This window comes from Bacillus sp. FSL W8-1141 (genome assembly GCF_038593205.1).
GTDB lineage: Bacteria > Bacillota > Bacilli > Bacillales > Bacillaceae > Bacillus > Bacillus altitudinis.
The window spans coordinates 1,307,968-1,365,638 of sequence record NZ_CP151973.1; the positions used below are offsets into that span (position 1 = coordinate 1,307,968).

The 57,671-nt window shown below is 40.4% G+C and carries 56 protein-coding genes and 3 riboswitches (2 of these 59 only partly in view); of the genes, 41 read left to right on the top strand and 15 right to left on the bottom strand.

Features of this window, described 5'->3' with window-relative positions; translation table 11 throughout:
• The 3 genes from NSQ52_RS06625 to NSQ52_RS06635 all read left to right on the top strand — a co-directional run.
• Nucleotides 1-1,785 carry the 3' portion of a PAS domain-containing sensor histidine kinase gene (locus NSQ52_RS06625; protein WP_024719640.1) on the top strand. The gene continues 411 nt to the left of window position 1, outside the view, so only the last 1,785 of its 2,196 coding nucleotides appear in the window; its start codon lies beyond the left edge, outside the window; its stop codon occupies nt 1,783-1,785.
• Nucleotide 1,786: 1 nt separating this feature from the next.
• The gene (locus NSQ52_RS06630; protein WP_041092361.1) at nt 1,787-2,278 is read left to right on the top strand and encodes a methylated-DNA--[protein]-cysteine S-methyltransferase; all 492 of its coding nucleotides are present in this window, start codon (nt 1,787-1,789) and stop codon (nt 2,276-2,278) included.
• Nucleotides 2,279-2,367: 89 nt separating this feature from the next.
• Entirely contained in the window at nt 2,368-2,502 is a 135-nt protein-coding gene (locus tag NSQ52_RS06635; protein ID WP_017359454.1) for a hypothetical protein, read from the top strand.
• Nucleotides 2,503-2,526: 24 nt separating this feature from the next.
• Here the strand turns inward: NSQ52_RS06635 and mtnA are convergent, their stop codons facing one another.
• Nucleotides 2,527-3,588 carry an S-methyl-5-thioribose-1-phosphate isomerase gene (gene mtnA, locus NSQ52_RS06640; RefSeq protein ID WP_017367119.1) on the bottom strand — a complete coding sequence of 354 codons (1,062 nt, stop codon included), beginning with the start codon at nt 3,586-3,588 and terminating at the stop codon, nt 2,527-2,529.
• Nucleotides 3,589-3,594: 6 nt separating this feature from the next.
• Nucleotides 3,595-4,788 (bottom strand): S-methyl-5-thioribose kinase, encoded by a 1,194-nt coding sequence (gene mtnK, locus NSQ52_RS06645; protein ID WP_110487286.1) that lies wholly within the window; start codon nt 4,786-4,788, stop codon nt 3,595-3,597.
• A gap of 79 nt (nt 4,789-4,867) precedes the next feature.
• Nucleotides 4,868-5,027, bottom strand: a riboswitch (SAM riboswitch).
• Between the two features lie 163 nt (nt 5,028-5,190).
• Here mtnK and NSQ52_RS06650 point away from each other — a divergent pair.
• From NSQ52_RS06650 to NSQ52_RS06675, 6 genes are all read left to right on the top strand, one after another.
• Nucleotides 5,191-6,381, top strand: a complete 1,191-nt coding sequence (locus NSQ52_RS06650) for a pyridoxal phosphate-dependent aminotransferase (RefSeq protein ID WP_039169151.1) — start codon at nt 5,191-5,193, stop codon at nt 6,379-6,381.
• A gap of 44 nt (nt 6,382-6,425) precedes the next feature.
• Nucleotides 6,426-6,527, top strand: a riboswitch (SAM riboswitch).
• A gap of 99 nt (nt 6,528-6,626) precedes the next feature.
• Nucleotides 6,627-7,844 (top strand): 2,3-diketo-5-methylthiopentyl-1-phosphate enolase, encoded by a 1,218-nt coding sequence (gene mtnW, locus NSQ52_RS06655; protein WP_217967276.1) that lies wholly within the window; start codon nt 6,627-6,629, stop codon nt 7,842-7,844.
• The gene (locus NSQ52_RS06660) at nt 7,845-8,540 is read left to right on the top strand and encodes a 2-hydroxy-3-keto-5-methylthiopentenyl-1-phosphate phosphatase (RefSeq protein WP_135008969.1); all 696 of its coding nucleotides are present in this window, start codon (nt 7,845-7,847) and stop codon (nt 8,538-8,540) included. It abuts the gene before it with no gap.
• The gene (locus NSQ52_RS06665; RefSeq protein ID WP_342474018.1) at nt 8,504-9,136 is read left to right on the top strand and encodes a methylthioribulose 1-phosphate dehydratase; all 633 of its coding nucleotides are present in this window, start codon (nt 8,504-8,506) and stop codon (nt 9,134-9,136) included. The genes NSQ52_RS06660 and NSQ52_RS06665 overlap by 37 nt, the downstream gene beginning before the upstream one ends.
• Nucleotides 9,137-9,152: 16 nt before the next feature.
• On the top strand, nt 9,153-9,683 hold the full coding sequence (locus NSQ52_RS06670; RefSeq protein WP_024719646.1) for a cupin domain-containing protein: 531 nt from the start codon (nt 9,153-9,155) through the stop codon (nt 9,681-9,683).
• Between the two features lie 301 nt (nt 9,684-9,984).
• Complete coding sequence (locus NSQ52_RS06675) at nt 9,985-10,227, top strand: aspartyl-phosphate phosphatase Spo0E family protein (RefSeq protein WP_008346101.1); 243 nt, start codon at nt 9,985-9,987, stop codon at nt 10,225-10,227.
• Nucleotides 10,228-10,278: 51 nt separating this feature from the next.
• Here the strand turns inward: NSQ52_RS06675 and NSQ52_RS06680 are convergent, their stop codons facing one another.
• Complete coding sequence (locus tag NSQ52_RS06680; protein WP_007498739.1) at nt 10,279-11,778, bottom strand: ATP-binding protein; 1,500 nt, start codon at nt 11,776-11,778, stop codon at nt 10,279-10,281.
• A 204-nt stretch (nt 11,779-11,982) separates the two neighbouring features.
• Here NSQ52_RS06680 and NSQ52_RS06685 point away from each other — a divergent pair, with 204 nt between their 5' ends.
• A complete protein-coding gene (locus tag NSQ52_RS06685; RefSeq protein ID WP_003211701.1) occupies nt 11,983-12,438 on the top strand; it encodes a MarR family transcriptional regulator in 456 nt (151 codons plus the stop codon).
• A 186-nt stretch (nt 12,439-12,624) separates the two neighbouring features.
• Here the strand turns inward: NSQ52_RS06685 and motB are convergent, their stop codons facing one another.
• The 3 genes from motB to NSQ52_RS06700 all read right to left on the bottom strand — a co-directional run bounded on the left by motB (nt 12,625) and on the right by NSQ52_RS06700 (nt 16,848).
• Nucleotides 12,625-13,392 (bottom strand): flagellar motor protein MotB, encoded by a 768-nt coding sequence (motB, locus tag NSQ52_RS06690; protein ID WP_024719648.1) that lies wholly within the window; start codon nt 13,390-13,392, stop codon nt 12,625-12,627.
• Nucleotides 13,385-14,179: a flagellar motor stator protein MotA gene (motA, locus tag NSQ52_RS06695; RefSeq protein ID WP_008346088.1), complete on the bottom strand. Its 795-nt coding sequence runs from the start codon at nt 14,177-14,179 to the stop codon at nt 13,385-13,387. Before motA ends, motB begins: the two co-directional genes overlap by 8 nt.
• A 563-nt stretch (nt 14,180-14,742) precedes the next feature.
• A complete protein-coding gene (locus tag NSQ52_RS06700; protein WP_326242483.1) occupies nt 14,743-16,848 on the bottom strand; it encodes an ATP-dependent Clp protease ATP-binding subunit in 2,106 nt (701 codons plus the stop codon).
• Nucleotides 16,849-17,093: 245 nt separating this feature from the next.
• On the opposite strand from NSQ52_RS06700, the gene NSQ52_RS06705 reads away from it, so the two are divergent.
• The 6 genes from NSQ52_RS06705 (at nt 17,094) to NSQ52_RS06730 (ending at nt 21,224) form a co-directional block, all read left to right on the top strand.
• Complete coding sequence (locus tag NSQ52_RS06705; RefSeq protein ID WP_268356697.1) at nt 17,094-18,137, top strand: hypothetical protein; 1,044 nt, start codon at nt 17,094-17,096, stop codon at nt 18,135-18,137.
• Between the two features lie 71 nt (nt 18,138-18,208).
• A riboswitch (PreQ1 riboswitch) is annotated at nt 18,209-18,253 on the top strand.
• A 159-nt stretch (nt 18,254-18,412) separates the two neighbouring features.
• On the top strand, nt 18,413-19,069 hold the full coding sequence (gene queC / locus NSQ52_RS06710; protein ID WP_008348090.1) for a 7-cyano-7-deazaguanine synthase QueC: 657 nt from the start codon (nt 18,413-18,415) through the stop codon (nt 19,067-19,069).
• Nucleotides 19,070-19,510 carry a 6-carboxytetrahydropterin synthase QueD gene (gene queD, locus NSQ52_RS06715; RefSeq protein WP_178897126.1) on the top strand — a complete coding sequence of 147 codons (441 nt, stop codon included), beginning with the start codon at nt 19,070-19,072 and terminating at the stop codon, nt 19,508-19,510.
• A complete protein-coding gene (queE, locus tag NSQ52_RS06720) occupies nt 19,503-20,234 on the top strand; it encodes a 7-carboxy-7-deazaguanine synthase QueE (RefSeq protein ID WP_144666412.1) in 732 nt (243 codons plus the stop codon). The genes queD and queE overlap by 8 nt, the downstream gene beginning before the upstream one ends.
• Before the next feature lie 15 nt (nt 20,235-20,249).
• On the top strand, nt 20,250-20,747 hold the full coding sequence (gene queF, locus NSQ52_RS06725) for a preQ(1) synthase (RefSeq protein WP_003211403.1): 498 nt from the start codon (nt 20,250-20,252) through the stop codon (nt 20,745-20,747).
• 258 nt (nt 20,748-21,005) lie between these two features.
• Complete coding sequence (locus tag NSQ52_RS06730) at nt 21,006-21,224, top strand: hypothetical protein (protein WP_019743915.1); 219 nt, start codon at nt 21,006-21,008, stop codon at nt 21,222-21,224.
• A gap of 124 nt (nt 21,225-21,348) precedes the next feature.
• On the opposite strand, the gene NSQ52_RS06735 is transcribed toward NSQ52_RS06730, so the two are convergent.
• Nucleotides 21,349-21,537, bottom strand: coding sequence for a DUF2187 family protein (locus tag NSQ52_RS06735; RefSeq protein WP_003211747.1), 189 nt, complete (start codon nt 21,535-21,537; stop codon nt 21,349-21,351).
• Nucleotides 21,538-21,704: 167 nt separating this feature from the next.
• Between NSQ52_RS06735 and NSQ52_RS06740 the strand changes: the two genes are divergently transcribed.
• From NSQ52_RS06740 to NSQ52_RS06815, 16 genes are all read left to right on the top strand, one after another.
• The gene (locus NSQ52_RS06740) at nt 21,705-21,899 is read left to right on the top strand and encodes a hypothetical protein (protein WP_008348081.1); all 195 of its coding nucleotides are present in this window, start codon (nt 21,705-21,707) and stop codon (nt 21,897-21,899) included.
• Between the two features lie 306 nt (nt 21,900-22,205).
• Nucleotides 22,206-22,859: a cell wall hydrolase gene (locus NSQ52_RS06745; RefSeq protein ID WP_045035134.1), complete on the top strand. Its 654-nt coding sequence runs from the start codon at nt 22,206-22,208 to the stop codon at nt 22,857-22,859.
• 113 nt (nt 22,860-22,972) lie between these two features.
• Nucleotides 22,973-24,289, top strand: a complete 1,317-nt coding sequence (locus NSQ52_RS06750) for a polysaccharide biosynthesis protein (protein ID WP_041092385.1) — start codon at nt 22,973-22,975, stop codon at nt 24,287-24,289.
• Nucleotides 24,290-24,343: 54 nt separating this feature from the next.
• Nucleotides 24,344-24,832, top strand: coding sequence for an endospore biogenesis thiol-disulfide oxidoreductase StoA (gene stoA, locus NSQ52_RS06755; protein ID WP_047946017.1), 489 nt, complete (start codon nt 24,344-24,346; stop codon nt 24,830-24,832).
• A 294-nt stretch (nt 24,833-25,126) separates the two neighbouring features.
• The gene (locus NSQ52_RS06760) at nt 25,127-27,046 is read left to right on the top strand and encodes a heavy metal translocating P-type ATPase (protein ID WP_342474019.1); all 1,920 of its coding nucleotides are present in this window, start codon (nt 25,127-25,129) and stop codon (nt 27,044-27,046) included.
• Between the two features lie 104 nt (nt 27,047-27,150).
• Nucleotides 27,151-28,245, top strand: a complete 1,095-nt coding sequence (locus NSQ52_RS06765; RefSeq protein WP_342474020.1) for a Xaa-Pro peptidase family protein — start codon at nt 27,151-27,153, stop codon at nt 28,243-28,245.
• Between the two features lie 292 nt (nt 28,246-28,537).
• Entirely contained in the window at nt 28,538-29,527 is a 990-nt protein-coding gene (locus NSQ52_RS06770) for a LacI family DNA-binding transcriptional regulator (RefSeq protein ID WP_041507388.1), read from the top strand.
• Nucleotides 29,528-29,582: 55 nt separating this feature from the next.
• Complete coding sequence (locus tag NSQ52_RS06775) at nt 29,583-30,437, top strand: transcription antiterminator (protein WP_017359435.1); 855 nt, start codon at nt 29,583-29,585, stop codon at nt 30,435-30,437.
• A gap of 202 nt (nt 30,438-30,639) precedes the next feature.
• A complete protein-coding gene (ptsG, locus tag NSQ52_RS06780) occupies nt 30,640-32,739 on the top strand; it encodes a glucose-specific PTS transporter subunit IIBC (RefSeq protein ID WP_024719659.1) in 2,100 nt (699 codons plus the stop codon).
• Nucleotides 32,740-32,832: 93 nt separating this feature from the next.
• Nucleotides 32,833-33,099, top strand: a complete 267-nt coding sequence (locus NSQ52_RS06785) for a phosphocarrier protein HPr (protein WP_003211078.1) — start codon at nt 32,833-32,835, stop codon at nt 33,097-33,099.
• Nucleotides 33,099-34,817, top strand: a complete 1,719-nt coding sequence (gene ptsP / locus NSQ52_RS06790) for a phosphoenolpyruvate--protein phosphotransferase (RefSeq protein WP_008348058.1) — start codon at nt 33,099-33,101, stop codon at nt 34,815-34,817. Before NSQ52_RS06785 ends, ptsP begins: the two co-directional genes overlap by 1 nt.
• A gap of 99 nt (nt 34,818-34,916) precedes the next feature.
• The gene (locus tag NSQ52_RS06795; protein WP_034646394.1) at nt 34,917-35,159 is read left to right on the top strand and encodes a transcriptional regulator SplA domain-containing protein; all 243 of its coding nucleotides are present in this window, start codon (nt 34,917-34,919) and stop codon (nt 35,157-35,159) included.
• An 80-nt stretch (nt 35,160-35,239) separates the two neighbouring features.
• Nucleotides 35,240-36,268, top strand: a complete 1,029-nt coding sequence (gene splB / locus NSQ52_RS06800; RefSeq protein ID WP_007498710.1) for a spore photoproduct lyase — start codon at nt 35,240-35,242, stop codon at nt 36,266-36,268.
• 115 nt (nt 36,269-36,383) lie between these two features.
• Nucleotides 36,384-38,345 carry a methyl-accepting chemotaxis protein gene (locus NSQ52_RS06805; RefSeq protein WP_024719660.1) on the top strand — a complete coding sequence of 654 codons (1,962 nt, stop codon included), beginning with the start codon at nt 36,384-36,386 and terminating at the stop codon, nt 38,343-38,345.
• A 76-nt stretch (nt 38,346-38,421) separates the two neighbouring features.
• The gene (locus NSQ52_RS06810; RefSeq protein WP_041507386.1) at nt 38,422-39,207 is read left to right on the top strand and encodes an SDR family oxidoreductase; all 786 of its coding nucleotides are present in this window, start codon (nt 38,422-38,424) and stop codon (nt 39,205-39,207) included.
• A 13-nt stretch (nt 39,208-39,220) separates the two neighbouring features.
• Nucleotides 39,221-40,093 (top strand): NAD(P)-dependent oxidoreductase, encoded by an 873-nt coding sequence (locus NSQ52_RS06815; protein WP_041507385.1) that lies wholly within the window; start codon nt 39,221-39,223, stop codon nt 40,091-40,093.
• 114 nt (nt 40,094-40,207) lie between these two features.
• Here the strand turns inward: NSQ52_RS06815 and NSQ52_RS06820 are convergent, their stop codons facing one another.
• Nucleotides 40,208-41,005: a CAP domain-containing protein gene (locus NSQ52_RS06820; protein ID WP_007498701.1), complete on the bottom strand. Its 798-nt coding sequence runs from the start codon at nt 41,003-41,005 to the stop codon at nt 40,208-40,210.
• Nucleotides 41,006-41,341: 336 nt separating this feature from the next.
• On the opposite strand from NSQ52_RS06820, the gene NSQ52_RS06825 reads away from it, so the two are divergent.
• Both NSQ52_RS06825 and NSQ52_RS06830 read left to right on the top strand, forming a co-directional pair.
• Nucleotides 41,342-43,465 (top strand): penicillin-binding protein 2, encoded by a 2,124-nt coding sequence (locus tag NSQ52_RS06825; RefSeq protein ID WP_047946013.1) that lies wholly within the window; start codon nt 41,342-41,344, stop codon nt 43,463-43,465.
• A gap of 156 nt (nt 43,466-43,621) precedes the next feature.
• Nucleotides 43,622-45,448, top strand: coding sequence for a PAS domain-containing sensor histidine kinase (locus NSQ52_RS06830; protein WP_144678870.1), 1,827 nt, complete (start codon nt 43,622-43,624; stop codon nt 45,446-45,448).
• 25 nt (nt 45,449-45,473) lie between these two features.
• On the opposite strand, the gene NSQ52_RS06835 is transcribed toward NSQ52_RS06830, so the two are convergent.
• A complete protein-coding gene (locus NSQ52_RS06835) occupies nt 45,474-46,646 on the bottom strand; it encodes an aminotransferase A (RefSeq protein ID WP_007498694.1) in 1,173 nt (390 codons plus the stop codon).
• A gap of 294 nt (nt 46,647-46,940) precedes the next feature.
• Here NSQ52_RS06835 and NSQ52_RS06840 point away from each other — a divergent pair, with 294 nt between their 5' ends.
• Entirely contained in the window at nt 46,941-47,825 is an 885-nt protein-coding gene (locus NSQ52_RS06840; RefSeq protein WP_039169114.1) for a cation diffusion facilitator family transporter, read from the top strand.
• Nucleotides 47,826-47,889: 64 nt separating this feature from the next.
• Here NSQ52_RS06840 and NSQ52_RS06845 read toward each other — a convergent pair whose 3' ends face one another.
• Complete coding sequence (locus NSQ52_RS06845) at nt 47,890-48,042, bottom strand: hypothetical protein (RefSeq protein WP_017367142.1); 153 nt, start codon at nt 48,040-48,042, stop codon at nt 47,890-47,892.
• Nucleotides 48,043-48,342: 300 nt separating this feature from the next.
• Between NSQ52_RS06845 and NSQ52_RS06850 the strand changes: the two genes are divergently transcribed.
• From NSQ52_RS06850 to NSQ52_RS06860, 3 genes are all read left to right on the top strand, one after another.
• On the top strand, nt 48,343-48,882 hold the full coding sequence (locus NSQ52_RS06850; protein ID WP_045035146.1) for an RDD family protein: 540 nt from the start codon (nt 48,343-48,345) through the stop codon (nt 48,880-48,882).
• Between the two features lie 124 nt (nt 48,883-49,006).
• Nucleotides 49,007-50,317 (top strand): MFS transporter, encoded by a 1,311-nt coding sequence (locus tag NSQ52_RS06855; RefSeq protein ID WP_144678869.1) that lies wholly within the window; start codon nt 49,007-49,009, stop codon nt 50,315-50,317.
• Nucleotides 50,318-50,390: 73 nt separating this feature from the next.
• A complete protein-coding gene (locus NSQ52_RS06860; protein WP_024719666.1) occupies nt 50,391-51,299 on the top strand; it encodes a chemotaxis protein in 909 nt (302 codons plus the stop codon).
• 35 nt (nt 51,300-51,334) lie between these two features.
• Here NSQ52_RS06860 and NSQ52_RS06865 read toward each other — a convergent pair whose 3' ends face one another.
• Both NSQ52_RS06865 and NSQ52_RS06870 read right to left on the bottom strand, forming a co-directional pair.
• Complete coding sequence (locus NSQ52_RS06865) at nt 51,335-51,796, bottom strand: YkyB family protein (RefSeq protein WP_007498684.1); 462 nt, start codon at nt 51,794-51,796, stop codon at nt 51,335-51,337.
• Between the two features lie 477 nt (nt 51,797-52,273).
• Nucleotides 52,274-52,489, bottom strand: coding sequence for a hypothetical protein (locus NSQ52_RS06870; protein ID WP_058337408.1), 216 nt, complete (start codon nt 52,487-52,489; stop codon nt 52,274-52,276).
• A 165-nt stretch (nt 52,490-52,654) separates the two neighbouring features.
• Between NSQ52_RS06870 and NSQ52_RS06875 the strand changes: the two genes are divergently transcribed.
• Entirely contained in the window at nt 52,655-52,831 is a 177-nt protein-coding gene (locus NSQ52_RS06875) for a hypothetical protein (RefSeq protein ID WP_173407972.1), read from the top strand.
• 67 nt (nt 52,832-52,898) lie between these two features.
• Here NSQ52_RS06875 and NSQ52_RS06880 read toward each other — a convergent pair whose 3' ends face one another.
• The 3 genes from NSQ52_RS06880 to NSQ52_RS06890 all read right to left on the bottom strand — a co-directional run bounded on the left by NSQ52_RS06880 (nt 52,899) and on the right by NSQ52_RS06890 (nt 55,761).
• Nucleotides 52,899-54,176, bottom strand: coding sequence for an MFS transporter (locus NSQ52_RS06880; protein WP_083588753.1), 1,278 nt, complete (start codon nt 54,174-54,176; stop codon nt 52,899-52,901).
• 73 nt (nt 54,177-54,249) lie between these two features.
• Nucleotides 54,250-54,747, bottom strand: a complete 498-nt coding sequence (locus NSQ52_RS06885) for a L,D-transpeptidase family protein (RefSeq protein ID WP_041092399.1) — start codon at nt 54,745-54,747, stop codon at nt 54,250-54,252.
• A 156-nt stretch (nt 54,748-54,903) separates the two neighbouring features.
• The gene (locus tag NSQ52_RS06890) at nt 54,904-55,761 is read right to left on the bottom strand and encodes a metallophosphoesterase (RefSeq protein WP_035700578.1); all 858 of its coding nucleotides are present in this window, start codon (nt 55,759-55,761) and stop codon (nt 54,904-54,906) included.
• A 139-nt stretch (nt 55,762-55,900) separates the two neighbouring features.
• On the opposite strand from NSQ52_RS06890, the gene fadH reads away from it, so the two are divergent.
• Nucleotides 55,901-56,665: a 2,4-dienoyl-CoA reductase gene (gene fadH / locus NSQ52_RS06895; RefSeq protein WP_019743904.1), complete on the top strand. Its 765-nt coding sequence runs from the start codon at nt 55,901-55,903 to the stop codon at nt 56,663-56,665.
• Between the two features lie 64 nt (nt 56,666-56,729).
• A protein-coding gene (locus tag NSQ52_RS06900; RefSeq protein ID WP_024719569.1) for an EAL-associated domain-containing protein crosses the window boundary here: on the top strand, nt 56,730-57,671 show its 5' portion. 279 nt of this gene lie beyond the right edge of the window; 942 of the gene's 1,221 nt are visible here — the first part of the coding sequence; its start codon is at nt 56,730-56,732; its stop codon lies off the right edge, out of view.

Below are 57,671 nucleotides of genomic sequence, written 5' to 3' on the forward strand. Positions count from 1 at the left end.
TTAGAGCGAGAACGTTCGATGAATGAGCAGCTGTTTAAAGATTTATTTGATCGAGCGATTGACGGTATGGTCATTTTTGATCAGGATGGTTGTATGATTGACGCCAATCACTCTTTTTGCCAGAGCTTTGAACTTCAAAAAACAGATTTAACAGACCGCTACTTAAATGAATTTGTTGAAGAAGAAAACCTTCCAGCGCTCCAGCAGCTCTTAACTTCATTGAAAGAAACAGGGAAAGCAAAGGGAGAACTTCCTGTTACCCTTCAATCTGGGCAGCACAAATTATTCGAACTGACCATCACATCCAATGTGATGAGTGGTTTTTACATGTCCATCATGCGTGATATTACAGAAAAAAGATTAATGGAAGAAAAGCTGCTAAAAAGTGAAGAACGTTTTAGAGAAATATTCGAAAATGCGATGGATGCCATCATCATTTGGGCGGATGATGGAGAAATTGTCAGGGCAAATGAATCAGCCTGCCGAATTTTTGAATTACCGATGCATCAGCTGATTGGCAAGAAACTCATGGATTTTCTAGTCAAATCTGATCGCAGATACCGGCCGACAAGAAGACGGTATATAAGGAATCTTGAAATCAGAGAAGAACTCCTCTTTAGAATGGCGAATGGCCAATTCAAAGAGCTTGAGTTCACCTCTAAGCATGCGGTATTAGAAGGACAGCACTTAACCATTTTACGGAATGTCAGTGACAGAAAGCGAATGGAAGAGGAGCTGCGAGAAAGTGAGCTCAAATTCCGTAAAGTATTTAATGGCTCTATGGATGGCATTGTTCTTTTCGATAATCAATACCGGATTATAGATGTGAATCCTTCCGCAAGTGAACTGCTTGGCCTCAAAGATGATCACTTAACGGAAATGAACCTTTTTCATATCCTTGCGCCATATCAAATTGAAAATTTGGCACAGCCAGCTCAGGCGATGTCATTAGATGAGATGGACAATGAAGTTCCATTTGTGCTGAACCATCCAGATCAACGTATTTTGGAGTTTTCTTTTAAACGAAATATTATTCATAACATGAATTTGGCCATCTTTAGAGATGTGACTGAGCGCAAGGAATTAGAGGAGCGGGTAAGAAAATCGGATACGCTTCATGTTGTCGGAGAGCTTGCCGCTGGAATTGCCCATGAAATTAGAAATCCAATGACGGCTTTAAAAGGTTTCATTCAGCTGCTCAAAGGAAACATTGAAGGGGAGTATTCGCTCTATTTTAATGTCATCACATCAGAGCTAAAAAGAATCGAATCCATCATTACAGAATTTTTGATTTTAGCGAAACCGCAGGCCATCATCTATGAAGAAAAAAATGTCGTGCAAATTGTCAAAGACACGATGGACCTTCTTCACGCACAGGCCAATCTTGGCAATGTACAAATGCATTTAGATGTGCTCGATGATATTCCGCTCATCTACTGTGAACAAAATCAATTGAAGCAAGTCTTTATTAACATTTTAAAAAATGCGATTGAAGTAATGCCTCAGAAAGGAAATGTATACGTGAGCATTCAAAGGAAGGGGGAGGAGCACATTGTGATTTCTCTTCGTGATGAAGGCTGCGGCATGACAGAGGATAAACTAAAGCGTCTCGGAGAACCATTTTATACAACAAAAGAAAGAGGCACTGGACTTGGGTTAATGGTTAGTTATAAAATTATTGAAGAGCATCAAGGAACCATTGAAGTAGAGAGTGAAGAAGGGGTCGGAACAGTGTTCCATCTCACGCTTCCACTCCGGCAGCAGAAACAAGAAGGGGAGCTTTAATGTGTATTATACAGTCTATACCGCACCAATCGGGGCATTATACATACTAGAGAATGATGGCGCCATCATTGAAGTGAAGTTTGATGATGAATCGTTTTTGGTCAAAAAACAGAGAGACCGTTTTAAACAAGAAGACACGCCTGTATTAAAAGAAGCGAAAAAACAGCTGGATGAATATTTTAAGGGCGATCGGAAAGTGTTCGATCTCCCGCTCAAGCAAGCAGGCTCTCCGTTTCAAGAGCAAGTGTGGGAGGCACTTTCTACTATTCCGTATGGTGAATCAAAAAGCTATGCTGATATTGCAGAAGCGATCGGCAATCCAAAGGCTGTCAGAGCCATTGGACAAGCTAATAGACGCAATGCATTGCCTATTTTTATCCCGTGTCACCGGGTCATTGGAAAAGACAGGACTCTGACTGGTTATGCAGGGACGAAGACAGGGATGAAAGCGATCTTATTAGAATTAGAAGGCATCCCATTTGTTCAAAAATAAATGAATTGACCTGTTCCAAATGTTTAGTGAGCGACATATCCTTTTATTAAGCTAAAAAAGTTGGTCTAGGGAAAAAGGAGGCTGCTAACATGTTATGGGGCAAAAAAGATAAAATGTACGCCGTCACATCACTATGTGTCAAAATGAACGTGTTGACAGAAGAACAGAAAAAAGAAATATTAGCAAAAACGAACGAAACAAAAAAGCGCGGTGCTCTTAAATGATAAGAACTCCGCGCTTTTGTTTGATTAAAGTGACACGCTTTCGGTGAATAGTGCATCAATCTCTTCTGTATAGTTGGAAGTGATAATGCCTTTTTCTGTAATGATCCCGGAAATGAGATGATGAGGAGTGACATCAAAGGCAGGGTTAAATACCTGCACGTCAGGAGGCGCAATTTGGATGCCGTTTAATTCCTTTACTTCCTGTGGGTCGCGTTCTTCAATCGGAATATCTGACCCATCCTGAGTTGACACATCAAAGGTCGAAAGAGGCGCAGCCACAAAAAATGGAATTTGAAAGTGTTTAGCTAAAATAGCCAGACTTAACGTTCCAATTTTATTTGCTGTATCACCGTTTCTAGCGATTCGATCTGCACCAACAATAACGGCAGAAATTTGTTTTTCTTTCATCGTATGGGCTGCCATATTATCCGTGATAAGCGTCACATCTACGCCACCCTGCATCAATTCCCATGTCGTCAGACGAGCGCCTTGAAGGACAGGACGTGTTTCACATGCGTAAATGTGAAGATCGAGGTTTTTCTTTTTCGCTAAATAAAAGGGTGCAAGCGCTGTTCCGTACCGGCTTGTGGCAATGGAGCCTGCGTTGCAAATGGTCATAATTCGATCACCAGATTTAAAGAGCTGAAGAGCATTTTGACCGATTTGCCGGCATGTTTCTTCATCTTCGATTTGAATTTGAATGGCTTCATGGACAAGATCAGTTTTGGCTGCATTCACCGAAGCAGCACGCTCAATGCGCTGATAAAGCCGGTCTAATGCCCAGGCAAGATTCACAGCGGTTGGACGAGCACTGTTTAAATATTCTTTCAGGCGAGCGACTTCTCGCTTAAAGAGATCAATGTCTTCTGTATCAATCTCTTGTGCACTGAGTGCGAGCCCAAAAGCCGCTGTAATGCCAATAGCAGGTGCTCCGCGTACTTTTAGTGTCACAATGGCATCATACACATCTTCTTTTGTATATAAATGCTCAAACACGGTTTCAGCGGGTAATTTTTGCTGATTCAAAATGTTGATACGGTTTTCTTCCCATTCGACGGAACGGGGAACTTCAAATTCTTTAGACAAAACTCGTCACTCCTTTACAGTTTGCTGGAATAATGCGACGAGGTCAGACGCTGTTTCCACTGCTTGATATTGTTTGATGAATGTTTTTCCTAGTGTAAGTGCTGCTTTTTTCTGCTGAAGCCTTCTAGAATGTGATGGAATCGCATCGAGATCAGCCGCATGCGCAAGACCGATGGTTCGGCGAACAAGCTCACAGCCAGCAAAGCCGGTGGCTTCTTTTAAAATACGGTCAAACGTTGTTTCTAAAAAGCTGTCCGATACACTAAACGCTTCAATACTGTCTTCTTTCCATGCTTTTGTGAACACTTCTTTGAATGTTGTCCACACATTGACGACATGATCAAAAAGGTGCTGCTGATCCTGCTCATTCTCATGAGATAAAGCATTTATGAACAGATTGGCAATAAAGTGACCGATATCGAATCCGAAAGGACCGTAAAAAGCGAACTCTGGATCAATGATTTTCGTTTCCGTTTCGTTTGCAAAAATACTGCCTGTATGAAGATCTCCATGTACCAGTGTTTCAGCAGAGGTTAAGAAGATCCGTTTCAATTCGGCTGCTTTTGCTTGCAGTTCAAGATCAGCCCATAGTGCTTGTGCTTCTTCTCTTAATTCCTCTTCGAAGTCATTCGTTTCGCTGTCAAAGAAAGGATCTGTGAAGACGAGTTTTTCTGTAATGTCACAAAGATCAGGGTTCGTAAACTGCTTCACGAATTGTTTTTTGATTTTAGGATTTGTGGCAAAGTCAGACGTGTAAAATAGTGTTTTGCCTAAAAATTCTCCGACATGATCTGATAAATACGGATAATGTTTTCCGGCAATTAGCCCTTTTCTGACGATTTCAAGGTGTGATAGATCTTCCATTGCTGTGACAGCAAGAGCTGTATCCGAATAATAGACGGTTGGTACGAGATGTGGTGCATACTCTGATTGCTTGATGAGTGCTGCACTTTCAATTCTTGCACGATCTAATGTCAGCGGCCAGCTTTCTCCAACGACTTTTGCGTAAGGAAGGGCCTGCTTGATAATCAGTCCTTTTGCTTGTTTGTGATCATAAATATGAAAGACGTAATTTAAATTTCCGTCACCGATTTCAGTGCATGTTAAATGACTGCTCTCCTGAATCAATCCAAGTCTAATGGCAAGTGCAACTGCCGAACTTTCTGTTAATTCTTCATATGATGCCGTAAGTGTAACCAATTGTTTCCCCTCCAAATCATATAAAAAAGCCTCTTTCTCCTGAGAGAAAGAGGCTTGATGGCGTGTATGCTCGAAGCCTCTCTTATCTCTCAGCACATACGTCTGATGGAATTAGCACCGTGCCCTATAAGACAATTGTCTTGGCGCTGTACTTGCTGCGCCCCACTTCACAGTGGTATTAACGGTCGGTTGCTGTTGGGGTCAAAAGGCCAAATCCCTCGCCCAACTCTCGATAAGAGAAATCAATATGTAATTGTTTCATGTCTGCTTGCATTTCTTAATTCTAGATATTATCAGAGCTGCAGTTCACATGTCAATCTTTTTTCAAAATTGCTTTACAATTCATAAAACAATCCATTACAGTGATTGTATTGTCACGTAACTTGAATAGAAGGTGAAAAAATGGAATTCCAGCAATCGGATGTATTGAAACATTTACCGAAACAATTTTTTGCGTCGCTTGTACAAAAAGTGCAGAAAAAAGTGCAGGAAGGGGCAGATGTGATTAATTTAGGTCAAGGAAATCCTGATCAGCCCACTCCTCCACATATTGTGAAAGCGATGCAGGAAGCGGTAGCAAAACCTGAAAATCATCAATACTCCTCATTCCGCGGGACAGCGAAACTAAAAAAAGCTGCAGCTGCTTTTTATGAAAGAGAATATGGCGTCACGCTTGACCCAAAGACAGAGATTGCCATCTTATTTGGAGGGAAAGCGGGACTAGTCGAATTGCCGCAATGCTTACTGAATCCAGGTGATACGCTGCTTGTTCCAGACCCAGGATATCCTGATTACTGGTCAGGCGCTGTGCTTGCCGGAGCTCGCATGGTCACAATGCCTCTTCTTGAACAAAATAACTTTTTGCCTGACTACCACCAACTGTCTGAGGAAGATAAGAATCAAGCAAAATTGATGTACTTAAATTACCCAAATAATCCGACTGGTGCGACTGCAACCCGGACATTTTTTGAAGATACTGTTGCGTTTGCGAGTGAAAATAAGATGTGTGTTGTCCATGATTTTGCATATGGCGGCATAGGATTTGACGGCGAAAAGCCCCTTAGTTTCCTGCAAATAGACGGAGCAAAAGAGACAGGTATTGAAATCTATACATTGTCCAAAACGTATAATATGGCTGGTTGGAGAGTCGGTTTTGCAGCAGGGAATGCCTCTGTTATCGAAGCCATTGAGCTTTATCAGGATCACCTGTTTGTGTCACTGTTTAAAGCAACTCAAGATGCAGCAGCAGAAGCACTTTTAAGCGATCAAACGTGCGTACAAGTACAAAATGATCGGTACGAAAAAAGACGAAACACTTGGATTGCTGCATGCAAAGAGATTGGCTGGGACGTCAGTGCGCCAAAGGGCTCGTTTTTTGCTTGGTTAAAGGTGCCTGAAGGGTATACATCTGAAACTTTTTCTGATGTATTATTAGAAAAAGCACATGTTGTTGTGGCACCCGGGAATGGCTTTGGTGCTCACGGTGAAGGCTACGTCAGAGTCGGACTTTTAACAAGTGAGGAGCGGCTAAAGGAAGCAGCTGATCGTATCGCTGCCTTGCAGTTATTTGAAAAAAAGCCATTGACAACGTAAAAAAATGGTGCGATAATTCAGGCAATATTTAAGGAAATTGAATATTCTTATCAAGAGTAGGCAGAGGGACTAGCCCAATGAAGCCCGGCAACCGACTTCCATGAAGCACGGTGCTAATTCTTGCAGCAAGCGCTGAGAGATAAGATTCGGATGAATGAGACGAAACCTCTTTAACGCGCTGATCAAGCACTTAAAGAGGTTTTTTTATTGACCATATACAGGACGCAATCGAAAGGGGATTCCTAGTGAGTGAACTACTGGCAACATACGTACTAACACATCGAGAGGATGAACAAATAGACCGAAAAGCAGAGCAGATCGCACTTGGGTTAACGGTCGGGTCATGGACGGACTTGCCGCAGCTCAAAAAGGAGCAGCTGAAAAAACATAAAGGACGTGTGGTGAGCGTAAAAGAACAGTCTCCCGCAAATGGTGGTCTGTATCAAACAGAGGTGACCATTGCTTATCCTGAGGCGAACTTTTCAGCTGATATACCAGCGGTGTTGACGACGATTTTTGGAAAGCTTTCACTGGATGGGAAAGTAAAGCTCGTCGATATCGAATTTTCGGAAAGGTTTAAAAGCTGTCTGCCAGGACCGGTATTTGGCATTGAGGGGATACGAAAGAAAGTAGGCGTGTTTGATCGGCCGCTATTGATGAGTATATTTAAAGGCGTGATCGGTCGTGATATGGAGGATTTAAAAGAACAGCTCCGCTTACAGGCTTTAGGTGGAGTAGACTTCATCAAAGATGATGAGATTTTATTTGAAAGCCCATTAGCCCCTTTTGAAGATCGAATCAAGGAAGGAAAAAAGATATTAAAAGAAACATATGAAGAGACAGGACATCGCACGCTTTATGCTGTTAATTTAACTGGTAGAACTTTTGATTTGAAAGATCGAGCAAGAAAGGCAGCCGAACTCGGGGCTGATGCGCTTTTATTCAACGTTTTTGCCTATGGACTTGATGTCATGCAAAGCTTGGCTGAAGATCCAGAGATCCCATTGCCGATCATGGCACATCCGGCAGTGAGCGGTGCATTGACATCATCTCCAGACTATGGATTCTCGCATTCTCTTCTTTTAGGCAAATTAAATCGATATGCTGGTGCTGATTTAAGTCTTTTTCCCTCTCCTTATGGATCAGTCGCCCTTCCGAAAAAAGATGCCATTGGCATTTTCGAAGCATGTGTGAAAGAGGATACAGTTCAACAAACATTTCCTGTCCCTTCAGCAGGCATTCACCCGGGAATGGTGCCGATCTTAGTCAAAGATTTTGGACTTGATCATGTCATTAATGCAGGCGGGGGAATTCACGGACATCCGCGGGGAGCAATTGGAGGAGGGAAAGCCTTTCGTTCGATCATTGATGCAGTTGTCAAAAAAGAGTCTATCGAAGAAAAAGCATCAACTTGTCAAGACTTACAAGCAGCACTTGATCTTTGGGGAAGGGTAGCAGAATAAATGAAAAAACCAATTGTATGTTGTGATTTTGATGGCACGATTACGAAAAATGATAATATCATTCGCATCATGAAGCAGTTTGCTCCGAAAGAATGGACGAAATGGAAGGATGGTGTTCTAGCAAAAGAGATCACGATCCAAGAAGGCGTCGGGCAGATGTTTCAGTTACTGACGAGTGATCAGAAAGAAGCCATTCGGTCATTTATTTTAGAGGATACAGAGATTCGTGAAGGATTTGAACAGTTTGTCGATGATGTCAAAAAAGCAGACATTCCTTTCTATGTACTCAGCGGCGGTATGGACTTTTTTGTCTATCCTATCCTTGAAGGGATTGTCGAACAAGAGAATATTTATTGTAACCATGCATCATTTAAAGAAGATCATATTCAAATTGAATGGCCGCATGCCTGTGATTCAGAATGCCAAAATGGCTGTGGCTGCTGCAAGCCTTCCATTATTCGAGAGCTGACGCAGGAAGATGATTTTATTATCATGATTGGTGATTCAGTGACTGATATTGAGGCAGCGAAACATGCGGATCTCACGTTTGCGCGTGATTATTTACTGAACGAATGTAAAGAGCTAGGGCTCGTACATAAAGAGTATGAAACATTTGTTGATCTAAAAGCGCAATTTGATCAAATAAAGGAAGTGAAGGAATGGCAGACGAGAAGAGTAAACACTGGAAGGAACTAGCAGACGTCAAACGCGAATTGGCACAAAGAGACTGGTTTTACGGAACAAGCGGCAATTTATCGATAAAAGTGTCGGATGATCCCATCACGTTTTTGGTGACGGCAAGCGGCAAAGATAAAAGAAAAGAAACCGATGAAGATTTTGTTCTTGTTGATGCAGTAGGTCAGCCGGTTCATCCGAATCAGCCGCTCAGGCCATCAGCTGAAACACTGCTTCACACATACGTTTATGAGCGGACGAAAGCAGGATGTTGTCTTCACGTCCACACGATCGATAACAATGTCATTTCTGAGCTGTATGGCGATAAAGGAGAAGTTCGTTTTAAAGGCAACGAAATCATTAAAGCGCTTGGTTATTGGGAAGAGGATGCAGAAGTTGCTGTTCCTATTATTGAAAACCCAGCTCATATTCCGCACCTTGCAGAGCAATTTGCAGTGCACCTGACGGACGATGCTGGTGCTGTACTCATTCGTAATCATGGCATCACCGTTTGGGGGAAAAGCGTATTTGAAGCCAAACGAGTCTTAGAGGCTTATGAATTTTTATTTACCTATCATTTGAAAGTAGCGCTTTATCAAAAGCAGCTTGTTAAATAAAAAGGAGGAAACACACATGGCGACCATTTACATTCATAATGAAGAGAACACGTTACTTGAGAACGAACAAGAGGTCCAGGCGTATTTAGAACAGCAAGGGGTCATTTATGAACATTGGGATATTGAAAAACTACCAAAACAGTTATCAGAAAAGTACGATTTAACAGATGATGAAAAGGAAGAAATTTTAACTGTGTTTCAAGAGGAAATAAAGAGTATTTCCGAGCGAAGAGGATACAAAGCGCAGGATGTGATTTCATTATCAGATGCGACCCCTAACCTGGATGAACTGCTTCAAAACTTTAAACGTGAGCATCATCATACGGATGATGAAGTCAGATTTATCGTGAGCGGTCATGGAATCTTTGCCATTCAAGGCAAAGACGGCGTCTTTTTTGATGTGAGACTGAATCCAGGTGATTTAATTTCTGTGCCCCCGAATATTCGTCACTACTTTACACTTCAAGAAGATCGTCAAGTCGTCGCAGTTCGCATATTTGTCACAACTGAGGGCTGGGTGCCAATTTACGAAGAAGAAACGGTTTAATAGTGGGAGCTGATTATTTCGCATGAGGCGGAAGATCAGCTTTTTTTTAGGAAAATAGACATAAAATGAGAGAGAAAATAGTTGATTTTGGTCTTCTGCATAGGATAAAATTCTGTTTAATCAATGTGTCAGTCCTGTCCAATTTTGAAGTTTACCCCCAGAATTCATTGGGTAAAAGGTCTTTAGGCTGTAAAAAATTAAATAAAATAAGCATATTTAATTTAATTTACAAATAAAGTATAATTTTGGTGTCGGATCATTTAGAGCGTAGACAGACGAATTCATAGCGGGAGCTGAGATCATGAATATTTATGTACGGAAAGAACAGCTATTAATGTCAATTGATGAAAAGAGAAGACAAATGGTAGAAGCTGCTCAAGTAGAAGGCTATACAGGTGAGACGACAATTAAATATAGTCAAGAACTGGACAACCTGATGAATGAGTATCAGTATCTTCTTTTTCATGAACAACAATCTGTTGCTTCCTTTCATGATCTTGTATCACAAATGAGTCTCCTTTCTGTCAATCGTCCTTCTTATTGACATCAAAAAACCGGTCTTGCCATTAGCAAAACCGGATGAATGCGTCAGCTATTAGTGTGCAGAAGGGAGCATGATGATCACGGTTGTTCCTTTATTCACTTCGCTCTCGATATCGATTGTCCCCCCATACATCGAAATGATTCGTTTACACACAACAAGCCCAAGACCTGTTCCTTTTTCCTTCGACGTAATAAAAGGGAGGAAGATATGTTTCAGCATCTCTTCTGGTATACCTTCACCTGTATCTTTCACTTTTATGATGACCTGTTCTTTTTCAGCCTCAATGACAATCTTCAAATGACCGCCATTTGGCATCGCTTCTAACGAGTTTTTCGCTACATTCAATACCACTTGTTTAATGTGATCCTTCGTGCAATACACGCCAACATCTTGAATGGTATTGATTTGCAAATCAACCTCGACATTATAAAGGTTCGCCTCAGAAAATACAATGGGCATGATCTCACTCACAATTTCTTTCACAGAATTATTTTGCCACTTTTCAGCCGTTGGTTTTCCTAGCACAAGAAACTCACTGACGATTTGGTTAATCCGTTTAATTTCTTCCTCGATGACAGAAAAATAAAGCTGATCCTCTTCTGAACGATACTTCTTTTGCAAAAGTTGAATAAACCCGCTAATGCCTGTTAATGGATTGCGAATTTCATGCGCTGTACTTGCCGCAAGTGTTCCAATGAGTTCAAGTTTTTGTGCTTCATTTTGGTGGCGTTCCTGCTGGGTTTGTCGTCTTAAAATGATATATTGGACGAGTGTGAATAAGATATTTAAGAGAATAAATGCACTGGATAAAGGAAACAGCATCACAGACAGTACTTCACTTGTTGTCGCACGCTGCGGAAAAACCTCCAGCTTCCAGCTGTTTTCATCTAAATATGTAGACACGGTGCTATCACTTTCAGATGCTGGCTGTGGACCACTTGTAAACACAACGTCTCCATTTTGATTCAGCATCTTAAAATGAAGCTCTGGGTTTAATACATTCATAATATTTCTTAAATAATCAATTTGAATCGCAGCGACTAGCACATCCGTGACTTCGTCGTTCTCATTCAAAACAGGGACACAAATGGAGAGAATCCGCTGCTTAGTAATGCGGCTTACATAGTTATCTGTGATGACGGTCTGTTTTGTGACTTGAATACGTTTAAAGTAATCTCTAAATGACAGGTTGATTTTTTCCTTTAATGGTGTGGTGCTGGCTGTGACATTTCCTTTTTGGTCTAGGAGATACAGGCCTGAAAAACGAGGTTCTTGTTTATAGATTTTCTCTAGGATGTTTTGTACTCTTTTCGCTTCAAGCGGCTGGTCAAATCCCATGGCAAGGGAAGTTAATCTTGCTTCTGTTTCACTGATTAAATAATTCATTTGGTTTTTGTGAATATTTAACATAAGTGTAGCGGTTTGTTTGTTTTTTACATCAATTTTCTCAGTTTCTTTTTCGTAGATAAAATAACTAATGATGAGGGTTGGAATTACGACCAAAATAAGGTAAAGCTTGATCTTCTTCCAAAACCCTTTCAGTATACTCATGATTCATCGCTCCAACGTATTACCTAATAGACTTATTATAGCATTGAACCTATCTTTATTACGATGACTTGTGAGATTTTTAAAAAATTAGGTGATTCGTTCTGGTCTCTTTTTCATGCTAAAAACGGTTCAACATGTTGACATTTTACTTATTGTTTATTAATGTCACATTAGTGGGTTGCATTTCATAAAGGATGATAAAAAATGGAAAATCATAATGTTGAGAAATCTTTGAAATTATTTATTGTACTATCACGTGCCTATCGCTCCATTAATCACCACATGAACAAACATATTGTGAAGCACGGTCTGAATCCGACTGAATTTGCTGTATTAGAATTGCTGTATCATAAAGGTGATCAGCCGCTTCAGCAAATAGGTGATAAGATCTTACTCGCAAGCGGAAGCATCACGTATGTGGTTGATAAATTGGAGAAAAAAGAACTTCTTAGCCGGAAAGCTTGTGCAGAAGACCGCAGGGTGACATTTGCACATATTACGGAGCAGGGAAGAGCTTTGCTTGATGACATCTTCCCAGATCATGCAAAAGAGATTCACGAGATGATCAGTGTGCTTAGTGAAGAGGAGAAGGATGCCTGCATCGATATGCTCAAACATGTAGGACTGCGTGCCAAGCATTTATATGATCATAAAGAATAAACACATAAAAAAGGAAGCCATTGGCTTCCTTTTTAGTATGTAGACTAATCCTCGTATATAGTGTCAATCCTGCGCACCGATAAACGACAAGCGCTTTCAATCGCGCTCATAAGAAAGACAAAGGGCTAAAATAAACATCATTTTAGCCCTTTGTCATGATCTGAAAGGAAGCTGCTGGCTTCCTATTTATTTAGCTTTTTTCTCAATTGGCAAAATAAGAACTTCGACGCGTCTGTTTTTACTTCTGCCTTCTGCGGTATCGTTAGAGGCAATCGGTTTAAATTCACCGTAACCTTTTGTGCTAAAGTTCTCTTGGTCTAGGTTGCTGTTTTCAAGGAGAATATTTAAAAAGTTGACCGCACGAATGGCGCTTAAATACCAGTTGGATTCAAATTCAGAATTCCGAATCGGAACGTTATCTGTATGTCCGCTAATGACGATGTCACGAGCAGGGTTAATGACGAGCAGCTTGGATATTTCTTTGGCTAACGGAACATCCTGCGAGCGGATCACCGCTCGCCCAGAATCAAAGAAGATGCTGTCTTCAATTGTAATAAGCAGACCTTCATCCGTCAGCTTTGTTTCAAGCTTCGAACCAAGTTTTTTATCCGCAATGAATGAATCCACTTGCTTTTTAACCTTTGTTAATACCGCTTGGTCACGAGCTTTCGCTTTTGCTTCTTCTTCTTCATCTTCTGCTGATTTTTTGGTTTGATTGCTGTTTTCTGTTTCTTCGGTGCTCTGCATGCTTGATTGGTCCATTACGCCAGTGCCGCCAGTAAAGACAACATTAAACGATTTAGCCATCTGTTCATATTTTGCCGCATCAATGGAGCTAGATGCAAACAGCACAATGAAGAGGGCGAGAAGAAGCGTAAGAAGATCGGCGTAAGGGATCAGCCAAGACTCATCTACATGGTCTTCATGATCATGTTTTTTACGTTTCCTAGCCATTCTGTTTTTCTCCTTCTTCAATGACAAGATTTGCACGTTCTTTTGCTGGTAAGTACATCAGAAGTTTTTGCTCAATGACCTTTGGAGACTGGCCTTCAAGGACAGAAAGAATCCCTTCAATCATAATGAGACGAAGCTTTACTTCTTCCTTTGATTTACGCTTCAGCTTGTTAGCAAATGGATGCCACAACACATACCCTGTAAAAATCCCAAGCAGTGTGGCGACGAAGGCAGCACTAATCGCATGTCCAAGTGCTTCAATGTCTCCCATGTTTGCAAGTGCGGCAATAAGTCCGACAACGGCACCAAGTACCCCTAGAGTCGGAGCGTATGTACCAGCTTGTGTAAAGATTAATGCGCCTGACTGATGTCTCTCCGACATGGCATCGACTTCTTCAGTTAAGACGTCGCGAATAAATTCAGCACTTTGACCGTCAACTGCCATGCTTAAGCCGTTCTTTAGAAAATCGTCATCGACTTCCTCAAGATTTGCCTCTAATGCCAAAAGACCTTCACGACGAGCAATTTGTGCCCAGTTTGAAAATAGAGGAATCATTTCTTGTATCGTTGGAAGCTTGCTATCTTTGAAAATTTTGCCGAATAATTTTGGTGTTTTCTTAATTTCACTAGATGGGAAGGCAATGACAACAGCTGAAATTGTCCCAACCACAATGATCAATATAGCCGCCGGGTTGATAAGAGCGGTTAGACTCACACCTTTCAAAACCATACCGACACTCAGTGCAATAAATGCTAAAATAATACCAATTAACGATGTTTTGTCCATTATCTCACCAAATCCTTTAACTATCTTTTTCTATAGTTAATATCGGTGTCTTCTAGAAGGGTTTTAGTCAGAATATAAAATTAAGACAGTTTATGTGAAGAAATTTTGACGAAAGCGCTTTCTGAAAGCCGTAAAAAAAAGAAACTCCCTCATATAAAAGGGAGTTTTCAGCGTGTAGACAAACCCTCGCATTCTTTGTCAGTCCTGCGCTCTGGTGCTCACGAATGCCAAATTCGCTCCGCGCAAGTAGCTGCCCTTCCTAGACTGCAAAGGTTTTCTATCACGCTGAAAAGAAGACAAAGGGCTAAAATCAAGTTCATTTTAGCCCTTTGTCAACAATCTGGAAACTTCATCTTTTTTGAGCTGTTTCATCTAAGAGCAATTCTTTTAATTTTTCTTCATGTATGATTTTGATCAAATCGTAGTTCCAATTGATCATGTGATCCATGTGATCCACCTCTTTTTCTTTTATCGTAAAGGAAAAAAGGCGGGGGAGCGTCGGCGCTCAGATGGAATTTAGACACTGCAACATGATGGAGCTGAAGATCCTCCTTAGGATGTACTTAGCTCTTTTTCACAACAATTTCGTCATGTTCAACATCGACTGTAAATCCAGTAAGTTGTTCTTCTTCAAGCAAGATGTCCGTCATTTGATCCTCAACATGCTCTTGAATCGTTCTTCGTAACGGACGAGCCCCAAATGCTGGATGATAACCAAGTTCAGCGATTTTTTCTTTCGCTTCGTTTGTGACGTGAACAGTTAGATTTTGTTCTTTTAACTGCTCTGACAAATCTTTGAGCAGAAGATCCACAATTTTGACTAAATCGTCTTTATCTAATGAATCAAACTGAATGATGCTGTCAAAACGGTTCAAGAATTCCGGTTTGAAATAAGCGCTCAGTGAATCAATCAAAGATTGTTCTTCGATGGCTTCTTCTTGTTCAGACTGGAATCCGACTTTGACCGCTTTTTTATCTGTGCTGCCAGCGTTACTTGTCATAATGATGACTGTGTCTTTAAAGCTGATGGTTCTGCCTTGGCTGTCTGTTAGCCGGCCATCTTCCATGATTTGAAGGAACATATGCTGGACATCAGGGTGCGCTTTTTCGATTTCATCGAGCAAAATGATGCTGTATGGTTTTCTGCGAACCTTTTCCGTGAGCTGTCCGGCTTCATCATGTCCAACGTAACCAGGAGGAGAACCGATGATTTTGGACACGGAGTGTTTCTCCATGTATTCACTCATATCTAAACGAATGATCGCTTCTTTTGAGCCAAATAATTCTTCCGCTAATGTTTTAGACAATTCGGTTTTCCCGACGCCTGTTGGTCCAACGAATAGGAAGGAGCCAGTTGGTCTGTGTTTTGATTTTAAGCCGGCTCTGCTTCTTTTTACGGCTTTCGCCACTTTTTCAACCGCATGTTCCTGACCAATGACGCGGGCTTTTAAGCGGACATCAATTTCTTTCATTTTTGTTTGTTCGTCTGCTTGTAGTTTGCCGACAGGGATACCTGTTTTTTGTTCTACAATCGACTGAATGTCCTCAGCTGTGACGACATGTTCTTTGTCATTTGTTTTGTTTTGCAATCTCGCTTCAATCGCTTCTTCTTCGTCTCGAAGCTTCGCTGCTTTTTCATATCGTTCTTCATTTAAAGCAGCTTGTTTTTCAGCGGCAATTTGCGCAAGACGGTTTGTTAATTCATCTTCACTTGCTGCATCAATGGAAAGGTTCGCTTTTGAACCTGCTTCATCCATTAAATCAATGGCTTTATCTGGCAAGTGGCGGTCTTGAATATACCGCGAAGATAATTGAACACACGCTTTAATGGCTTCGTCAGAATAGGTGACGCCATGATAGGCTTCATACTTATCCTGAATGCCTTTTAAGATCTCGAATGCTTCATCCTGTGTTGGCTCATCAACGATGACAGGCTGGAACCTGCGTTCAAGGGCAGCATCTTTTTCAATCTGACGATACTCTTTTAATGTCGTCGCACCTACTAGTTGCAGTTCCCCTCGAGCTAGAGCTGGTTTCAAAATGTTTCCGGCATCCATTGACCCTTCGGCAGAGCCTGCGCCTACAAGAAGATGAATTTCATCAACGAATAAGATGATATTTTTACGGCTTTGCAATTCTTTGATTAATTGCTTCATCCGTTCTTCAAATTGACCACGTACACCTGTGTTTGCCACAAGTGAAGAGACATCTAATAAATAAACTTGTTTGTTCTTTAATTTATTTGGTACATCTCCATTTGCAATTTTTAATGCTAGTCCTTCGGCTATGGCCGTTTTACCAACACCAGGTTCACCAATGAGGACAGGATTGTTTTTATTTCTTCTATTTAAAATCTCAATGACTCTTGTGACTTCTTCATCACGGCCAATGACAGGATCGATTAAACCAGCATGTGCGCCATCCGTTAAGTTCCGGCCAAGCTCATCGAGTAAGCCTTTTTGTTTAGGCCGCTCTTGGCTCGTCGCATGTCCTGCTTGCTCAGAGAAGAATGAACCGCCTCCGAAAAGGTTAGGACCCATTTTCATTTTTGACTGTTCCATCAAAGAGGTATAGCAGTCTTCACATAAAACCATTTGGCTACGGGACGAATTTACTTGCATATTCAGGCGAATAGTTGCTTCATTTACTTGACAATGTTGACAACGCATGAGCCATGACCTCCTTAAAATAAAGTTTGACTTTATTTGACCAATGAATGTTAAATAAAATGGTCTGTTGTTTGACCATCTTTGACTATAGTATACTCTGACCTATTTTGACTTTCAACTGTTTTGCTCATAGCTGAATGAAACATCCTTTTTTGCATTTAATCATGGTTTGTCCTTCTTTTCAAGGAACTTGTCTCATAGGATAAAAAAGAGACAATCGAAAGTGATGGGTGCGGAGGGGTCATATGAAACGTTCAAATGAATCCGCTTTTCAGCTTGCCTTTGTATATGTAGGAACAGTGGTTGGAGCTGGGTTTGCGACAGGAAAAGAAATCGTAGAATTTTTTGTTCGTTTTGGCTGGATTGGATTGATCGGGATTTTGATTAGCGGTGTTATTTTTACCGGCCTTGGCGCAAAAATGATGCTTATTTCCAAACGAATTGAAGCGGAGTCTTATCAAGATATGAATCGGTTTTTATTTGGAGCTGCTGCGAGTCGATATATTAACATCGTCATGTTTTTTATATTACTAGGTGTGACGTCAGTGATGATTTCTGGCGCAGGCGCTATTTTTGAAGAACAACTTGGCATCTCAAAAGAATATGGTATTTTTTTAACGATTATTTTAAGTGTCATTGTCCTTTTTAAAGGTTCAAAAGGGTTATTTGGTGTCAATGTACTTGTCGTTCCAATGCTGATTTTCTTTTCGCTGATTGTGTTTCTAGACTCATTTGTGTTTAGTAGCGGTGAAAGCCACGTTCTGGGGCTGCAAATGGGAGAGGGCGAATGGATGTTGTCTGCGATTTCATATGGTGCATTTAATTTAGCGCTGTCTCAAGCCGTATTAGTGCCGGTCGCAAACGAAATGACATCCGAAGCCGTCATAAAAAGGGGAGCGGTGCTTGGAGGTCTGATGCTGACACTCATTCTGCTCGCCTGCTTTTTATCCCTTTCTTCATTAGATATGCTGGAGGCGTATGATATTCCGATGGCCCAAGTGGTGTATCAAGTCGCAAACTCCATTCATCTCATCTATTTATTCGTGATCTTTGGTGAAGTCTTTACATCCGTTATAGGGAATTTATACGGTCTCGAAAGACAGGTGAGGGCGTATATCCGATTGAACAGTATGTATACGATATCCTTTATTCTGCTTTGCTGTTATGTCATCAGTAAAATTGGATACGGCACACTCATTTCAACGGTTTACCCTGTTTTTGGCTATGTCAGTATCTTTTTTATCCTCTTTCTTTGTCTGAAAAAAGTGCCTGCATCAGGTGATAAGTAAAGAAGGGATAGCTTGTACACCAATTATGTGGTACACTATCCTCTGTGAAAATTGAACAAAAATCCGTGAAAACGGGAGAGGTTCTAGCAAAACCCTCTATAAAAAACTAAGGACTTGCCGTATCCTTGGATGTGGCATTTTTTATTTTTTATGGCTGGGACACCTCATACACATGTAAAGGTGTCTTTTCTTTTGAGAAAAATAGGGGTTTTCATGAACCTTTCAGATGCAGCTTTGTGCGGAGGTGCGGATCTGCAAAAGGAGGAAAAGGAAAAATGAAAAATGAAAAAGCGGTCGTTGTCTTTAGCGGGGGACAGGACAGTACGACATGTTTACTATGGGCACTTCAACAATTTAAAGAGGTTGAAACGGTAACCTTTCATTATAATCAGCGTCATCAAGAAGAAATTGATGTTGCCAAAAGAATTGCTGACAAGCTAGGTGTGAAAAATCATCTATTAGATATGTCTCTTTTAAATCAGCTTGCACCCAATGCCTTAACAAGAGATGACATTGATATTGAAGAAAAAGAAGGAGAACTGCCTTCCACATTTGTTCCGGGGAGAAACTTAGTTTTCTTATCATTTGCATCCATTCTTGCGTATCAAATTGGAGCACGTCATATTATCACGGGTGTGTGCGAGACAGACTTTAGCGGCTACCCAGATTGCCGAGATGAGTTTGTGAAATCTTGTAACGTCACCGTGAATTTGGCAATGGAAAAACCATTTGTCATCCATACGCCGCTCATGTGGCTGAATAAAGCTGAAACGTGGAAACTGGCTGATGAACTGAATGCGCTAGATTTTGTGAAAAATGAAACGCTCACTTGCTATAATGGCATCATTTCTGATGGCTGCGGGGAATGTCCTGCATGTAAACTTCGGAAAAATGGCTATGACACTTATATGGACATGAAGGAGGCGAACTAAATGCTTTCTCAAATCTATCCACAGACGAATCATCCATTTTCGTTTGAATTAAATAAAGATATGCATCTATCGGCAGCCCATTTTATCCCGAGAGAAGATGCTGGCGCTTGTAGCCGCGTACATGGTCATACGTATACGATTAACATTACGATTGCAGGAGATCATCTAGATGATTCAGGTTTCCTTGTGAATTTTAGCACGCTAAAAAAACTCATTCATGGACAGTACGACCATACACTGCTCAATGACCATGAAGAATTCTCATCGAATGATCCATATGCGATGCCAACCACTGAGGTTGTCGCAAAGACTGTGTATGATAAAGTGGCCGCATATTTAACGACTTTAGCGAACAAACCAGTATGTGTTCAAGTTTTTGTCAGAGAGACACCAACAAGCTACTGCATTTACCGTCCGAAACGAGTTGAGCTCAATGACTAAAGCGATTCCTGTCTTAGAAATCTTTGGTCCGACCATTCAAGGAGAAGGAATGGTTATTGGTCAAAAAACCATGTTTGTCAGAACGGCTGGCTGTGACTACTCCTGCAGCTGGTGTGATTCATCTTTTACATGGGATGGATCAGCTAAGCATGATATTCAGTGGCTTCAGGCAGAGGACATTGTAAAAGAGCTGAAGAGAATAGGTGGAAAGGCTTTTTCTCATGTCACCATTTCAGGTGGGAATCCTGCGCTTTTAAAACAAATGGAATCACTTATTGATTTATTGCATGAAGAAGGAATTGATACGGCGCTTGAAACGCAGGGAACGATGTATCAAGATTGGTTTTTGAAGATAGATGATTTAACCATTTCTCCAAAGCCACCAAGTTCTAATATGAAAACAGATTTTACGAAACTTACGCGTATCATAGATGAATTGAAAAAGGGAAACAGATTGCAACATGCAAGTCTGAAGGTCGTGATCTTTGATGATCTTGATCTAGCCTATGCAAAGGATGTTCATGCGAAATACCCAGAACTCCCCTTTTATTTGCAGGTGGGAAATGATGATACGACAACAGCTGATGATGCGTACCTATTGACGCACTTATTAAAGAAATACGAAATGCTTGTAGATCAAGTAGCGAAAGACCCTGATTTGAATCGTGTGAGAGTCTTACCACAACTGCACACGCTATTGTGGGGAAATAAACGAGGCGTATAGAAAGGAAGAGACAAAATGACGACAAGAAAACCAGAAGAATTAGAAGGTGTCACTTTACTAGGAAACCAGGGGACCAATTACTTGTTTGACTATGCACCACAAGTGCTTGAAACGTTCCCGAATAAACATACGAATAGAGATTATTTTGTGAAATTCAACTGCCCAGAATTCACATCCCTTTGCCCGCAAACAGGGCAGCCAGATTTTGCGACCGTGTATATCAGCTACATCCCAAATGAAATCATGGTCGAAAGTAAATCATTAAAATTATATTTGTTCAGCTTCCGTAACCACGGTGACTTCCATGAGGATTGTATGAATATTATCATGAACGACCTCATTGAATTAATGGACCCAAGATATATCGAAGTATGGGGCAAATTTACACCAAGAGGCGGTATTTCAATTGATCCGTATACGAACTACGGAAAACCTGGGACAAAGTATGAAGAGATGGCATCGTATCGTATGATGAATCACGATATGTATCCAGAAACGATTGATAATCGCTAATAAATAAGAAAAGACATGTGGATGACATGTCTTTTTTTATGGAATAGATTATGATGGCACATAAAAAAAGAGAAGAGTCATGTCACTCTTCTCATACCAATAGGAATAGAACTTGCTAGGACGGCTGGGGGCTACCAGCTCGTATGTATAGTATACACGACAGAACGTATGTTTGTAAAGGTGTATCATGCTTTTATTCTTCATATATTTACTTTAAGATAAAATTGAAACGAGCGAATGAAAATGGAGGCGTTTGTGTTGGCAAACAAAGAAGACAAAACAGAGAAGCTGCTAATGGAATTAAGGGAAGAGCTTCAGATGCTTGAACATCAAAACAAAGAACGATATAAATGGAGTGCCTCCACATTACTTGGAGTGATCGCCCTTTTAATTGATAAAGGCGTGATAACACCTGAAGAAGTTGACATGTACAAATCAAAAGCGGAAATGCAAACCTTTCACGCGCAAAAAGACTGACGCCACTTTATATGGTTGTCAGCCTTTTTCATATGTGATTGTCAAAAGAGAACAGAGCTGTGACACGAGTCAGCTTTGCTGTGTATATCTTTATGTAACGGTAGTCTGAATTGAGGATTGCAAATTAATGTACGGAGTCTTTGATGATTTTATAGTTTTTATGATTAACGACTGTTAGTGAATCCAGTTCTAAATCTCTATAGTTGTCCATAATGGTGACATCCACAATAACAGAGTTTTCATTCACTTTTTCAACTACACCTGTTAAACCATTTCTAAATTCGATCACATTCCCAATTTTTGCAATCTTCAACCGATCCCTCTCCTTTAAAAACAGATTTCATTCCCTATTAAAAAGTATTTTGCAATATTTTCATACCAATGTAAAGGATAAAGACGTTTTTCTTTCGTTTTCGTTGTACGCTTTGAAAACGAATGGTATATTTAATATTTGATCAAGGCTGAAAAGGAGCGGTTTCTTTGACTGAAGAACACATCAACACAATACTAGAATCATTACGGAATGGTACTGAAAAACAAGTGACCATTCAAAAGGATGATTTTTTAACATTTCGTTCTGTATTGGTCAATCAAGATGATTTTAAACATTTTCGCGGAATCGCCAAGCATGGTGGAGATGTTATTTTTGAATATCTTAAAGAAGCAAGAAGCTAAAGCTTTTTCTCATTCATGAGAAAAAGCTTTTTATTTTGGTTCTTTTGTCACACTTCAAACCAGCTTGATACATATGAAAAGAAAATGTAATAACCCATAATCAGGAGCATAAGGATGATTATAGGCTAAAAAGAGACTATATTAAACGCTTACATTACCAGTTCATGCGTATTTCAACTAGGACATGCCATTTAATGACGGAATTTGGACAGGCATGAAAATCTTTGTGCGTGAAAATAGAAGAAGCTCTTGTTAGAGTGGACAAGTATCTTACGGCCTACATTAATTAAGGGAGGAATGAGGCGAATGATCAAAATTCATACAGCTCTTTTTGCCATCCTTATGCTCATCTCAGCGATCAAGATGGACAATATACAAGAGCAAGAGGGCACATTAAGTCAGAAACTTGAACAAGCACCTGAAAAGCATCAGCTTTCATATATAGATCAAGATAATAAGCATACCGTGATTCCAGCGTTTTCAGAGGAGAAACATCAGCCGAAAGTGAAAATGCTAAGCACATCAACAGAGGAAAAGGCATCAAAACCGAAGCCGAAGAAAAAGGAAACGGCAAAGCCAGCAAGCTCAAGAAATCAATCACACTATTCTAATGAAGAAATGGACTTGCTTTCTCGGTTGGTACATGCAGAAGCAAAAGGTGAATCTTACGCAGGGAAAAAAGCTGTAGCAAGCGTCGTCTTAAACCGCGTAGAACACCGCTCTTTTCCTGACAGTGTCAGAGGCGTGATTTATCAGCGAAATGCCTTCCAGCCCGTATCAAATGGAAGTATCAATGATAAGGCAGACCAGGATTCCGTAAAAGCTGTGAAGCAGGTTGTCAAAGAAGATGACAGAACAACAAAGGCGATTTATTTTTATAATCCAAAAACGGCGACAGATAACTGGATTCGTTCTCGTAAAATTGTAGAACGCATTGGCCGTCACGTGTTTGCAGTGTAAAGAAAAGCAGCGATCAATCAGTCGCTGTTTTTTTGTCTTCAATTATTAAAATATTTTCAGGACTTGTCTCATAGAATGTGAAAAGAATTTGCTTTTAGACAAGGGGAGGCTACATGAATCGATTTGTAAAAGGGGTCATTCTGCTATCTGTCGCAGCTTTCATTGCTGAGTGTATCGAGTTTTTAGTCAATATGATTTTAGCGAGAGAGCTTGGAGAACATGGAATGGGTTTATATATGAGCATCCTTCCCATCATCATGCTTGTGCTTGTGATCGCCAGCTTAGAGCTGCCAGTCTCCATTTCTAAATTCATTGCAGAATCGCATGAGCGGCTTCATAAAAGTATGCTTCGCCATGCATTTAAAATGACGCTTGTGGTGACATGCACAACAACGGCAATAGCAGCCATTGTACTGCCTTTCATTCCTGTATTTCAATCGTATCATCCGCTGATGAAGGGCTTGGTTCTGTCACTCATTCCAATCATCGCATTTACGTCCATTGCACGCGGTTATTTTATGGGCAAGCAGCAAATGGGTAGAATTGCTCTAGCCAATATGCTGAAAAAAACGATCCAGCTTATCTGTTTGTTTATGTTTTTTCATTGGTATTCGTTTGATATTGAAACAGCGGTGCTTATCGCGATTGGTGTGATTGTTGCAAGTGATCTCGTTGTCTTTATCTATTTATATTCCCAATACGTCATGGCAAAAAATGCTGTGAATGTCAGATCGGTTGAGTTAAGAGGGATTGACGTCAGAAAACGTTTGTTAGCAGTCTCCATTCCGACAACAGGTATGCGTATCTTTCATGCCATTGCCAATGCGATTGAACCGTTTTTAATCAAAGGAGCCCTCGTTGCAGCGGGCATTTCTGGTACGCTTGCTGTTGATCATTACGGAATGCTTGCTGGCGTAGCGATGTCGATTGGTTTTTTTCCGGCGTTTATCGCTCATTCCATTATGATTGTGATGATTCCGAATGTATCAGAAGCCTATGCCTTGGGGCAGTATGATCTCGTGAAAAAACGTGTCAGACAAGCGATTCTCATTACGTTTGGCTATGGGGTGCCAGCGGTGATGATTATGTATTATTTCGCTTATCCGCTCACGCAGCTCTTTTTTGACTCACCTCAAGCAGCCGTCTACTTGCAGCTGCTCTGGCCTTACTTCTTATGTCACCTGTTCGTCATGCCGTTTCAAGCGTGTTTAATTGGTATGGGTCTCATTAAAGATGTGTTCCTACATAATATATGGGTGCACGTGGTGTCGTTCTCTATGGTGTATTTCCTAGGATCCATCGAATCCTTAAATATGATGGGCGTTATCTTAGGAATGAACACGGGGATGCTGCTATTAACGGCTTTGCATTATGCGACGATTTGCAAAGAACTCGGCGTCTCCATGTTTCTTACATTGAAAAAAGCTTGAATGTCATGTGCAGCTAGCGGGCAAGCTATAGGAAAATCAGGAAGGAAGATGCTGATGAATCGTAAATATCTACCCGCCAGTCTTCTCATGATGACCCTTCTTTTATTTCTGATGAGCATAGAGGCTGAAGCAAAAGAGCCTGTAATGGCGCCGAGGATAGAAGCTCCTACATTAACAGGTGAAACGCAGGTGATCCCGGTGAAAGGGAAGCGGACCATTCTGCATTTTTGGACAACGTGGTGCCCGTCCTGCAAAATGGAGCTGCCAGCCTTTGAACAGATCGTGAAAGAAAATCAAAGTGATGTAGACATACTAACTGTGAATTTACTTGGTGCTGAGCAAAGCAAGCATGCAGTTGCCCAATTTGTGAAAGACAGAAAATTTACATTTCCGATCGTTCTCGATGAACACGGAGAAATGATGAAAAAATACCAAATCATTACGATCCCGACGACCTTTTTCATCAATGAAAAGGGTGAAGTGGTCAAAAACCATGTAGGTCCGCTGACGAAAAAACAAATCAAAGAGTGGACAAATTCTTAGAACACAAGCTTTCTGTAAGAACCAATGGGCGATCCGTTGGTTCTTTTTTGTGTTCAATTACCTTTCAGATGAATAAAATGTGCTCAGAAAGAGGAAGAAATGTCGGATACTAATAATGATAATTATTATCAAAAAGAAATTATAATAATTATTAATTGAAAATTGGTCAGAACCTGTTATAATGAGTTACAGACCTATAAAAAGCTTGAAATAGCAGAAAATATAGATGATAAACGGAACGGGCAACGATTGATAATGTGAAAATCATTATCAATTAGAGAGGAGAAAGTAATCATGAATGAGAATACAGCACTTTATCAAACGACAGATCAAAAGGGATCCAACTCGCTCTTTCAAAAATGGGCACAGCACGGAGAATTAATCGCAGCAGGTATTTCGGGGATTCTCATCTTGATTGGATGGTTTCTAAAGGATGAAACGATGTGGAGTATTCCTCTTTTCATTCTTGCTTTTGTTATTGGTGGTTTTGCAAAGGCAAAGGAAGGAATTGAAGAAACCATTTCATCCAAGACATTAAATGTAGAACTTTTAATGATATTTGCTGCGATAGGCTCAGCGATCATTGGCTACTGGGCAGAGGGCGCCATTTTAATTTTTATTTTTTCGCTTAGCGGTGCGCTAGAAACGTATACGTCAAATAAAAGTAAAAAAGACTTAACGGCCTTAATGAGTATCGCTCCAGATGAAGCCACTTTAATTGAAGAAGATGGCACCACCATCCAAATCGCTGCTTCTTCACTTACACCAGGCGACCGTATTTTAATCAAAGCGGGCGAACGAATTGCAGCAGATGGTGTGATCATGAGCGGAAGAACAAGTGTAGACGAATCTGCCTTAACGGGTGAATCGGTGCCTCAGGAAAAAGGGCAAGGTGAAGATGTGTTTGCAGGAACAGTGAATTTAAATGGTTCATTAACAGTAGAAGTAACAAAACATAATGAAGAAACACTTTTTCATAAAATCATTAAGCTGGTGGAATCTGCACAAGAAAGTGTATCGCCAAGCCAAGCGTTTATTGAAAAATTTGAAGGTGCCTATGTAAAAGGTGTGCTCATCACTGTAGCGATTTTAATGTTCCTACCTCATTTTGTACTTGGCTGGAGCATGAGTGAAACGTTTTACCGCGCGATGGTGTTTATGGTAGTTGCCTCACCTTGTGCACTTGTTGCCTCAATTATGCCAGCAGCTCTTTCACTCATCTCAAACGGTGCAAGAAACGGTATGCTTGTAAAAGGAAGTGTCTTTTTAGAAAAACTGGGCACAAGTACGATGATTGCATTTGATAAAACGGGTACGATTACAAGTGGAAAACCAGCTGTTGAAAAAGTGGTCTTGGCAAAAGGGCAAGATGAATCGACCTTTTATCAAGCGCTCTATCAAATTGAAAGTCAGTCAAACCATCCATTAGCTAAAGCCATTTCTGATATGGCAAAAGAGCATCATACAGAGCGGGCAGCCCACGTAACCATTGAAGAAACATCAGGTTTTGGTGTGGAAGCACAATTAAATGAGGATATATGGCGGATTGGGAAGAAAGATTTTGCTGGAAAAGCTTCAATGGATCGTGATATTGAAGTGAATGGTGATGTTCTTTCATCCAAAGGATATACAGTTGTCTATGTTCAAAAAAATCAAGAAGTCGTCGGCTGTCTCGGTTTGAAGGATCAAATCAGACCTGAGGCCAAAAAAATGATTCAGGAGCTGAATGATTTAGGCATCCAAACCGTCATGCTCACAGGGGATCAACAAAAAACAGCTGAAGCGATTGCAGAGGAAGCAGGCATCCAAACCGTTGTCGCTGAATGTCTTCCAGATGAAAAGGTACACGAAGTCAATCAACTGAAAAAACAAGGTGATTCGATCATTATGGTCGGAGATGGAATCAATGATGCACCTGCACTCGCCACAGCGGATGTTGGCGTCGCAATGGGCGGAGGCACAGATGTTGCTTTAGAAACAGCAGATCTCATTTTAATGAAAAATAACTTAAACAATCTAACAAAGATGATCCGTCTTTCAAGAAAGATGAACCGAATCATTAAACAAAACATCATCTTTTCATTAACAGTTATTTGTTTGTTAATCTGTGCGAATTTCTTACAAGTTCTTGATTTACCTTTTGGTGTCATTGGGCATGAAGGCAGTACGATTTTGGTTATTTTAAACGGACTTCGTTTGCTTCGTGCTTCTTAAGCAAATCACAAAAGCGCACTGGCTTTAGGTTAGTGCGCTTTTGTGCGAAATACAGTGAAAACTGATACAATAGATCAGTAGTCAAACGTGTGAGGAGGATCACGATGAATCGAATGAAAGACTTGTCTTCTTGGCTTAAGAAAAAAGACATTCAAGGTGCATTTATACATACAAAGGAGAATGTATTCTATCTATCTGGATACTTCACAGAGCCGCATGAAAGAGTGATGGGGCTGTTTGTTTTTCAGGAAGCAGATCCATTTTTCATTTTGCCTAAGATGGAAGTTGAGCAAGCAAAAAATGCGGGATGGGCTGGAGATCTCATTGGATATGAAGACCATGAAAACCCCTTTGATTTCATACAAAAGGCACTAGAAAAACGAGGAGTAAAAGCGACTCGCCTAGCGATTGAAAAAGAATCCATTCCTTTGCAAAGAGCAGAGCAGCTTCAAGCTGTCACTGGGGCAGAAACATTCGTCCGGGCAGAAGATGTGCTCAATCAGCTAAGACTAATTAAAGACGAAGCTGAAATTGAAACATTGAAAAAAGCTGCTCAATTGGCAGACGAAGGCGTCAAAATTGGGGTTCATGCCCTAAAAGAAGGGGTGACGGAAACCGAAGTTCTTGCTGTCATCGAATATGAACTGAAGAAAAAAGGCATTCAGGGCATGTCCTTTTCAACCATGGTACTATTCGGAGAAAAATCAGGAGAACCTCATGGAAATCCGGGGCAGGCAGCCTTGAAAAAAGGTGATTTTGTTTTATTTGACCTCGGCGTGATTGTGGATGGCTATTGTTCAGATATTACAAGAACCTTCATCTATCAAGAAGCGTCTGAACAACAAAAAGATATTTACAACACCGTCTTGAAAGCCGAATTGGCAGCACTTGATATGAGCCAGCCGGGTGTGAGGATTGGTGACCTTGACTTAAAAGCAAGAGGGCTGATCGCAGAAGCAGGATATGGCGATTACTTCCCGCACCGTCTAGGGCATGGACTCGGGGTTTCTGTTCATGAGTTCCCTTCTATGAGTCAAGCAAATGATGACCTTCTAAAAGAAGGGATGGTCTATACGATCGAGCCGGGTATTTATGTACCAGGAGTCGGCGGGGTTAGAATTGAAGACGATGTTCTCATTACAAAAGATGGCCCAGTCACCTTAACCAATTATCCAAAAGAGTTGACGATCATCAAGTAATGAAAAAAATCACGATGAACGTCCAAGTATTGGGAGCGTCATCGTGATTTTTTTGTCACTCTTTGCGATCCTTATCAACAAAAAAATCATCAATTGATTGAAACGGCTTGATTTTATGTTCTTTTCCTAAAGGATGTAGTGCGAATCGAGCAGAAAACAAAATAGTCAAACATAATATGATCCATATGATAATACCCATCTTGAATTCCCCTTTCCACCCAGTGATTTGTTCAGCTCACATACATCTTAAAGTATGAAACGCTTACCATATCAAGAGAAAGTAGGAGAAAAAATGCCTAACATAAGGGATATTGCGAAAAGAGCGGGTGTATCTGTTACCACCGTATCACGAGTGATGAATGATCATCCTTATGTCAAAGAAGAAAAGCGAGAGCGCGTACTTAGTGCGATGAAAGAGCTCAAATATACACGGAATATTCAGGCAGTGCATTTAGCAAAGGGCTATTCCAATATGCTTGGAATTGTACTTCCGACAATTGATCACTCCTATTTCAGCGGAATTGTCACAGGGATTGCAGAGAAAGCACAGGAGTGCGGAATGCATTTTGCCTTGTTTCAAACAGGATATGACCCATTAAAGGAAAAAGAAGCATTAATGAGCTTAAAAGAGCAGCGTGTGGATGGTTTAATCTTTTGCTCAAATGCATTAATTGATCGAGAAATTTTAAAGTGGCAGGAATCTGGTCCTATTATCTTTTGTCATCCTACTCCGCATGATACATGTTCATCGGTATCGATTGCGCATGATCAGGCTTTTAAGGAAGGGCTTGAACACTTAGCGGCATGCGGTCATGAGCGAATCGCAATCGTTCTTGCTAGAACAGAAGGGGAGAACAGCCAAGTTCGAATTCAGACTTATCAAGAAATGATGCAGTCGCTTGGGCAGGACATTGATGAAGAATGGGTCATTGAAGGAAAACTGACCATTTTTGATGGCAAGCAATTATTTACAGAATGGAAAGAGATGAAAAATCGTCCGACAGCCTTACTGATTACAAACGATGATGTCTCAGCAGGTTTTTTACTAGAGGCACAGCGTCACCAAATAAACGTTGGAGAATCACCAGCCATACTTGGCTTTCAAAACGATCAATTGAGTGAAGCATTGGGGATTTCTAGTATAGATATTCCTCTCAAACAAATGGGGCAGGAAGCATTTGACTTGTTTAATCGAGTATTACAAGGTGAGGCACCAGAAAAAAGGGTGCTGTCATATCGACTCGTTGAGCGCACAACGACTATTTTGAAAAACAATCGTTGACGCACGTTTCATCTGTTTTGTACGATAAGAAGGATTGAATAAGAAGGAGGTGGGGATGTTCATGGAATCCTTCACCGTTGATAAAGCGTTAAATAATAATGTCATCATCGCAAAACACCCTTCTTTAGGCGAAGTGGTCCTGATTGATAAAGGGATCGGCTTTGGGAAAAAATCGGGTGACGTTCTCGATCAAGCGGCATTTGAGAAAATGTTTGTGTTAAAGAATACAAAAGAGCAAACAGAATACAAACAATTGCTGCACCACATTAATGAGGACATGATTGAGCTTGCCAATGACGTCATTTATCATATACGAGAAAAAATGGGGCATCGTTTAAATGAGCATATTCATATTGCACTGACAGATCATATTGCCTTTAGTTTTAAACGAGTTAAGCAAGGCTATGATATCACCAATCCTTTTATGCTTGAAACGAAATCCTTATACCCGAAAGAATATGAGGTCGCAAAGGAAGTCGTGGAACTGATAAATGCGCGGCCAGATGTTGAAACAAAGCTGCCCGAAGGAGAGATTGGGTTTATTGCGCTCCACATTCACTCTGCTTTAACGAACCGGCCTTTATCCGAGGTCAACCGTCATTCGCAGCTCATGACACAAATGGTCCAAGTCATAGAAGATGCATTTCATATGAAAGTAGATAGAGAAAGTATTCATTATTTACGCTTACTGCGCCATATTACGTTTTCGATTGAGCGTATTAAACGGGAAGAATCATTAGAGGAGCCAGAAAAGTTGCTTCATCTATTGAAAAATGAATATCCTTTATGCTACAATACTGCTTGGAAAATGATCAAAATTTTGCAACATGCATTGAAAAAGCCTGTACAAGATGCCGAAGCTGTCTATTTGACACTTCACCTGTACAGATTGACGAATAAAATTTCATAGTTTCCTTGAAACGTGTAACTGATTCGATCAGGCATGAGTGACTTAAGGTAAATACAGGATAAGATCCTGTTATTTGCGCAACCTTATATCACCATGCCTTTTTTGTGTTCTGAAAGTGAAATGTAAACGGTTAATTATGAAATGTACGTCAGTGTGTAATTGAAATGCATGTTGTAAGCGAAAACAAAAGGAGGTTCAACCAGTGTTTAAATCACTTTTTGGTGTGTTGCAAAAAATTGGACGAGCACTTATGCTTCCAGTTGCGATCCTTCCTGCTGCTGGTATTTTACTAGCACTCGGAAATGCGATGCAAAATCCGCAACTGATTGATGTCGCTCAATTTTTAAGCAATGATACAATTCAGCTTGTTGCTAGTGTTATGGAGAATGCGGGGAATATTGTCTTCTCGAATCTTCCACTCCTATTTGCTGTAGGGGTTGCCATCGGTCTTGCCAATGGAGACGGTGTGGCAGGGATTGCCGCGATCATCGGTTACCTTGTCATGAACGTAACGATGAGTGCCGTATTAATGGCCAACGGTTCCATTCCATCCGATTCAATCAAATTGGCTAAGTTCTTTAAGGAAAGTCATCCAGCGTATGTGAATATGCTCGGCATACCGACCTTGTCTACCGGCGTGTTTGGCGGGATTATTGTCGGGGTATTAGCCGCTTATATGTTTAATAAATTTTACAAAATTGAGCTCCCGCAATATCTTGGCTTCTTTGCTGGTAAGCGTTTTGTTCCAATCGTTACGTCGATTTCAGCACTTATTTTAGGGCTTTTGATGCTCGTCATTTGGCCGCCAATCCAAGGTGCATTGAACTCATTTTCAACTGGACTGCTTGCAGCGAATGAGCCGCTAGCTGCCTTTGTATTCGGTGTCATTGAACGCTCATTAATTCCGTTTGGTCTGCACCACATATTCTACGCACCATTCTGGTATGAATTTTTTAGCTATAAGAGCTTATCAGGAGATATTATCCGTGGTGACCAGCGTATTTTCATGGCGCAAATCAAAGATGGTGTTCAGCTGACAGCTGGGACATTCATGACAGGGAAATATCCGTTCATGATGTTTGGACTTCCAGCAGCAGCACTTGCGATTTACCATGAAGCAAAACCTAAGAATAAAAAACTTGTAGCAGGAATTATGGGGTCAGCGGCCCTTACTTCTTTCCTAACAGGGATCACTGAACCGCTTGAATTCTCATTCTTGTTTGTTGCACCGATATTATTTGCGATTCACTGTGTATTCGCTGGATTATCCTTTATGATAATGGATATTCTAAACGTGAAAATCGGGATGACCTTCTCAGGAGGGTTAATCGACTTCTTCCTATTTGGTATCCTGCCAAATAGAACCGCTTGGTGGCTTGTTATTCCAGTCGGTCTCGTACTGGCTGTCATTTACTACTTCGGATTCAGATTTGCGATTCGCAAGTTTAATCTGAAAACGCCAGGACGAGAAGATGAAGCAGCTGACGGTGCAAGCAGCGCTCAATCTGGAAAAGGCGATGACTTACCTTATGAAATTCTTGAAGCAATGGGTGACCAAGAAAACATTAAACACCTAGATGCTTGTATTACGCGTTTACGTGTCACTGTAAATGATCAGAAAAAAGTGGATAAAGACCGCTTGAAAAAGCTTGGCGCTTCAGGTGTCCTTGAAGTAGGGAATAACATCCAGGCCATCTTTGGACCACGCTCTGATAATTTAAAAACACAAATGCAAGACATTATTGCAGGGCGCACACCTCGACCAGCGAAAGACCCTTCTGCAAAAGAAGAAGTCAGTCAGCAGGTTGAAGAAGTCATTGCAAAACCGCTTCAAAACGAACAAGGGGAAGAAACGTTTGCTTCACCAATTACAGGGGAGCTGCATCCAATTACAGATGTGCCAGATCAAGTATTCTCAGGGAAAATGATGGGTGACGGTTTTGCTATCTTGCCAAAAGAGGGAACAGTGGTTTCACCAGTAAGAGGAAAAATCTTAAATGTGTTCCCAACAAAACACGCCATCGGCCTCCAGTCTGATGGTGGACTTGAAATCTTGATTCACTTCGGGATTGATACAGTCAGCCTCAAAGGAGAAGGATTTGAAGCATTTGTACAAGAGGGAGACCAAGTAGAAATCGGTCAAAAACTTTTAGAGGTTGATATTGATAAAATTAAGTCAGAAGTACCATCTTTAATGACACCAATTGTATTTACAAACTTAAGTGAAGGACAATTTATTGACCTTCAAGAATCCGGTGAAATCAAAGCTGGCCAAGAAAACATCATGAAAATTTCAAAATAATTTTCATAACTGCCGTTCTTGTTAGATGACAAGCTCGGCAGTATGATATAATATTGTGGATGTATGAAATGTATAAAAAGGAGATTGATAAAAATGGCTCAACAAACATTCAAAGTAACTGCAGATTCTGGAATTCACGCACGTCCTGCAACAGTTCTTGTACAAACTGCTAGTAAATATGATGCTGATATCAACTTAGAATATAATGGTAAAACAGTGAACCTGAAATCTATTATGGGTGTAATGTCTCTAGGAATTGCGAAAGGTGCTACAATCACAATCTCTGCTTCTGGTTCTGATGAAAATGATGCACTTGCTGCGCTAAAAGACACAATGAAAAGTGAAGGCCTAGGCGAGTAATGCAACAACTGAAAGGAATCGGTGCTTCAGCAGGCGTTGCGATTGCAAAAGCATATCGTCTAGAAGAACCAGATTTAACAGTTCACCAAAAAGACATCAATGATCCAGAGACAGAAGTGAAACGCTTTGAAGAAGCAATTCATGTTTCAAAGCAAGAACTTGAAGCAATTAAAGAGCATGCGCTAAAAGAACTTGGCCAAGATAAAGCGGATATTTTTTCTGCACACCTTCTTGTGTTAAGTGATCCAGAGCTGCTCAACCCAGTGAAGGATAAAATCACATCGGATAAAGTAAATGCTGAATTTGCTTTAAAAGAAACAGCAACAATGTTTGTTACAATGTTTGAAGCAATGGACAATGAATACATGAAAGAACGTGCAGCGGATATTCGCGACGTTACAAAACGTGTCACTGGTCATTTGCTAGGCGTTGACATTCCAAACCCAAGTATGATTTCTGAAGAAGTCATTATCATTGCTGAAGATTTAACACCTTCTGATACAGCTCAGCTGAACAGACAATTCGTCAAAGGTTTTGCGACAGATATCGGTGGTCGTACTTCTCACTCAGCAATTATGGCAAGATCAATGGAGATTCCAGCCGTTGTTGGAACAAAAGAAGCAACAAAAACGGTGAAAAACAATGATCTGATCATTGTTGATGGTATTAGCGGAGACGTCATCATTCAGCCTTCTGAAGATGAAGTGAAAGCGTATCAAAAAAAGCATGAAGACTACTTAGCTCAAAAAGCGGAATGGGCGAAACTTGTTGACCAGCCAACGGTCACAAAAGACGGCGTTCACGTAGAGTTAGCTGCGAATATTGGAACACCTGAAGATGTGAAAGGTGTACTTGAAAATGGCGGCGAAGCAGTTGGATTGTACCGTACAGAATTTTTATACATGGGCAGAGATCAGCTCCCAACAGAAGAAGAGCAGTTCGATGCGTATAAAACCGTTTTAGAGAAGATGGAAGGCAAAGCTGTGGTTGTCCGCACACTAGATATTGGTGGCGATAAAGAACTTCCTTACTTGCAGCTTCCAAAAGAAATGAACCCGTTCCTTGGCTATAGAGCGATCCGCCTTTGCCTTGAAGAGCAGGAGATTTTCAGAACACAGCTACGCGCGTTACTTCGTGCAAGTACATATGGAAACTTGAAAATCATGTTCCCTATGATCGCGACGTTATCAGAATTTAGAGAAGCAAAAGCTATTTTACTTGAAGAAAAAGAAGCATTGGTTGCTGCTGGTACAGAAGTATCTGATTCCATTGAAATCGGAATGATGGTAGAAATTCCATCAACAGCTGTTATCGCAGATCAATTTGCAAAAGAAGTAGATTTCTTCAGTATTGGAACAAATGATTTGATTCAATACACAATGGCTGCTGATCGAATGAACGAACGAGTGTCTTATCTTTACCAGCCATACAATCCAGCTATTTTACGCCTCATAACGCTTGTGATTGAAGCAGCGCATAAAGAAGGTAAATGGGTTGGCATGTGCGGTGAGATGGCAGGAGATGAAATCGCAATCCCGCTCCTACTTGGATTAGGATTAGATGAATTTTCAATGAGCGCAACATCGATTCTTCCAGCAAGAACGCAGTTAAGCAAGCTTTCTAAGGAAGAAGCTGCATCATTTAAAGAGCATATCTTATCACTGAGTACAACTGAAGAAGTGGTTGATTTCGTGAAAAAAACGTTTCAACATAACTAGGTGATGTAAACCAGACAGGTCAAACTGTCTGGTTTTTTTGTCGAATTTTATCATAATCAGTCATATCGCATGCAGAGAAGGGCATCCTAAAATAAAAAAATGGAGGTGACCAGTTTGTCTTTCTCTAACTATAAGCCGGGTGATCAAGTATATGTCATTTATCGAAATCCACATGCAGCCAATGTCGCACAAATTAAAGAAGCGGAAATCGTTTCACACCCTTACAATGAGCAAGAGCTTGCGCTATTTCTACTTGAAACATATCACCCATTAGCCCCTGATGATGCCGTATTTCCAACATACGAAGAAGCAGAAGCCCTTTATCAAGATCTGTTTGAATAAGGGAGATTTTAGAAAGGATAGAAGCCATCCTGAGAGGTTAAAGTAACGATATGAACCTATAAGGTAAGGATGTGTTAATTATGATCAAACCGTTCGTTCCCCAGCTTGTGTATATTGAACCTCGGGCGCTAGAGTACCCATTAGGACAAGAGCTGAAAGAAAAGTTTGAAGGCATGGGAATTGAAATTAGAGAAACAACCTCACACAACCAAGTGAGAAATATTCCGGGGAAAAATGATTTGCAAAAGTACCGTAATGCAAAGTCGACGCTCGTTATCGGCGTGAGAAAAACCTTAAAATTTGATACATCTAAACCATCTGCAGAGTATGCCATTCCGTTTGCGACAGGATGCATGGGGCATTGCCATTATTGCTACCTGCAAACGACTATGGGGAGTAAGCCGTACATTCGCACATATGTCAATGTAGAAGAGATCTTAGATCAGGCTGAACAGTACATGAACGAGCGTGCGCCTGATATCACGCGATTTGAAGCCTCGTGTACATCTGATATCGTCGGAATTGACCATTTGACTCACACACTCAAACGAGCGATTGAATACTTTGGTCAAACCGATCTTGGCAAACTACGCTTTGTTACGAAATTTCATCATGTAGACCATTTGTTAGATGCAAAACACAATGGACGAACAAGATTCCGCTTTAGTATCAATGCCGATTATGTCATTAAATATTTCGAACCTGGCACATCACCACTCGATCAGCGGATTGAAGCGGCTGTAAAGGTAGCGAAAGCAGGCTATCCACTGGGCTTTATTATTGCCCCTATTTACATTCATGAAGGGTGGCAAGAGGGCTATAAAGTCCTATTTGAAAAACTCGATGCAGCTCTCCCTGAAGAAGTGAGACAAGATATCACCTTTGAAATGATTCAGCACCGTTTTACAAAACCGGCGAAGCGTGTCATCCAAAAAAACTATCCAAAAACAAAACTAGAACTAGATGAAGAAAAGAGAAGATATAAGTGGGGTAGATACGGAATTGGAAAATATATCTATCAAAAAGATGAAGAACAAGAACTTAGACAGACATTAGAATCATATATAGAACAGTACTTTCCGTCTGCAAAAATTGAATATTTTACTTAAAACAAGTCATTATGGCTTGTTTTTTCTATTTAAATTTTCTTACAACTATTGAATGCGGTACCAATTTTGCCGATATACACATTAAGATGCGAAAGTAGGATGTAGGGGTGATGAGATGTTTAAGAAACTTCAAGTGAGAATAGCTGTTTTCATCTCAGTTATTTTAATTTTAACCGTTGTCGCAGTTCAAGTGGGTTCCAATTTAGTATTAAGACCACTGATTGAACGAGATGCGAAAACAACGACAGCAGCAACGGCAGAAAGCATGAGAGACATCATAGCACTAAAGCTTGAGAATTACGGTGATACGATTAACAAATTGGCAACAAGTACACTTACTGAAGATTTTGCACAGAAACAAACAAAGCAGACATTGGCATTTGAAAACGATGAATTAAAAGGATTGCAGGAGCAGGATGAACTCATCTCGCTTGCCTATATAGGAACAAGTGATGGTAAAATGTTCGCTTTCCCGGAGTCCGATTTTGGTGAAGGGTATGATCCGTCTAAACGAGACTGGTATATTCAAGCGGCTGAAAAGCCTGACGACGTCCTATGGACAGATCCGTACATTGATAAAGCAACAAATGAAATGGTCGTTTCAGCCACGAAGGCGATCGTACGAAACGGGAAAGTAGTCGGTGTCGCTGGACTTGACTTGAAACTGGCTTCCATTCAGTCTTATATAAAAGAACAAAAGATTCCTTATATGGGAACGGCTTTCTTAGTTGACGGCACAGGGACCATTTTGGCACATCCAACAGAGCAAGGAAAAAATATCTCAAAAGTCGCTTCTGTGAAAAAAGCGATCGACAACTCGGGTATTGATGATGACAAACAGCTGACCGTCATCTCAAAAATTAAAGAGGCAAACTGGACGATCGGTGTGAGCTTCGAGAAAAAGAAACTTCTTTGGATCACTGAACAAATGAATCAGACAAGTATCATTATTTCTGTCATTGCCATTATACTTGCCATGATTCTAAGCTACTTATTGGCTAGAAGCATTACAACACCAATTAAACGCCTCATCGAGCATGTTCGTAAAGTGTCTGAAGGCGATTTAACCAGCTCGCTTGAGTCGAAGTCTCAGGATGAGATAGGTTTCCTGACGAAAAGCTTTAATCAAATGACTGAAGGCATCAGGGATTTAATTGAAAAAGTGAAAGAGTCTTCAGATCAGGTTGTGAAATCAACGGATGAAGTGACCCAAATTTCAAACGAGACCTTGCTGTCTAGTGAACAGATTGCAACGGCTATTCAAGAGGTCGCTGTAGGAGCGACGAAACAAGCATCAGAAGCGGAAACCATTAATGAAAAATCAGAGCATTTGTATGAAAAAGTTCGTCATATGGGTGAGCTTGCCACGCAAATGCAAACCAACTCAAAATCATCGGAAGATGCAAGCTATAGAGGACTTGATGCTCTTGGTCTGCTCGTCCAAAAATCAACACAAGCGAATGAAGAATCGAAGAAGGTAGAGCAAATGCTGCTTGACCTTGAGCATAAAACAAAAAATATTGAAAACGTCGTAACAGCGATCTCTGAAATCTCAGATCAAACGAATTTACTCGCACTGAATGCAAGTATTGAAGCAGCGAGAGCAGGAGAAAGCGGAAGAGGATTTGCTGTTGTTGCAGAAGAAGTCAGAAAGCTGGCTGAACAATCTGCAGAATCAACGAAACATATTAGTGAAACCGTAAAACTCATTCAAGATGAATCGAAAAAGGCAGCTGAAGCGATGACAGCAGCAAGCAAAATGAATGAAGAACAAGGTGATGCCATCAATTCAACAGGTGAGGCACTCAGCAGTATCACAATGGAAATGCAGGCACTTGTCGGCTCCATTGACAGCATTCATACACAAATCAATGAAATGACTGAAGAACAGCAGAAAATGAATGATTCCATTCAAAGTATTGCGGCCATTTCACAAGAATCCGCCGCTTCAGCTGAGGAAGTACATGCTTCCACAGACGAACAAGTACAAGCTTTAGAAAGAACGAAAACATCAACAGAAATGTTGAACGAATCAAGTCAGGCACTGCGTCAGGCAGTCAATCGGTTTAAACTATAATCTTGCAGAAAAGAACCTTGCCATGTGAGCAAGGTTCTTTTTGTATGATAAAATATGAACAGAGGAGGGTGCCAACATGCATGTTAATCTATCTGGAAAAAAAGCATTGGTCGCAGCAAGCAGTCAAGGTATCGGTAAAGCCATTGCCTTTCATCTTGCAAAAGAGGGGGCAGATGTGATGCTCTCGGGAAGACATGAGCAAACGCTGCAAGAAGCGGTCAAAGAATTATCCCCGCTTGTAAAAGGGAAGCTGACGTATCAAGTATGTGATGTATCTGATGCCGAGCAAATTAAAGCGCTTGTCGTCGCAGCAGCAGGTGATGAAAAACGTCTTGATATACTAGTGAACAATACAGGCGGTCCTCGAACAGGAACACTTGAAACCTTAACAGATGAAGATTGGATGGAATCATTTCAGCTTCATTTACTCAGCTATATTCGGTTATTAAAAGAAGCCTTGCCGTATTTAAAAAAACAAGGTGCACGAGTGTTAAATATTGCATCTATGTCGGTCAAAGAACCGATCCCAGGCTTGATGCTGTCGAATACATTTAGACCGGCCATTACCGGCTGGACAAAAACAGCTGCCCAGGAGCTTGCCAAAGATGGTATTTTGATCAATACCTTAGCCCCGGGGAAAATTGAAACAGAGCGCGTGAAACAGTTGGACAAACACCGTGCACAAGAGGAGCAACAATCGGTTGAAGAGATCAAAGCACAAGCTGAACGTATGATTCCGCTGGGCCGTTACGGACAGCCAGAGGAATTTGCAGCATATGCGGCTTTTCTTTTATCTGAAGCCAATACATATATGACAGGTCAAACCCTCATCATTGATGGTGGATTGACAAAGTCTCTATAAGGAGGAATTCTTGATGGCACAAATCAAAACAGTTGGTTTTATTGGAATCGGTGTAATGGGACGTAGTATGGCAGGGCATTTAATGGATGCTGGCTACGAAGTTCTCGTTTATACAAGAACAAAAGCAAAGGCAGACACATTGGTTCAAAAAGGTGCTCTTTGGAAATCGACCGTAAAGGAGATCGCAAAGGAGGCAGATGCCGTCATCACAATGGTCGGGTATCCATCAGATGTAGAAGAAGTCTATTTAGGAGAAGATGGACTCTTGGAACATGCTGCGCCTGGTACATATCTCATTGATATGACCACATCGAAACCTCAGCTGGCAAAAGAAATTGAAGCGAAAGCGAAGGAAAAAGGACTATTTGCATTAGATGCGCCGGTCTCTGGCGGAGACGTAGGAGCCAAAAACGGCACGCTGGCCATCATGATTGGCGGAGAAAAAGCAGCCTATGAAGAGTGCCTGCCGCTATTTCAGCAAATGGGAGAAAATATTCAATATCAAGGACCTGCAGGAAGTGGTCAGCATACAAAAATGTGTAACCAAATTGCTATCGCAGCAGGGATGGTAGGTGTGGCAGAGGCAATGGCTTATGCGGAAAAATCAGGACTTGATCCAGAGCAGGTACTTAAAAGTATCACAACAGGAGCAGCCGGCAGCTGGTCTTTGTCAAACCTTGCGCCAAGAATGCTGAAAGGTGATTTCGAGCCAGGATTTTATGTGAAGCATTTTATTAAGGATATGGGCATTGCACTTGAAGAAGCAGAGCTGATGGGAGAAGAGATGCCAGGCCTGTCACTAGCGAAGTCATTATATGAAAAGCTCAGCGAACAGGGCGAAGAAAACAGCGGAACACAAAGCATCTATAAATTATGGGTGAAATAAAAAAACTGCTCCGCCTAGGTGGAACAGTTTGTAGCGTGTAAACAAGCCCTCACATTGCTGAAAAAAGAAGACAAACTAAAAACCTGTCCCAAATAGAGACAGGTTTTTTTGATCTTATTTTCCGATGAATTGCTGCGTCCAGTAGTTACCAGATTTCACATAACCTACACCGATATGTGTATAGTTTTTGTTTAAAATGTTCGCTCTGTGACCTTCACTGTTCATCCAAGCTGTTACTACTTCTTGAGGTGATCTTTGACCTTGCGCAATGTTTTCACCTGCTGTTTTGTACGTGATACCAAATTGCTTCATTTGATCAAATGGAGATCCGTAAGTTGGGCTTGTATGAGAGAAATAGTTTTTATCTTTCATATCTTGTGATTTAGCGCGAGCAGATTTGCTTAATTTAGAATCAACAGAAAGAGCTTTTAAGCCTTGTTTTGCACGCTCTTTATTTGTCAGCTCAACCACTTCTTGTTCAAATGCATTTAAGCTGCTGTCTGCTTTTGTTGCAGTTGTGTCTTTTTGATCAGATTTTGAGCTGTTGTTCGTTGTGTTTTCTTTTGCTGGTGTGCTTGGTTTAGAAGCAGCTGGTTTTTTCACTGATTCTTGTTTTTGCTCATTTTTTGCTTTGTTTACTTCTTTCACCACTTTTGTTCCAGTAACAGGTTGACCACTTTTGATCAGCTTGTTTAATAGAGCTTCGATCTCTTTTTGATTTGAAGTGCTTAGCTTGTTTACATCTGAAGAGATATGTAATTTTGCAGCTAATGTATGAAGATCAATGGCTTGATGCTGTACGTTTATGACTTGTTTCAGGTTAAGCTCTTTCGCATCAGCTGAATGCCCTCCAGTGAACGTGATCAATGCAGCAGCTGTCAGCGCTGAAAAAATGAATGATTTCTTTTTCATTTTGTAACTCCTCCTAAAATCTTTGTTTTGTTTTCTCACAGAAAATCATAACATAGACTTTTTGTTATAAACGTACCAGCATCCTCCATTGACAACGCCCATTTGTCATTTTTGTTAAAGTCATAGAAAGAGTCTCCTTATATCAATGAATGGAGAATCTTTCTATTTAAAGAAAACGACATAAACATACCAATATTTTAAAGTGTTAGTATATTTTTTTGCAGAATAGGGATTGACAGCTTTTTTTCACTTGTTTCGCTGTAACAACTATTACAAAAGTGTTACAATAATGAGTGGTAATTGTAAAAGATTGAAAGGATGAGAGGAGCTACATAAGTGGGAGAGAAACAGCATCAAGGTGCTGCCGAGCAGAAAAAAATGAAGCGCCGGAACGCCTGGAGAATTAATCTCTTTTTCTTCGCTGTATTTAGTTTATTTGCTGGACTTGTCATCAAGCTCGGTGTGCTGCAAATCGTCAATGGTGAGGATTATAAAAAGCAAGCCAACCGAACTGAGGTCAAAACAGCATCATACCCGTCTCCAAGAGGAAAAATGTATGACGCGAGAGGAAGAGTCGTTGTTGATAACGAAAGTGTACCTGCCATCGTTTATACATCAGAAAGCGGTGTGAAAGCGGAGGATAAGATTAAAGTAGCAAGAAAACTTGCGACTTATATAAAAATGGATACAGATTTTTTGAGAGAGCGTGACATTCGAGATTTTTGGCTGGCCAGCCATCCGAAAGAAGCGGATAAGCTCATTTCAAAAGCAGAGCAAAAGAATCTTAAAGCAAAAGATGTCTATCCTCTTCAAGTAGAGCGTGTGCCTAAGAAAGAAGTCAAGGCGATCGAAAAAGATGCAGAGGAAAAAGCAGTTGCAGCGATCTATCGCAGGTTTACAGGCGGATATGCCTTTGAACCTCAAATCGTGAAAGCGATGGACCCGAACGAAGAGAAAAAAGGGGACGAAAAAGTTGCGTTGCTTGATGAAACAAAAGAATCAAAACAGACATCATCCGTAAGTTTGACATACGAAGAGATCTCACTTGTATCAGAGCATCTTGATGAACTGCCTGGTGTAAATGTCATCAATGACTGGACAAGGAAATATCCGTATGAAAAAACCCTCTATAATGTCCTTGGCGGTGTCACCACCCCAGAGCAAGGCATTATAAAAGAGCGTGAAGATTACTATATGGCAAGAGGTTACTCGAGAAATGACCGAGTAGGAAAAAGTTATTTAGAATATCAATATGAAGATTTTCTCAATCCAGAAAAAGCAACTGTTCAATATACACAGGTCGGCGGCAAACTGCTTGATGAAATCAAGCGGACAGAAGGACGAAGAGGACTTGACCTTGCACTCACATTTGATATGGAGCTGCAAAAGGAAGTCGACAAAATCGTTGAATCAGAGCTAAGATCCGCTAGTGCAAGAAACTATATGATGGACCGTGCCTTTGTTGTGATGATGGACCCTAACACAGGTGATGTTCTCGCAATGTCAGGGAAGAAAATGGACGGAAGAGACGTCACAGATTATGCGATCGGAACATTTACGACTCAGTATGAAATGGGCTCTGTTGTCAAAGGAGCTACTGTCCTCTCTGGTTATCAAGATGGCATGTCACACAACCAATCCTATACGGATACACCGCTGTATTTTGCGGGAAATGGAAAACCGAAGAAATCATATACCAATCTTGGCTGGGTTAATGATCTTCGAGCGCTACAAAAAAGTTCAAACGTCTATATGTTTCATGTAGCGATGAGAATGGCAGGGATCACCTACCAAAAGAATGGGCCATTACCGGCAAGACCTGAACACTTACAAAAAATGAGAAACTACTATGCGCAATTCGGTCTTGGCGTAAAAACAGGCATCGATTTGCCGCAGGAATCAAGCGGAATGCAGACGCATCCTAAGACAGTCGGCGGACTCTTACTTGATGAAGCGATTGGCCAGTATGACACGTATACACCACTTCAAGTTGCACAATACATGTCGACCATCGCAAATGGAGGTAACCGTATTCAGCCAAGAGTGGTGAAAAGTGTTCACTTCCCAACGAATAAGGAAGAAGTAGGTCCTGTTGTGAAGAAATATGAGCCGAAGGTGCTGAACACCATTAACAACTCGAAAGCAGATATCGACCGTGTCAAAATGGGACTAAAAATGGTCACATCAACAGGCGGGACTGCAGCTGGCCGGTTCGGTCAGCATGATGTCGCAGGGAAAACGGGTACAGCCCAAACCTTCTACTATGGTGCCAACCGGAGCTGGTGGGGGAATGCCACGTACAATTTAACCTTTGGAGGATATTATCCTTCTTCCAATCCGAAAGTGGCATTTAGTGTCGTCACACCGTATGTATCAGATAAAGATCCTGTCATTAAAACCATTCCAAGTAAAATTGTTGATAAGTACGTTGAATTACAAAAGAAATATGAAAAGCAATAAACAGCAGGGAGCACAGCAAGAGAAAGTGCTCCCTTTTTGCTGAAAATATGGACGTTTCACAAGAGATTGGGAGGAAAATACGGTTTTTCTAGCGAATCCTTTTTATACATCAAACTAAGGACAACCCTAAAAAAATTAAAGGAGGGTCGGACGACGATGGAACAAAAAATGAAAGATTCGAATCAGCTGTACTCGAATATTGATTTACATGCCGTTCTTTCTTCTAATGGCCGCTTTCTCTACATTTCTTCCAATTGTAAGCAGCTTTTGCTCTATGAACAAAAGGATTTACTAGGGTGTTTTTTGAAAGACTTTGTTCATACCGAAGATCAATTTCTCGTCGAAAGTTATTTCTATAATCAGCACATGCTAGAGATTTGCCACTTTAGACTGCTTAGAAGTGATCTTACAGCTGTATGGGTAGAAGCAAGCATTGATTTTGTTGCTTGTGATGGGTTAGACAACGAATTAAGTAGAGAAATGATCCTGAAAATGAGGGTAATGAATACAGAGCCTCAAAAAGCAGCATTTCAACCAACAGAAGTGTCAGAACAGTCGTTAGGCAGTCTACCGGCTTTCCAAGATGTCAGTGAAGCTGAAAAGCTGATTGCCATGCTGCCAAATCCGTTATGTATTACGGCGCTTGGGAAAATTGTGTATGCCAACGATGCGATGCTGCAATTAATGGGTGTATGTACAAAAGATGAAATGATCGGCAAGTCTGCGTTTGATTTTATTGCCGAGGAGTACCATGACATTGTGAGAAGCCGAATCAAAAGACTACAGCAAGGCCTTCCAGTCGGAATGATTGAACAAATATGGAAAAGGAAAGACGGGAGCATGATTCATATTGAAGTGAAGTCATCTCCGGCAATTTATCAAAATCAACGGGCAGAACTTTTACTATTAGTGGATATCTCTTCCCGTAAAAAATTTCAAACCGTTCTTCAGAAAAGCAGAGAGCGGTATCAGCTGCTTATCCAAAATTCTATTGATACCATTGCCGTCATCCACGATCATAAATGGGTATTTATGAATGAATCAGGTATTAAATTATTTGAAGCCGAACATTACGATAAATTAATCGGAAAAGATATCTTTCATCAAATCCATTCATGTGATCAGCAAAAAGTCAAAAAGAGCATATCACGTATTATCGAAAGAGCATCAGATTCTGAGATTGTGACGATGAGCTGCCATACGTTTAAACACCGGTTGATTTATACAGAAATGGTGTGTATCCCTACCACATTTTTTGGTGAAACAGCCGTTCAAATTATTTTAAGAGATATATCTGAACGAAAACAAACAGAAGAACTCATGTTGCGCTCTGAAAAATTATCAATCGCAGGTCAATTGGCAGCAGGCATTGCACATGAAATAAGGAATCCACTGACGGCGATTAAGGGCTTTTTACAGCTCATTAAACCAAAAACAAAAGACCGTGATCAATATTTTGAAATTGTCTTCTCTGAGCTGAGCCGGATTGAAATCATCTTAAGTGAGCTACTAATGCTTGCGAAGCCGCAGCAAACGGCATCCATGCAGACGCTTGATTTGAAAAAAATCATTAGCGAAGTCACCGCTCTGTTAGAGACACAGGCCAACTTAAATGGAATTTTGATGAACACAAGTGATATCGAGGAGGATCTTCTGATGAATGGGGATCAAAACCAGCTGAAGCAGGTGTTTATCAATTTAATCAAAAATGCCGTCGAATCCATGCCGGACGGAGGGAAGGTAGACATTACCGCCAAAGCCGAAAAAGAAGGAATACTTGTCACGATTAGAGATGAAGGAATTGGTATTCCTGAATCGGTCATGAAGCGGATCGGCGAACCTTTTTTAACAACAAAAGAAAAGGGAACAGGACTTGGGCTCATGGTGACATTTAATATTTTAGAAAATCACAACGGAACCATCCGGGTAGATAGCCACCCAGAGAAAGGGACTGTGTTTCACATCATGTTTCCCGCAAAATAAAAACAACGGCAAGAGAGCCGTTGTTTCATCCGTCTATTGATTGTATGGAACGCTTTTCAAGAACAAATTGTTCGAGACGGTCAAGTCCTTCTTTTAACGTTTCAAGTGAATATGCATAGGAAAGACGCACATATCCTTCTCCGAGTGAAGAGAAAGCAGAACCAGGTACGACCGCAAGTCTTGTACTTTCTAACAACTCCATGCAAAAATCAAATGAACTCATCCCAAACGATTCAATGGAAGGGAAAATATAAAAAGCGCCGGAAGGCTTAATGACCGGAAGCCCCATAGAAATGAGCCGATCATATACATAGTCGAGTCTTTTCTTATATTGCTCTCTCATGATCAGTGCATCATCCACACCATTTGTCACTGCTTCAAGTGCCGCCTTTTGTGAGATAGCCGAGGCACAAGACACGTTATATTGATGTACTTTTAATACATGTTTAGCAATAGGAGCGGAAGCAAATAAAAAGCCGATTCTCCATCCGGTCATGCTATGAGATTTTGACAGTCCATTGATGACAATCGTCTGTTCCTTTAAGAAAGAAGCAATGGAATGATGCGGACGATCAAATGTCAGCTCACTATAAATTTCATCAGATAGAATAAAAATATCCTTTCCTTCAAGAAGCTGTGCAATTTCTTTCAATTCTTCTTCTAATAGCGTGACCCCAGTTGGATTTGAAGGGTATGGAAGGACAACACACTTTGTCTTTTCCGTTAATGCATCTTCAATCAGCTTGGCGTTTAATTTAAAACCGGCATTTGTTGTGTCGATATGCACAGGCACCGCACCGCACATCCGAATGATCGGTTCATAGCCAGGGTACACAGGGCCGGGCAGGATGACCTCATCGCCTTCAGTCAAAATGGTTCGAAACGCAGCATCAATTGCTTGACTAGCACCTGTTGTCACAATGATTTCTGTCTCTGCATCATAATCAAGATGGACTTTCTTTTTGATGTACTGCTGGATCGCTTGTCTTAGCTCTAAAAATCCAGCATTATGAGTATACGAGGTGAAATTCTCGTCAATGGCTGTTTTGGCAGCTGTTTTGACATGATGCGGCGTATAAAAATCGGGCTGACCTATGGTCAATGAAACGACATCCTCATATGAAGATACGAGATTTGAAAATGTTCGAATGCCTGAAATTTCAATATCCTTTACTCTTGGATTCAGCAAATGCTCCATTTCTCATCACCTTAAAAATTTATGTTTTTATCCTATTTTACCATTCACTGCATAAATGTCACCTGCGGAAAGGCTTCGGATATCGTTATATGTAGTCTATTCTCCTATCCATCACAGCATGAGTGATATATGAAGAAAGAGCAACATTTATTATAGCGTAACCTGCTCGGAAAATACAGCTCTGCTTAAGATGATTAGAATAAGGCAAAACGGTATAAACTGAAAGAACGAGAGAATCAAGTCATGGGAATTGCTTTCACAGGCATACGATCTCCTGAAGGAGGACGATAATAGATGGATCAATCAGCAAAGACATCGAAAATAGCCTTTTTATCCGTCATGAGTAATACGTTTGTTGTGGTCCTTAAAATCATTGTAGGGGTGTTAACTGGATCTGTTGCGGTTTTATCAGAAGCCATTCACTCTTTTCTCGATTTAATGGCCTCTTTTATTGCATTTATCTCTGTTCGTATTTCAAGAAAGCCGGCAGATTCAAAACATCCTTATGGACATGGGAAAGTTGAGAATATTTCTGGAACGATTGAAACTTTGTTGATTTTTGTTGCTGGGATTTGGATCATTTATGAATGTGTTCATAAATTAATGCATCCAGAGCCTGTTAAACTGCCGGTACTTGGTATTGTGGTCATGCTGATCGGGGCACTTATCAATTTTGTTGTGTCGAGAGTTGTGAACAAAGAGGCAGAGCGAGTACATTCTGTTGCCATGAAATCGAATGCACTGCATCTTTTAACAGATGTGTTTACGTCACTAGGGGTCGCCATTAGTTTATTGCTTGTTGCATTAACGGACTGGTATTTCCTCGATCCGATTATTGGAATGGTGCTAGCGCTCTATATTATGCGTGAAGCGTTTAAACTCATGAAGGAAGCCTTCCCGCCGCTTGTCGACGCCCGGTTAACTCCGGAAGAAGAACAAGCGATAGAGGGCATCATTCAAACATTCAGTCAAGAATTCATTGAATATCATGACTTTCGAACAAGACGATCCGGTGCTGAAGAATATATTGATTTTCATTTGATTGTTCATGGAAAAACAACCATTGAAGATGTTCACCAATTATGTGATCGAATTGAAGAGAACATTCAGCAGGCGTTTCCGCATGCACAAATCTTTATTCATGTAGAACCTGAAAGTGAAAGAAGCACACAAACGTAAAAAGGCGATACCACCTCTTTGAAGGTTGTATCGCCTTTTTTTACGCTTCATCTATGAAATGAAATCAATATCCATAAGCAGTATCGTAATCTTCATACCAAGAGATATAAGCAGCATCTTCATTAGATAAACCATGTTTCATATCTAAAAAATCAGCTTCGCAAATATCTTCAATCACAGTCATTTCGTTGTTCTTTAATAGTACGACAGTTCCCATCATGAACACCTTTCTTTAAAAAATCCTTGACTATTGTATCATGTGAAATGTGATTGTCAACAGAAGAATCGAAATGAGACAAAAATATCACAAAATGTTAAAAAATCAGGCGTTGAAAGAACTAGATGTGCCATAATTTTCGTGAATTTTCAGTATTTATTCACATAAATCATCATTACAAAATGATCTAAAATTCATGTAAAAATGAAAAGCTCCATTGATCTTGCGATATTCATAAGATATAATAACGAATGATTATAAGAAATTTATAGAAAACATACATAATAAAGGAGAAATAGGATGGAAACAAACATGTCAGAAGCACCTATTCAAGAAGAAAAACATCCTGAACTAGCTGGAGTAGGTTATCGTTTTCTTGCTCATCTTTTAGACGGTGTCATTATTAGTGTACCATTCTCATTCATTGTATTTATTCTCGCAACACTCTTTTTTGTCTCAAGCCCTGAGGCGGCATTTTTAATGTATGATGATAGCTATTACTATTCTTCAACGGTGATCACGGATGAAGAATGGGCAGTCATAATGGGCTTTATCTTTTTCTATGGCGTAACGATTTTAGTCGGTATCGCGGTGACTTGGCTGTATTATGCGATCATGGAATCATCAAAGCTGCAAGGAACTCTTGGCAAAATGGCTCTTGGAATCAAAGTGACAAAAGTAACGGGTGGAAAAATAACATTCGGGCGCGCGACAGGTCGCTTTTTTGCAAAAGGCTTTTTGTCTCCAATCTTATGTATTGGCTACATCATTGCGTTTTTCACAGAAAAAAAACAAGCACTTCACGATTTGATTGCAAGTACCATTGTCGTAAAGAAATAATGAAAAGAAGCACCTCTGCTAAATAGTAAGGGGTGCTTTTTGTATAGATTGCTTGTATGGAAGAGGGAAACGTCACATAAAGTAGAATGATAGTGAAAATAAAGCAGAGAAGGGAGTCAATCTATTGAAAAGAGGGAAAATGATCGTTCAGAAAAAAGGGGCAAGCTTCGGGCTCTTTTTCACCGCACCTGTTTTGGCCTGGGCATTGTATGATTTTGCAAATACGATATTTTCATCGAATATGATCACCATTTTCTTCCCATTTTACTTGCAGGAGACGATAGGCGACAGTGCGAGGATGGATCAAATCGCCAGTACATTTATTTCTTATGCGAACGCATTTGCAAGCTTTTTCCTCGTCATTTTTACGCCTTTATACGGTGTGCTGATTGATCGTACAGGGAAAAAGAAGCGGTATATCACGGTGTTTACCCTGATTTGTATTGCCTGTACCTTTATGATGGGGATCTTTGCTGGGATTGATTTCTCAAGCGAATGGTTTGGTCTTCCTGTTTCCTTATTGGTGGTGGTTACCTTGTTCGTCATCGCCAAATTTTTCTATCACTCTAGTCTTGTTTTTTATGACACCATTTTGCCCGATCTTGGGACAAAGGATGAAATCCCCCTCATTTCTGGATTCGGTATTGCTGTCGGCTATTTAGGTACACTTGTCGGCCTTTCTGTTTATTTACTTGTAGGAAATGACCAGTTTCATGAAGCATTTATTCCGACAGCCCTTTTATTCTTTCTCTTTTTTCTTCCCTTTCTCTTTATTATAAAAGATCCTCAACCTCTCCCGCAGCAAGAGAAAAAGGCGTCTTTTTTCAGCGGGTATAAAGAGATTATTCGTACGTTTAAAGAGATGAAGCAGTACAAACCGGCCTTTATTTTTATGATCGCTTTCTTTTTTATGAATGATGCGTTGCAGACAGCGATTGCGATGATGGCGGTTTATGCGAAAATTATCATTGGCTTTACGGCAGGTCAATTTATTTTGCTTTATCTTGTGTCCACGATTTCAAGTATCATTGGCTCGTTTCTATTCGGATATGTCACAAAGGCCATCGGGGCAAAGCGCTCGATTACAGTCGTGTATGTCATTTTAATTGTGGCGCTCATTCTAGCTGTGACAGCGACAACTGAATGGGTCTTCTGGGTAGCAGGCAGTCTATTCGGAATTTCACTTGGCGCAAGCTGGGGATCATCACGAATCCTCATTATTGAGCTGACGCCTAAAGAAAAACGAGGGCAATTTTTTGGTCTCTTTGCGTTTTCGGGAAAGGTGTCTTCAATTGTTGGTCCCATCATTTATGGCTCCGTCACACTGCTATTTGCAGCACATGGGAATCTCGCAAGCCGTCTTGCATTAGGGTCTTTGCTCATCCTTGCAGCCATAGGACTTGTGATTCATCAATTCGTGCGAGAGAAAGCGTAAAGAAACGTCAACTTTTTACCCATGCTGCCGATATAAAAAGTACAATCTTATATTGAAGAATAGAGGGATTTCCGTGGCTTTAAACAAACAAGAAATTTTACTTGACTCTGGTACTAATGAATTGGAAATTGTGAAGTTTGAAATTGGTTCAAATCAATTCGGCATTAACGTCATGAAAGTAAGAGAAATTATTCAGCCAGTTGAGGTGACAGTTATACCGCACTCTCACCAAGATGTAGAAGGGATGATTAGTTTACGAGGCGAGATTTTACCAGTCATCAATCTATTTTCCTTTTTTAATGTCGAGTCAGATCAGTCAGAACAAGAGAAATACATTGTGACTGAATTCAACCAACGGAAATTTGTGTTCCATACAGGAACGGTATCACAAATTCACCGCGTCAGCTGGGAAGAGATTGAAAAACCAACTGCACTCAATCAAGGAATGGACCGTCATTTAACAGGGATCATCAAGCTTGACGAGAAAATGATTTTCCTTCCAGATTACGAAAAAATCATTTATGATATTGAATCCGCATCTGGCGTAGACACATATCATATGTTTGACGGTGAGAAAGACGAGAGAAGAACAGGGAAGAAGCTGTATGTTGTTGAAGATTCTCCGCTTCTCATGCGCTTATTAACAAATGAATTAACCGAGGCAGGCTATAAAAACATTGTAACCTTTGAAGATGGGAAACAAGCATATGACCATGTCATGGATCTTGTCAGTAAAGGCATCAGTGTGACAGAAGAAATTGATATGATTATTACGGATATAGAAATGCCAAAAATGGATGGACATCGATTAACAAAGCTGCTGAAGGACAATCCTTTAACACAGTCCATTCCCATTCTCATTTTCTCTTCATTAATTACGGACGATCTGCGTCATAAAGGGGAAACCATCGGTGCAGATGATCAAATTAGTAAACCAGAAATTCATCAGCTGATTGAAAAGGTAGATCATTTTATTATATAAAGAAAAAACCACTCGCTTTGAGTGGTTTTTTCTGTTTAAAAATAACTTTCCCCGAGCCGTTTGAAGACGGGTTTTGTATAATGTGATTTTTGTTTTGTGGCGGCAGGTTTTTCTTTTAAACCGACATACGTTTGAAGTATTTGTTTTGCTCGATTTAATGACATATTCGCTTTCGGATTGCGATATGATTGATTTAAATTTCCTAAGTGTGGCAAAAATTCGAAGTCTTCTTTAGTTGGTGGCAGATGAAAATAATAATCTCCGATTTCAATCAGCACGTCGGACTGTTGTTGACTATATCTGGGATTGTTAGAGAAATGTAGGCCCACTTTTCTTCCTTTACCTTCTTGCAATAGTTTTTGCAGCGCACGTTTTTTCAAAAGATAAAGAAACTTGGGATTTGGTGCGGTTTTAGCATGGCGGTTAACAGTATAAATGGCTTTTGCGATGTTTTCTGCTGTAGGTTCTATGTCTTTAGTATGAGCATAATCGTCCATTTTTTCTCTCCTTTGTCTTTCGTCTTCCTGTGCTTAGTATAAATTATACGTTTTTATTAGTAAATTGCAAATAGTCTTATTGTAAAAAGCAATGAGATTACATGGTTATTATTTAAAATAGCCAAAAATCATAATGTTAAAACCTTGCTGAAATTTGAAGAGGTCGACACATCTTTCTATCACTTTTATGATGAATGTCTCGCTGTTTTAGATGAAAAGCATACCATTATGTTAAATATTCAAGTGGTAGGAATTGGCTGAGCATTGGTAGAAGATGCAGTAGGGGTGCATAAGTTAAAAGATCGTTTGTTTTCGATCATTAGAGGATGTAGTGAAATGTATACAAAGTGAACTATCATAACAAGATAACTACCTATTTGAATCAATGGGTAGTTTATCAATGTATAGATGGTTCATCGTGTAAAATATACCATATGCAAGACAATCAAAGTCGAACATATGGCTTAAAAACATGGACTATTTCGTATGGCTAGAATAAGCACAGTAAAAACAGCCGTTAAAATCAGTTTCACTCGTCATTTTTTTGGCTTCATCCATGGCGCTTTCACTGTTCATGTGCAGACCAATCAACGTACGGCTTGCTGCATCACCTAAAAATGCGCAGTCTTCTGTATGTACAACATATTGTCCTTGTTCATTTTTTGAATGAATAAAATAATAGCTTTTTAGCATATCCCTCACCTCCAACCTGACTATATTACTATAAAACTTCCAATATTGTAAAGAATTTTTATTAAAAATGTTGCATTTATACACATCCCTTTTATTTCATAAAAAGAAAAATTTGTTATAAGATAAGAAGAGCAAAGTCAATGAGAACAGAAAGGACGGTTTAGATTGAAAGATATTTTAACGCCTTTATTGGTCGCTTTTGTCGTTGGAGGTATTGTGTACGTGATAGATGATCAGCCGATTCATCCTTTTCTTCTTTTTCTCATCTTATTTATTAGCATTTATACAGTCGATAGAATCGTTCATTTTGCTTCAATTCATTTCGATGAGCAGAAAAAATAATCGTCGTTTATCTTGATACTTCCATGAAAAAAGGACTTTCTATAGAAGAAAGTCCTTTTAGCTTCATCTATTGTACTCCCTGACCTTTTAATTCACGCTGTACATCTAAGTCGGCAGCTTCTCTGCTGAACTTTGGCAGTGTAATGAAGTAAAAAAGGAAGACGAGTAAAATAATAATACCCATTCCGTAATAAATGTAAGAAACATTGGTGATGAGCTTTGGAAATAACACGGCAATTAAACCTAGCGTCAATGATTGTGCAAACATGGTGAGCGGATCAACCCACCCTGATACGCGTCCCATCAGACGAGGGTGAACAATTCTTGGGAGCCAGCCTCCAATGACAATGTTGACTGGACCAATACACGTACCAATGACAAATGATGTGACATAAAATAACCATAATGTATGGGTAGAACCAAGGACAAAAATTAAAATACCTGCAATTAGAATTGGAATCGACATGAGATATTGCATCTTTACCTTTTTCGCAAGAATAGAGCCAAGTAAGCTTCCAACTAGAAGTCCGGCACCGATTGCGATCGTAAAAAAGGATGTATGCAGTTCAAAATGGTCCGGTGAAAGACCGTATTTCATTGTAAACATCGGAAGAACGGCAAATGCGCCATTCACAAGACCAAAAACAAAAAAGCCAAAAATTAAAGAAGCCAATAATTTATTTTTTAAAATATAGAGAATGCCTTCTTTAAAATCTTTTAGAGACGTTTTAACGGTCATGCCTTTCCAGCCTGCTTGTCCATTAGGCTGTCGTGCTTCAATTGGAATATTGCATGATCGAATGAGAATACCGGAAATAATAAAACTGACCAAATCAATGGTAATGGCACCGTGAAGTCCAATCGTTTTATACATAATGGCACCAATTCCAACACCAAATACCATAAACAAACTAAACAGCATCTGATTTAAACCTGCAGCTTTTGCATATTGATCTTTATTTAAAATGGCCTGAACGAGAGAGGCTTCAGCTGGATAGAAGAACTTCGTAATGGCACTTCGTATAAACAAGATCAAGAAAATAAGCGGCAGTGAATTAAAATAAATGACGATAAATAAAACGATCGTCAGCCCAGCTCGTATCCAATCACAATTCTCTGCGACTTTTTTACGATCAAAACGGTCTGCGACCACACCGACCATAAAAAAGACAAAGATCGTAGGCAGTGAATACATTAGCTCTGCTAAAGTGGCATAAGCGGGCTGATGACTAAAATGGTCGAGCAAATAAAAGGCAAACGCCATATTGCCTACTGTTGTCCCCATTTGCGAGGCAAGTGCTGCAAAAAAGAGACGAACAAAATTTCTGTTTTTAAAAATATCCATAAATACGCTCCTTAACCTGAAGATCCCACTTTCTATCATATAAAATTTTAACCATTCGTACAATTGATTTCTCCTACTGGCTAATGGTCACAGGTGTTCCATTTGGAACAATTGAAGCAAGTTCGATAACATTCTGATTATACATGCGAATGCACCCTCTAGACACAGCTTTACCAATTGAAGACGGGTTATTCGTTCCATGGATGCCGTAATGAACTTTTGAAAGGCTCAGCCAATAGGCGCCAAAGGGACCTCCTGGGTTTGGCTGTCTGTTGACAATATAATAAGAACCTGTCGGTGTCATGTTTAATATTCTGCCGGTTGCAATCGGGTATGAGCGCAAGAGCTGTGATCCAGAAAACAGCACGAGACGTTTCGCTGAAATTGACACAGATATGCGGTAAGGGATCGTGTTAGGATCCGGTAACCCAGGGATGATGATGATTTCATTTTGTTCTGGCTCGCGGGCTTGAAGTGACGGATTTGCAGCCTTTAAAGCATCTGTCGTTGTTCGAAAATCAAGTGCTATAGAAGCAAGTGTTTCTCCACTTTTTACCGTGTATCGCAGCACGAAAGCACACTCCTTTTACTCAAATAAAAGAAGCCATGATCCCCGCCTCACATATACTATATGGACGGGATCAGGCCCAGTAAGGTTTCTCCTAACATTTGTCATGAGAAAGATCTTTGTTTATACATATGCAGGAAAAGGTGATTTGGCTTCTCTTTACACGTGAGATGTTAAGGTGAAAAAAGTGATTTCAGGTTTGGCTAAAAACCGAAGCGGCAGTCTAGTTGTCCCAAGCCCGCGGTTGACATAGATACGGTGCTGATAGCTACCGTATAAGCCTTCGACATATGTACGCCCAAAAGGTGCTGTGAGAATCGGTCCATAGAAAGGAAGCTGTATTTGACCACCATGCGTATGCCCAGAAAGCTGCAAGTTAATAGGTGTTGTTTCAAGTTCTAGTGCGGCATCAGGCTCATGCACAAGCAATAACGTAAAGAGATCAGAAGAGACTTCTCGTTTGATGAAATGGTAATCAGGCATACTCATCATGAGATCATCTAGTGTAGCAATCTGTATCCGTCCGCCTTCTTTTTCTAAGTGAAACACTTCATTTTTACATAATGTAAAACCGCAAGCTTTCATCGTTTCCTCATATAGATCAATGCCAAATGGCCCGTAGTCATGATTTCCGCATATGGCAAACTTTCCAAACGGAGCATCAAGCTTAGACAAAGAGGCTTTGGCTTTTTCATGTTCTTTAATCGATGATTCAAAATCAACAAGATCACCTGTAAACACAATGAGATCGGGAGATGCGGCGTTGATCTTTTGGACAACAGTCTCTAAATCTTTTGCCGAAAATGTATCACTTAAATGAACATCACTAAATTGCGCAATTTTAAACTGGTCAAAAGAAGCCGGTAGCTGAGCATCATGAATGGTGAGTGATACGGTGTCGATCATGCGCGGCTCAATGTACCGAGCATAGCCATAACCGGATGTGGTCGCTAAAAGTCCGAGAATACTCGCACCAGCTACTCCTTTTAAAAACTGCCTACGGGAAAGTTGCTTCATATAAGACTCCTTTAAAAATAAAATTAAGTATAGCATGATTTTTGATGAATCTCCCATATGGTGTATGGAGGGGAAATCATGATATGATAGATGGATAATGAATGAATAGTCATTCAAAACACACAAAGGGGGAGAACAAATGACGAAGCAAACAGTGATTGTCACAGGAGGATCAAGCGGAATGGGAAAGGCGATGGCGACTCATTTGGCACTCGGGGGCTGGAATGTTGTGATTACTGGAAGAACAGAAGAGACCCTTGAAACAACGGCAAATGAAATCAAACAGCAAGGTGGTTCGATCGCTTATTTTCAAATGGACGTGCGACATCCAGAAGATGCTGATCAAATGGTGAAGTTTGCGGTAGATACATTTGGTGATGTGGATGCACTTATTAATAACGCGGCAGGCAACTTTTTAGTTCCAGCAGAAAAACTGTCTCCTAACGGCTGGAAAGCGGTCATTGATATTGTGCTAAATGGCACCTTTTTTTGCAGCCATGCAGTGGGCAACTATTGGATTCGTCAAAAGAAAAGTGGAAGTATGATCAACATGGTCGCCACATATGCATGGGGGGCTGGTGTTGGTGTAGCGCATTCAGCAGCTGCAAAAGCAGGCGTACTATCACTTACCCGAACGCTTGCAGTCGAATGGGGAAAGCAATATCGGATTCGCGTAAATGCCATTGCGCCGGGGCCCATTGAAAGAACAGGTGGTGCAGATAAACTGTGGGAATCAGAAGAGGCTGCCCAAAGAACATTAGATAGTGTTCCGCTCGGTAGACTTGGCACACCAGAAGAAATTGCAGAACTTGCGAGTTTCTTATTATCTGAGCATGCATCTTATATTAATGGAGATTGTATCACGATGGATGGGGGGCAATGGCTCAACCAATCACCATTTTGAATGACCGTGTAAGACCTGCTTTTGATATGGTATAATCACACAAAGAGAGAAGCAGGTGATGAAAATGGTCGATCCATTGGATATTTTAACGAATATTGAAGATGTTTTCCCGCACTATCAAGCGATCTTCAGTGCGGAGGAACAAAAAGTGATAGGCTATGAGATTCTTGGAAGAATGAAGCTTGAGTCGGGAACAGTTAGTCTAGGCTCCTTCTTTACGGATTCATCTATTCCTGACGAATATAAATTGGAAGTAGATCACAAAGTATTAAGTCAAGCGCTTGATCTCTTCACAACCGCAGATGAAGATTTGCTCATCTTTATTAATCATGATGCGAATGTCCTCATGCTTGATCATGGCGAAAGTTTTTTAGAACTTTTAAAAGAATATGAAGCAAGGGGTATTCAGCTTAACCGGTTTGTCATTGAAATTACTGAACATACGTTTAGCGGCGACATTGAACAGCTTTACCATACGTTAACGTATTATCGTACATATGGGATCAAAATCGCCGTATCTAATATAGGAAAAGAAAGCAGCAATCTTGACCGGATTGCTCTGCTTTCACCTGATCTATTAAAAATAGATCTTCAGGCTTTAAGAGCTTCGTCTCCATCTCCTTCCTATGAATATGTGTTATACAGCATTTCACTTCTTGCAAGAAAAATAGGAGCGGCTTTAATCTATGAAGACATTGAAGCGAATTTTCAGCTGCAATATGCATGGAGAAATGGAGGAAGATATTTTCAAGGCTTCTACCTTCACGAGCCTGCCGCACAATTAATTGACCGTAACAAACGAAAAGAGCAGCTTAAAGAAGAATTTCAACAATTCATTGCCCATGAGAAAAAGAAACTCCAAGCTGTCTATGAACATTCTGAAACCTTTTATAAGCGAATTCATCAAGCCGTCAGTACGTTAAAAAAATCATGCAGCACAAATGATGAACTTATACAAAAACTGGCACTTGAACTAACCGATTGCAGCTTTCGCATTTATATGTGT

Bases quoted from the DNA above. Each gene is read 5' to 3' on its own strand.
- NSQ52_RS06890 (WP_035700578.1), bottom strand. From the start codon at position 55,761: ATGAAGCAACTTTCCCGTAGGCAGTTTTTAAAAGGAGTAGCTGGTGCG.
- NSQ52_RS06840 (WP_039169114.1), top strand. From the start codon at position 46,941: ATGGATCAATCAGCAAAGACATCGAAAATAGCCTTTTTATCCGTCATG.
- ptsP (WP_008348058.1), top strand. From the start codon at position 33,099: ATGCAACAACTGAAAGGAATCGGTGCTTCAGCAGGCGTTGCGATTGCA.
- stoA (WP_047946017.1), top strand. From the start codon at position 24,344: ATGAATCGTAAATATCTACCCGCCAGTCTTCTCATGATGACCCTTCTT.
- NSQ52_RS06650 (WP_039169151.1), top strand. From the start codon at position 5,191: ATGGAATTCCAGCAATCGGATGTATTGAAACATTTACCGAAACAATTT.
- NSQ52_RS06750 (WP_041092385.1), top strand. From the start codon at position 22,973: ATGAATCGATTTGTAAAAGGGGTCATTCTGCTATCTGTCGCAGCTTTC.
- NSQ52_RS06775 (WP_017359435.1), top strand. From the start codon at position 29,583: ATGTTCATGGAATCCTTCACCGTTGATAAAGCGTTAAATAATAATGTC.
- NSQ52_RS06680 (WP_007498739.1), bottom strand. From the start codon at position 11,778: ATGAGTATACTGAAAGGGTTTTGGAAGAAGATCAAGCTTTACCTTATT.
- queF (WP_003211403.1), top strand. From the start codon at position 20,250: ATGACGACAAGAAAACCAGAAGAATTAGAAGGTGTCACTTTACTAGGA.
- queE (WP_144666412.1), top strand. From the start codon at position 19,503: ATGACTAAAGCGATTCCTGTCTTAGAAATCTTTGGTCCGACCATTCAA.
- NSQ52_RS06785 (WP_003211078.1), top strand. From the start codon at position 32,833: ATGGCTCAACAAACATTCAAAGTAACTGCAGATTCTGGAATTCACGCA.
- NSQ52_RS06660 (WP_135008969.1), top strand. From the start codon at position 7,845: ATGAAAAAACCAATTGTATGTTGTGATTTTGATGGCACGATTACGAAA.
- NSQ52_RS06815 (WP_041507385.1), top strand. From the start codon at position 39,221: ATGGCACAAATCAAAACAGTTGGTTTTATTGGAATCGGTGTAATGGGA.
- NSQ52_RS06760 (WP_342474019.1), top strand. From the start codon at position 25,127: ATGAATGAGAATACAGCACTTTATCAAACGACAGATCAAAAGGGATCC.
- NSQ52_RS06700 (WP_326242483.1), bottom strand. From the start codon at position 16,848: ATGCGTTGTCAACATTGTCAAGTAAATGAAGCAACTATTCGCCTGAAT.
- NSQ52_RS06665 (WP_342474018.1), top strand. From the start codon at position 8,504: ATGGCAGACGAGAAGAGTAAACACTGGAAGGAACTAGCAGACGTCAAA.
- NSQ52_RS06870 (WP_058337408.1), bottom strand. From the start codon at position 52,489: ATGCTAAAAAGCTATTATTTTATTCATTCAAAAAATGAACAAGGACAA.
- NSQ52_RS06820 (WP_007498701.1), bottom strand. From the start codon at position 41,005: ATGAAAAAGAAATCATTCATTTTTTCAGCGCTGACAGCTGCTGCATTG.
- NSQ52_RS06845 (WP_017367142.1), bottom strand. From the start codon at position 48,042: ATGGGAACTGTCGTACTATTAAAGAACAACGAAATGACTGTGATTGAA.
- NSQ52_RS06830 (WP_144678870.1), top strand. From the start codon at position 43,622: ATGGAACAAAAAATGAAAGATTCGAATCAGCTGTACTCGAATATTGAT.
- NSQ52_RS06810 (WP_041507386.1), top strand. From the start codon at position 38,422: ATGCATGTTAATCTATCTGGAAAAAAAGCATTGGTCGCAGCAAGCAGT.
- NSQ52_RS06805 (WP_024719660.1), top strand. From the start codon at position 36,384: ATGTTTAAGAAACTTCAAGTGAGAATAGCTGTTTTCATCTCAGTTATT.
- fadH (WP_019743904.1), top strand. From the start codon at position 55,901: ATGACGAAGCAAACAGTGATTGTCACAGGAGGATCAAGCGGAATGGGA.
- NSQ52_RS06865 (WP_007498684.1), bottom strand. From the start codon at position 51,796: ATGGACGATTATGCTCATACTAAAGACATAGAACCTACAGCAGAAAAC.
- motB (WP_024719648.1), bottom strand. From the start codon at position 13,392: ATGGCTAGGAAACGTAAAAAACATGATCATGAAGACCATGTAGATGAG.
- NSQ52_RS06675 (WP_008346101.1), top strand. From the start codon at position 9,985: ATGAATATTTATGTACGGAAAGAACAGCTATTAATGTCAATTGATGAA.
- NSQ52_RS06745 (WP_045035134.1), top strand. From the start codon at position 22,206: ATGATCAAAATTCATACAGCTCTTTTTGCCATCCTTATGCTCATCTCA.
- motA (WP_008346088.1), bottom strand. From the start codon at position 14,179: ATGGACAAAACATCGTTAATTGGTATTATTTTAGCATTTATTGCACTG.
- queD (WP_178897126.1), top strand. From the start codon at position 19,070: ATGCTTTCTCAAATCTATCCACAGACGAATCATCCATTTTCGTTTGAA.
- NSQ52_RS06770 (WP_041507388.1), top strand. From the start codon at position 28,538: ATGCCTAACATAAGGGATATTGCGAAAAGAGCGGGTGTATCTGTTACC.
- NSQ52_RS06835 (WP_007498694.1), bottom strand. From the start codon at position 46,646: ATGGAGCATTTGCTGAATCCAAGAGTAAAGGATATTGAAATTTCAGGC.
- NSQ52_RS06685 (WP_003211701.1), top strand. From the start codon at position 11,983: ATGGAAAATCATAATGTTGAGAAATCTTTGAAATTATTTATTGTACTA.
- NSQ52_RS06795 (WP_034646394.1), top strand. From the start codon at position 34,917: ATGGAGGTGACCAGTTTGTCTTTCTCTAACTATAAGCCGGGTGATCAA.
- splB (WP_007498710.1), top strand. From the start codon at position 35,240: ATGATCAAACCGTTCGTTCCCCAGCTTGTGTATATTGAACCTCGGGCG.
- NSQ52_RS06765 (WP_342474020.1), top strand. From the start codon at position 27,151: ATGAATCGAATGAAAGACTTGTCTTCTTGGCTTAAGAAAAAAGACATT.
- NSQ52_RS06670 (WP_024719646.1), top strand. From the start codon at position 9,153: ATGGCGACCATTTACATTCATAATGAAGAGAACACGTTACTTGAGAAC.
- NSQ52_RS06880 (WP_083588753.1), bottom strand. From the start codon at position 54,176: ATGGATATTTTTAAAAACAGAAATTTTGTTCGTCTCTTTTTTGCAGCA.
- NSQ52_RS06705 (WP_268356697.1), top strand. From the start codon at position 17,094: ATGAAACGTTCAAATGAATCCGCTTTTCAGCTTGCCTTTGTATATGTA.
- queC (WP_008348090.1), top strand. From the start codon at position 18,413: ATGAAAAATGAAAAAGCGGTCGTTGTCTTTAGCGGGGGACAGGACAGT.
- NSQ52_RS06635 (WP_017359454.1), top strand. From the start codon at position 2,368: ATGTTATGGGGCAAAAAAGATAAAATGTACGCCGTCACATCACTATGT.
- NSQ52_RS06850 (WP_045035146.1), top strand. From the start codon at position 48,343: ATGGAAACAAACATGTCAGAAGCACCTATTCAAGAAGAAAAACATCCT.